Below are 57,671 nucleotides of genomic sequence, written 5' to 3'. Positions count from 1 at the left end.
TAACTGTCTATACTCGGCAGCCGACCGCCAGGGGCTTTGCAAGCCCGAACTGCTGGGGTCGCCGTTCCCTGGGTGGTGGGTACCTGACCAGTACACTTACCAACAACTTTGCCCTGATTCGCTAGGGGCTCTTCAGTGTGAAAAAAGCCGTGAAAAGCCAACGACCTGTAAACCTAGACCTAAGGACCATCAAGCTCCCGATCACCGCGTACACGTCCATTCTGCACCGTATCTCCGGCGTCATCCTGTTCCTGGGCCTTGCCATCATGCTCTACGCATTGGGCAAATCCCTGGGTTCCGAGGAAGGCTTCGGCGAGGTGAAGGCGTGTCTGACCAGCCCGCTGGCCAAACTGGTGACCTGGGCCCTGCTGTCCGCCCTGCTGTATCACCTGGTGGCAGGCGTACGCCACCTGATCATGGACATGGGCATCGGTGAGACGCTGGAAGGCGGCAAGCTGGGCTCGAAAATCGTGATTGTCATCTCCGTGGTGGTGATCGTTCTGGTGGGAGTTTGGGTATGGTAACCAATGTCACGAACCTGTCGCGTTCGGGCCTCTATGACTGGATGGCACAGCGCGTCTCTGCGGTCGTTCTCGCGGCTTACTTCCTCTTCCTGATCGGTTACGTGGTCTGCCACCCAGGCATCGACTACACCCAATGGCACGGTCTGTTCTCCAACAACGCGATGCGGATCTTCAGTCTGCTGGCCCTCGTTGCCCTGGGCGCTCACGCCTGGGTCGGCATGTGGACCATCGCCACCGACTACCTGACGCCGATGTCGTTCGGCAAGTCGGCGACTGCGATTCGTTTCCTGTTCCAGGCGGTATGCGGCGTTGCGATGTTCGCTTACTTCGTCTGGGGTGTGCAGATTCTCTGGGGTATCTGATCCATGGCTAGCATTCCAACTATTTCCTTCGACGCCATCATCATCGGTGGCGGCGGTGCCGGCATGCGCGCTGCGCTGCAGCTGGCCCAGGGCGGTCACAAGACGGCCGTGGTCACCAAGGTCTTCCCGACCCGTTCGCACACCGTATCCGCCCAGGGCGGCATCACCTGCGCCATCGCTTCGGCCGACCCGAACGACGACTGGCGCTGGCACATGTACGATACCGTCAAGGGTTCCGACTACATCGGTGACCAGGACGCTATCGAGTACATGTGTCAGGAAGGCCCTGCCGCGGTCTTCGAGCTGGACCACATGGGCCTGCCGTTCTCGCGTACCGAAACCGGCCGTATCTACCAGCGTCCATTCGGTGGCCAGTCCAAGGACTTCGGTAAAGGTGGCCAGGCCGCCCGTACCTGCGCCGCTTCCGACCGTACTGGTCACGCGCTGCTGCACACCCTGTACCAGGGCAACCTGAAGGCCGGTACCACCTTCCTCAACGAGTACTATGCCGTTGACCTGGTGAAGAACCAGGAAGGCGCCTTCGTCGGTGTGATCGCGATCTGCATCGAAACCGGCGAAACCATGTACATCAAGTCCAAGGCCACCGTTCTGGCCACTGGCGGTGCGGGCCGTATCTACGCTTCCACCACCAACGCCCTGATCAATACCGGTGACGGTATCGGCATGGCCCTGCGTGCAGGCGTACCGGTACAGGACATCGAGATGTGGCAGTTCCACCCGACCGGCATCGCCGGCGCCGGTGTACTGGTCACCGAAGGTTGCCGCGGTGAGGGTGGCTACCTGATCAACGCCCACGGCGAGCGCTTCATGGAGCGTTACGCGCCGAACGCGAAAGACCTGGCCGGCCGCGACGTGGTTGCCCGTTCCATGGTCAAGGAAATCATCGCCGGCAACGGCGTGGGCCCGAACAAGGACCACGTACTGCTGAAGCTGGACCACCTGGGCGAGGAAGTGCTGCACAGCCGCCTGCCAGGTATCTGCGAACTGTCCAAGACCTTCGCCCACGTCGACCCAGTGGTCGCGCCGGTGCCGGTCGTTCCAACCTGCCACTACATGATGGGCGGCGTTGCCACCAACATTCATGGCCAGGCCATCACCATGGACGAAGAAGGCAAGGATCACATCATCCCGGGCCTGTTCGCCGTAGGTGAAGTGGCGTGCGTATCGGTTCACGGCGCCAACCGCCTGGGCGGCAACTCGCTGCTCGACCTGGTGGTGTTCGGCCGTGCTGCCGGCCTGCACCTGGAGAAGGCGCTGAGCGACGGCATCGAGCACCTCGACGCCAGCGACACCGATATCGATGTTGCCCTGAACCGCCTGAACAAGCTCAACGAGCGCTCCACCGGCGAAGACGTTGCCACTCTCAAGCGCGAGCTGCAGAGCTGCATGCAGAACTACTTCGGTGTATTCCGCACTGGCGAATACATGCAGAAGGGTATCGAGCAGTTGGCTGGCCTGCGCGAGCGCATCGCCAACGTCAAGATCAACGACAAGTCCCAGGCCTTCAACACCGCGCGTATCGAAGCGCTGGAGCTGCAGAACCTGCTGGAAGTCGCCGAAGCTACCGCCATCGCGGCCGAAGCCCGTAAAGAGTCCCGCGGCGCGCACGCCCGTGAAGACTTCGAAGACCGTGACGACGAAAACTGGCTGTGCCACACCCTGTACTACCCGGGTGAGAAGCGCGTTGCCAAGCGCGGCGTCAACTTTGCGCCGAAGACCGTTCCGGCCTTCGAACCAAAAGTCCGGACTTACTAAGGGTGGCTGCTATGTTGAAAGTCGAAGTTTATCGTTACAACCCGGACACCGACTCGGCGCCCAAGATGGAGTCGTTCGACGTCGATACCGGTGGCAAGGACCTGATGGTGCTGGACGTATTGGCACTGATCAAGGAAAAGGACGAAGGGTTCTCGTACCGTCGCTCCTGCCGTGAAGGCGTTTGCGGTTCCGACGGCATGAACATGAACGGCAAGAACGGCCTGGCCTGCATCACCCCGCTGTCGGGCGTGGTGAAGGGTAACAAGCTGGTCCTGCGTCCGCTGCCGGGCCTGCCAGTCATCCGTGACCTGGTGGTCGACATGAGCATCTTCTACAAGCAGTACGAGAAGGTGAAGCCATTCCTGCAGAACGACACCCCGGCTCCGGCCATCGAGCGTCTGCAGTCGCCGGAAGATCGCGACAAGCTGGACGGTCTGTACGAGTGCATCCTGTGCGCTTGCTGCTCGACCTCCTGCCCATCGTTCTGGTGGAACCCGGACAAGTTCCTGGGCCCCGCCGCGTTGCTGCAGGCCTACCGCTTCCTGGCCGATAGCCGTGACACCAAGACCCAGGAGCGCCTGGCGTCCCTGGATGACCCGTTCAGCGTATTCCGCTGCCGCGGGATCATGAACTGCGTAAACGTTTGCCCTAAGGGTCTGAACCCGACCAAGGCAATCGGTCACGTACGTAACATGCTGCTGCAAAGCGGCACCTGATACAAAGTGTTGTACCTGCAGTAAGCCGAGGTGCGGGTGGTGAGCCCGCACTGAGGTAAAACCCGAGCAAGGGCCCACAAAGCCCGCGCTCATACCTATGAAGATGAGACCAGCAGGGGCTTCCGGGCTGGTACCCGGAAAATCAGCAGGATCCAGGTGGCGTGGTTAGTCGCTTTGCTCGGACTTTTCCAGGTTTGCTGTGGCTCTCGCCGATCAGTCCCCTAACCGAGGGTGACCAAGCATGCAAGAAAGCGTGATGCAGCGCATGTGGGATAGCGCCCACCTTTCAGGTGGTAACGCTGCATATGTGGAAGAACTCTACGAGCTCTACCTGCACGACCCTAACGCTGTGCCAGAAGAGTGGCGCACCTACTTCCAGAAGTTGCCCGCCGACGGCAGCACCGCTACCGATGTATCGCACTCGACAATCCGCGACCATTTCGTACTGCTGGCGAAGAACCAGCGCCGCGCTCAACCGGTATCTGCCGGGAGCGTGAGCAGTGAACACGAGAAGAAGCAGGTTGAAGTTCTGCGACTGATCCAGGCCTATCGTATGCGCGGCCATCAGGCTGCCAAGCTCGACCCGTTGGGGTTGTGGCAGCGCCCTGCGCCCGTAGACCTGTCGATCAATCACTACGGCTTGACCAATGCCGATCTTGATTCGACTTTCCGTGCCGGCGACCTGTTCATCGGCAAAGAGGAAGCGAGCCTACGCGAGATCTTCGAGGCGCTCCAGAAGACATATTGTCGCACCATTGGCGCCGAGTTCACCCACATCACCGATTCCGAGCAGCGCAGCTGGTTCCAGCAGCGCCTGGAAAGCGTGCGCGGTCGTCCGGAATTCTCCGCCGACGTGCAGACTCACCTGCTCGAGCGCGTGACCGCCGGTGAAGGCCTCGAGAAGTACCTGGGCACCAAGTACCCAGGCACCAAGCGCTTCGGCCTCGAGGGTGGCGAAAGCCTGATCCCGATGCTGGACGAAATGATCCAGCGCTCCGGTTCGTATGGCACCAAGGAAGTCGTGATCGGCATGGCCCACCGCGGCCGTCTCAACGTCCTGGTGAACACCTTCGGCAAGAACCCGCGCGAGCTGTTCGACGAGTTCGAAGGCAAGAAGATGAACGAGCTGGGCTCCGGTGACGTGAAGTATCACCAGGGCTTCTCCTCGAACGTGATGACCCCGGGCGGCGAAGTCCACCTGGCCATGGCGTTCAACCCGTCCCACCTGGAAATCGTTTCGCCAGTGGTGGAAGGTTCGGTACGTGCTCGCCAGGACCGTCGCAACGACACCGTCGGCGACAAGGTGCTGCCGATCTCGATCCACGGTGACGCGGCGTTCGCCGGCCAGGGCGTGGTCATGGAAACCTTCCAGATGTCGCAGACCCGCGGTTTCAAGACCGGCGGTACCGTGCACATCGTGATCAACAACCAGGTCGGTTTCACCATCAGCAACCCGCTGGACTCGCGTTCCACCGAGTACGCCACCGACGTTGCCAAGATGATCCAGGCGCCGATCCTGCACGTGAACGGCGACGATCCAGAGGCGGTCCTGTTCGTGACCCAGCTGGCCGTCGATTACCGCATGCAGTTCAAGCGTGACGTGGTCATCGACCTGGTCTGCTACCGTCGTCGCGGCCACAACGAGGCCGACGAGCCGAATGGTACCCAGCCGCTGATGTACCAGCAGATCAGCAAGCAGCGCACCACCCGTGAGCTGTACGCCGAGGCCCTGATCCAGGCTGGCCGCATCGACGCCGAGCGCGCCCAGGCCAAGATCGACGAGTACCGCAACGCGCTGGACAATGGCCTGCACGTGGTCAAGAGCCTGGTCAAAGAGCCGAACCGCGAGCTGTTCGTGGACTGGCGCCCTTACCTGGGCCATGCCTGGACCGCGCGCCACGACACGCGTTTCGACCTCAAGACCCTGCAGGAACTGTCGGCCAAGCTGCTCGAACTGCCGGAAGGCTTCGTCGTCCAGCGCCAGGTCGCCAAGATCTACGAAGACCGCCAGAAGATGCAGGCCGGTGGCTTGCCGATCAACTGGGGTTATGCCGAGACCATGGCGTACGCCACGCTGCAGTTCGAAGGTCATCCGATCCGCATGACCGGCCAGGACATCGGCCGTGGCACCTTCTCGCACCGTCACGCGGTGTTGCACAACCAGAAGGACGCCAGCACCTACGTACCGCTGCAGAACCTGTTCCCGGGCCAGCCGAGGTTCGACCTGTACGACTCCTTCCTGTCGGAAGAAGCGGTACTGGCCTTCGAATATGGCTACTCGACCACCACGCCGAACGCGCTGGTGATCTGGGAAGCCCAGTTCGGCGACTTCGCCAACGGTGCACAGGTGGTGATCGACCAGTTCATCACCAGCGGTGAGCACAAGTGGGGCCGCTTGTGCGGTCTGACCATGCTGCTGCCACACGGCTACGAAGGCCAGGGTCCCGAGCACTCCTCTGCGCGTCTGGAGCGTTACCTGCAGCTGTGTGCCGAGCACAACATCCAGGTTTGCGTGCCGACTACCCCGGCGCAGATCTACCACCTGCTGCGTCGTCAGGTCATCCGTCCGCTGCGCAAGCCGCTGGTCGTGCTGACGCCGAAGTCGCTGCTGCGCCACAAGCTGGCCATCTCGACCCTGGAAGACCTGGCCGAGGGTTCGTTCCAGACCGTGATCCCGGAAATCGACGCGATCGATCCGGCCAAGGTCGAGCGCCTGATCATGTGCAGCGGCAAGGTCTACTACGATCTGCTGGAAAAACGCCGTGCCGAAGGCCGCGAAGACATCGCGATCCTGCGTATCGAGCAGCTGTATCCGTTCCCTGAGGACGACCTGGTCGAAATCCTGGCGCAATACACCAACCTCAAGCATGCGGTGTGGTGCCAGGAAGAACCGATGAACCAGGGCGCCTGGTACAGCAGCCAGCACCACATGCGCCGTATCCTGGGCCGCCACGACAAGGCGCTGGTCCTGGAATACGCCGGTCGCGACGCTTCCGCCGCGCCAGCTTGTGGTTACGCATCGAAGAGCGCCGAACAGCAGGAAAAACTGCTGCAAGACGCCTTTACTGTCTAACGCCTTCGCGCACCTGAAACCGAATTTAAGGAAACACTGATAATGGCTATCGAGATCAAAGCCCCAACCTTCCCGGAATCGGTTGCCGACGGCACCGTTGCCACCTGGCACAAGCAGCCGGGCGATGCCGTCAAGCGTGACGAGCTGATCGTCGACATCGAGACCGACAAGGTCGTACTGGAAGTCCTGGCCACTGCTGACGGCGTGCTGGGCGCGATCGTCAAGGGCGAGGGCGACACCGTCCTGTCCGACGAAGTACTGGGTTCGATCGTTGAAGGTGGCGCTGCCGCCGCCGCGCCTGCCGCTGCTCCTGCCGCAGCAGCACCGGCCGCCGCTGCCGCCGCCGACGCTGGCGAGGACGACCCGGTCGCCGCTCCAGCCGCGCGCAAGCTGGCTGAAGAGAATGGCATCGACCTGGCCAGCGTCGCCGGCACCGGCAAAGGCGGTCGCGTGACCAAGGAAGACGTGGTGGCTGCCGTCGCCAACAAGAAAGCCGCTCCGGCTCCGGCTGCCAAGCCTGCTGCTGCCGCCGCTGCTCAGGTAGTCGTCGCTGCTGGCGACCGCACCGAGAAGCGCGTGCCGATGACCCGCCTGCGTGCCAAGATCGCCGAGCGTCTGGTCGAAGCCCAGTCGAACATGGCCATGCTGACCACCTTCAACGAAGTCGACATGACCGAAGTCATGGCCCTGCGTTCGAAGTACAAGGACCTGTTCGAGAAGACCCACAACGGCGTACGCCTGGGCTTCATGTCGTTCTTCGTCAAGGCCGCCACCGAAGCCCTGAAGCGCTTCCCGGCAGTCAACGCTTCGATCGATGGCAACGACATCGTCTACCACGGCTTCGCCGACGTCGGCGTTGCCGTCTCCAGCGACCGTGGCCTGGTTGTACCGGTGCTGCGTAACGCCGAGTCGATGAGCCTGGCCGAAATCGAGAACGGCATCGCCACCTTCGGCAAGAAGGCGCGTGACGGCAAGCTGGCCATCGAAGAAATGACCGGTGGTACCTTCACCATCACCAACGGTGGTACATTCGGCTCGATGATGTCGACCCCGATCGTCAACCCACCGCAGGCGGCGATCCTGGGCATGCACAACATCATCCAGCGCCCGATGGCGATCAACGGCCAAGTGGTCATTCGCCCGATGATGTACCTGGCGCTGTCCTACGACCACCGCCTGATCGATGGCAAGGAAGCCGTGACCTTCCTCGTCACCATCAAGAACCTGCTGGAAGATCCGTCTCGCCTGCTGCTGGACATCTAATCACGCAGTTGCAAGCTGCAAGCGACGCGCTTCGCCAGAGGCGCTCGGCTTGCAGCTTGTGGCTTGAAGCTTGTAGCTGATAAGGAATCTTTTATGACCCAGAAATTCGACGTAGTGGTGATTGGTGCGGGTCCTGGCGGCTATGTTGCCGCCATCAAGGCCGCACAACTTGGTCTGAAGACTGCCTGTATCGAGAAGTACACCGATGCCGAGGGCAAGCTGGCCCTGGGCGGCACCTGCCTGAACGTAGGCTGCATTCCTTCCAAGGCGCTGCTGGACAGCTCCTGGAAATACAAGGAAGCCAAAGAGAGCTTCAACGTCCACGGCATTTCCACCGGTGAAGTGAAGATGGACGTGGCCGCGATGGTCGGCCGCAAGGCTGGCATCGTCAAGAACCTGACCGGCGGCGTTGCCACCCTGTTCAAGGCCAACGGCGTCACCTCGATCCAGGGCCACGGCAAGCTGCTGGCTGGCAAGAAAGTCGAAGTCACCAAGCCTGACGGCACCACCGAAGTCATCGAAGCCGAGAACGTGATTCTCGCCTCCGGCTCGCGTCCGATCGACATTCCGCCGGCTCCGGTCGACCAGAACGTCATCGTCGACTCCACCGGCGCCCTGGAATTCCAGACCGTACCGAAGCGCCTGGGCGTCATCGGTGCTGGCGTGATCGGCCTGGAGCTGGGCTCGGTATGGGCTCGCCTGGGTGCTGAAGTCACCGTCCTGGAAGCCCTCGACACCTTCCTGATGGCTGCCGACACCGCCGTGTCGAAAGAAGCCCAGAAGACCCTGACCAAGCAAGGTCTGGACATCAAGCTGGGCGCGCGCGTCACCGGCTCGAAAGTCAACGGCAACGAAGTCGAAGTGACCTACACCAACGCCGAAGGCGAGCAGAAGATCACCTTCGACAAGCTGATCGTCGCGGTCGGTCGTCGTCCGGTCACCACCGACCTGCTGGCCGCCGACAGCGGCGTGAACATCGACGAGCGTGGCTACATCTTCGTCGACGATCACTGCGCCACCAGCGTTCCGGGCGTCTACGCCATCGGTGACGTGGTCCGCGGCATGATGCTGGCGCACAAGGCGTCGGAAGAGGGCATCATGGTCGTCGAGCGCATCAAGGGCCACAAAGCCCAGATGAACTACGACCTGATCCCATCGGTTATCTACACCCACCCGGAAATCGCCTGGGTCGGCAAGACCGAACAGGCCTTGAAGGCCGAGGGCGTTGAGGTTAACGTTGGCACCTTCCCGTTCGCGGCCAGCGGCCGTGCGATGGCCGCCAACGACACCGGTGGTTTCGTCAAGGTCATCGCCGATGCCAAGACCGACCGCGTCCTGGGTGTTCACGTGATTGGCCCATCGGCTGCCGAACTGGTGCAGCAGGGTGCGATCGCGATGGAATTCGGCACCAGTGCCGAGGATCTGGGCATGATGGTCTTCAGCCATCCGACCCTGTCCGAAGCGCTGCATGAAGCAGCGCTGGCGGTGAATGGCGGCGCCATTCACGTAGCCAACCGTAAGAAGCGTTAATTATAAAAACCACGGCGGATCGCCCGTCGTGAGTCTTGCGTGCATGACTCACCGCGGAACGTCCGCCGGACCGGATCACAAGGGATAACCCAGGGTCAACGGTCACAGGTGGTGCGGCGCCAGCAATGGCGCAGCACCGAAGCGCAGTACCTAACGAAGACGGTAAAAAGCATGAATCTTCACGAGTATCAGGGTAAGCAGCTGTTCGCTGAATACGGCCTGCCAGTTTCCAAGGGTTTCGCAGTCGATACCCCTGAAGCAGCAGCAGAAGCCTGCGACAAGATCGGTGGTTCGGAGTGGGTCGTCAAAGCCCAGGTCCACGCCGGTGGTCGCGGTAAAGCGGGCGGCGTAAAGCTGGTTCGCAGCAAGGAAGACGCCAAGGCGTTCGCTGCACAGTGGTTGGGCAAGAATCTGGTTACCTACCAGACCGATGCCAACGGTCAACCCGTCTCCAAGATTCTGGTCGAATCCTGCACTGACATCGCCAAAGAGCTGTACCTGGGCGCTGTAGTGGATCGTTCGAGCCGCCGTATCGTGTTCATGGCCTCCACCGAAGGTGGCGTGGACATCGAGAAAGTCGCTCACGACACTCCTGAGAAAATCCTCAAGGCTACCATCGACCCACTGGTCGGCGCGCAGCCGTTCCAGGGTCGCGAGCTGGCTTTCCAGCTGGGCCTGGAAGGCAAGCAAGTTCAACAGTTCGCCAAGATCTTCGTAGGTCTGGCCAAGCTGTTCAAGGATCACGATCTGGCCCTGCTGGAAGTGAACCCGCTGGTGATCAAGGCTGATGGCGATCTGCACTGCCTCGATGCCAAGATCAACATCGACGCCAACGCCATGTACCGTCAGCCCAAGCTGAAGACCTTCCACGACCCGTCGCAGGACGACGCCCGTGAAGCCCACGCTGCCAAGTTCGAACTGAACTACGTTGCCCTCGAAGGCAACATCGGCTGCATGGTCAACGGTGCCGGCCTGGCCATGGGTACCATGGACATCGTCAACCTGCACGGCGGCAAGCCAGCCAACTTCCTCGACGTTGGTGGCGGCGCTACCAAGGAGCGCGTTACCGAAGCGTTCAAGATCATTCTGTCCGACAGCAATGTCGCGGCCGTCCTGGTCAACATCTTCGGCGGCATCGTTCGCTGCGACATGATTGCCGAAGGCATCATCGGTGCAGTGAAGGAAGTCGGCGTCAAGGTTCCGGTCGTCGTTCGCCTCGAAGGCAACAACGCCGAACTGGGCGCTAAAGTACTGGCAGAAAGCGGTTTGAACATCATTGCGGCCACCAGCCTGACCGACGCTGCTCAACAAGTTGTCAAAGCTGCGGAGGGCAAGTAATGAGCGTCCTGATCAATAAAGACACCAAAGTCATCTGCCAGGGCTTCACCGGCTCGCAGGGTACTTTCCACTCCGAACAAGCCATCGCCTACGGCACCAAGATGGTTGGCGGCGTGACGCCGGGCAAAGGCGGTACCACTCACCTGGGCCTGCCGGTGTTCAACACCGTGAAAGAAGCGGTAGAAGCCACCGGTGCTGACGCTTCGGTCATCTACGTACCGGCTCCTTTCTGCAAGGACTCGATCCTGGAAGCAGCCTTCGGCGGCATCAAGCTGATCGTCTGCATCACCGAAGGCATTCCTACCCTGGACATGCTCGATGCCAAGGTCAAGTGCGACGAGCTGGGCGTGACCCTGATCGGCCCGAACTGCCCAGGCGTTATCACTCCGGGCGAGTGCAAGATCGGTATCATGCCAGGCCACATCCACCTGCCAGGCAAGGTCGGTATCGTTTCGCGTTCCGGCACTCTGACCTACGAAGCGGTCAAGCAGACCACCGACGCCGGCTTCGGCCAGTCGACCTGCGTGGGTATCGGTGGCGACCCGATCCCAGGCTCGAACTTCATCGACATCCTGAAGCTGTTCCAGGAAGACCCGAAGACCGAAGCGATCGTCATGATCGGTGAGATCGGCGGTTCGGCCGAAGAAGAAGCCGCGGCCTACATCAAGGCCAACGTCACCAAGCCTGTCGTTTCCTACATCGCCGGTGTTACCGCACCAGCGGGCAAGCGCATGGGCCACGCTGGCGCCATCATCTCCGGCGGCAAAGGCACTGCGGACGAGAAGTTCGCCGCCCTGCAGGACGCTGGTGTGAAGACCGTGCGTTCCCTGGCTGACATCGGCAAGGCCCTGGCCGAGCTGACTGGCTGGGAAGTCAAGAAGTAATACTGCTATACCCCCCACGCGCACAGAGGCCACCTTCGGGTGGCCTTTGTCGTTACTGGGTTCTAGATTTTTTCGATGGGTTTAATAGGAATTTTCCGAGAGACGGGGTGGTCCCGACTCTCGATAATGGGCACGTCCTCGGTCACACAGACGACAAACCGATTCATACATCGGACAAGCGGGTGCATTGCAGTGCGTTTGTCCGGTAAAACGGTTAACCTAGGCGTTCACTCTGTGCCCGTGCCCCAAAAGGGAACGACACGCTAAACGGGTCTGGCTCACCAAGCCGGGCAGCATTTCCCCCACCCATGGGGAAATCCCTCTCGAATCCCGATTTCAGCAGTGTGGTACTACCCTAAATGAAAGTTCTTAAAGGCCAGGATATCCTGGCGCTTGGCTTTATGACGTTTGCGCTTTTCGTCGGCGCAGGCAACATCATCTTCCCGCCCATCGTCGGCCTGCAGGCCGGCCCGCACGTGTGGATGGCCGCACTTGGCTTCCTGGTGACCGCGGTCGGCCTGCCAGTCATCACCGTGGTCGCCCTGGCCAAGGTCGGTGGCGGGATGGACGCGCTGAGCAGCCCGATCGGCAAGTTCTTCGGCGGCCTGCTGGCTGCCGTGTGCTACCTGTCGGTCGGCCCGCTGTTCGCCACCCCGCGCACCGCGACCGTGTCGTTCGAAGTGGGCGTTGCGCCGCTGACCGGTGAAAGCCCGTTGGCGCTGTTCATCTATAGCCTGGTGTACTTCGTCGTGGTGCTGGCAGTGTCCATGTATCCGGGCAAACTGCTCGATACCGTGGGTCGTTTCCTCGCGCCGCTGAAGATCATCGCCTTGGCCGTGCTGGGCATCGCTGCCTTCATGCTGCCGGCCGGGACCATCGGCGAAGCGCAGCCCGCCTATGCCGCTGCGGCATTCTCCAAGGGCTTCTCCGACGGTTACCTGACCATGGATACCCTGGGCGCCCTGGTGTTCGGTATCGTCATCGTCAACGCCATCCGCTCGCGCGGCGTCGAGTCGCCGAAGCTGATCACCCGCTATGCCATCATCGCTGGCCTGATCGCCGGTGTCGGCCTGGCCCTGGTGTATATCAGCCTGTTCCGCCTGGGTGCCGGCAGCCACGATGTCGCCGCCGATGCCACCAACGGTGCTGCCGTTCTGCACGCTTACGTGCAGCACACCTTCGGCTCGCTGGGCAGTGGCTTCCTTGCCGTGCTGATCGCCCTGGCGTGCCTGGTGACCGCGGTTGGCCTGACCTGCGCTTGCGCCGAGTACTTCAGTCAAATCCTGCCGCTGTCGTACCGTGCGCTGGTGGTGATCCTGGCCGGCTTCTCGCTGCTGATCTCCAACCTGGGCCTGACCAAGTTGATCATGTTCTCGATTCCGGTGCTGACGGCCATCTACCCGCCGTGCATCGTGGTCGTCGGCCTGAGCTTCGTCAAAGACCTGTGGAACTCGCCGACGCGCATCCTGGCGCCGGTGATGCTGGTCTCGCTGCTGTTCGGTATGGTCGATGCGATCAAGGGCAGCAGCATCGCCCACGTGCTTCCGGACTTCATGGCGCATCTGCCGCTGAGCGACCAGGGCCTGGCCTGGCTGGTGCCTTCGGTGGTGACCCTGGTGGGCGCCGTGGCCTACGATCGCCTGCTTGGCAAGCCGCGCGAGGCGATGGCTTGATGTGTTGAAGTCAGCGGTTGCTGTCGGCCACAAGCCGTAGGGCAGCCAACCAAGGCCTAGACCACGAAAAGCCCCGCATCCGAGAGGATGCGGGGCTTTTCGTTTGCCTGTGCTGACCTCTTCGCGGGTAAACCCGCTCCTACAGGGGACCCGGCTTCTCTGTAGGAGCGGGTTTACCCGCGAAAGGGCCCGCACAGGCAATAAAGATTCCCCCGCGTGTGTCTTTTACAGGCAGCAGACGTCGAAATGCGGTCACTCGTCTTTATGCGCACCTGGCCTTCGGGAGCCCTGCATGAACTTCATCCAAAGCAACCTCCATAACGTCCTGGCCGTCTGCTGGTTCGCCCTGTGCTGGGGTGGCTACACCCGCTACGCCATCTGGAAGGGGCGCGACACCGCGTGCCTGGCCAGTGTCCTGCACCTGTACCGGGAAGACTGGATGCGTCGCATGCTGCTGCGCGACAACCGCATCGCCGACGCCAGCGTGATCGGCAACCTCGAGCGCAACGCCTCGTTCTTCGCCTCCAGCACGCTGATCATCCTGGCTGGCATCCTTACCGTGCTAGGTGCCTCGGACCGCGCGCTGTCGCTGTTGGCGGATCTGCCGCTGGTGCAGCAGGCCTCGCAGGGCATGTCGGAGATCAAGCTGCTGTGCCTGGCCATGGTGTTCGTCTACGCGTTCTTCACCTTCAGCTGGTGCATGCGCCAATACAACTTCGCCGCAGTGCTGGTGGGCTCTGCGCCAATGATCGGCGAGCGCCTGGTCAATGAACTGGAGCGCAAGGCCTTCGCCTCGCGGGCGGCACGGGTGTTATCACTGGCGGCCAACCAGTTCAACTTCGGCCTGCGCTCTTATTACTTTGGCATGGCCATGTTGACCTGGTTCATCAGCCCCTGGCTGTTCATGGCGGTGAGTGTCGGCGTCGTGTTGATTCTGTATCGCCGCGAGTTCCATTCAGATGTATTGGAAGTGATGGTGTTCACGCCCACCGAATATGTGCCGGAAGCGACTCGCGATAGCGCCAACGGCAACGCCTGAAACGTTTAATCGATTAATCGCAGGTACAAAAAAACCCGACCGAAGTCGGGTTTTTCATACCGCTGGAATTACTGCTTGGCCGGCTCGGCAGGGGCAGTTTCCGGGGCTGGAGTCGCCGGAGCGGCTTCTTCGGCAGCCTTCTGCTCGGCTTCAGCCTGGTCTTTGGCGGCTTCGGCGTTTTCCTTGGCAGCCTCGTTCATTTTATCCTGAGCTTCACCCGCTTTCTCTTGGGCCTGCTCGGCGTGTTGCTGTGCGTCCTGGGCTTTGTCTTCGCTCGCTTTATCGCAAGCGGCCAGGCCCATGGCAGCGGCCAGCATCAGAGCAAAAGCAAAAGGTTTACGCATGGGGGTGTCTCTCCTTGGTGGAATAGTTGACTTGTTCCTTGGAGCTCTAGGGTACGACAGAAGTTCCGGAAAAATTACAAATATATAAAGGCCTATCCTACATAGACTTTTTACGGGTTTTATGCCGCTTCGTTTGCAGGGTGGAACGCATCATGGAAGTGTCCGCATGAATAGTACAAGTTTGATGGCCATGGCCGAGCGCTTCCTGGGCGCACTGAAACACTGCCAGATATTGCAAATGCGTGTGACCCACGCCGATGCCGAAGGGATGACGCTGATCCTGCCTTGGTCGCAGCGGATCGTAGGTAATCCGCAGACCGGTGCGGTACATGGCGGTGCACTCACCACGCTGCTCGATACCACCTGTGGCATGGCCACGCTGTGCGCGCTGCCGCGCTTCGAGGTGTGCCCGACCCTGGACCTGCGTATCGACTACATGCACCCGGCGGAGCAGGGCAAGGACATCTTCGGCCATGCCCAATGCTACCGGGTGACGCGCGATGTGATCTTCACCCGCGGTAGTGCATACCAGGACGACCCGGCGCGGCCGATCTGCCAGGTGGTCGGGACCTTCATGCGCCTGGGTCATGACGTGCGTGGCGGCATCGACTTCGGCTCGCGGCTCGAGGAGGGCGAGGCATGATTCCCGCAGATGTGCGCCAGCAGCTCAGCGAAGCCCACGCCGAGGGGGACTACCAGCCATTGCTGGCGTTGATCCCCTATGCCGGGCTGATCGGCATCGAATGCGAACGCCAGGGCGACGACCTGCTGTTCCGCCTTCCGGCCAGCCAGGACAATATCGGCAACCCCCTGCTGCCCGCTCTGCATGGCGGGGTGATCGCGGGCTTCATGGAACTCAGCGCCGCGCTGTATCTGTTGATCTACAGCGACAGCGCGAGCATTCCGAAGATCATCGATTTCTCCATCGATTACCTGCGTGCGGGCCACCTGCGCGACACCTATGCCCGCTGCCAGCTGTGGCGCCAGGGGCGGCGCGTGACCAATGTCGCGGTCACTGCCTGGCAGGCCGACCCCGGTGCGCCCATCGCCACGGCGCGGGCGCATTTCAAGGTCGAGCCGGAAAAGCCCTTGAAATCGTCGGGGCTGCCCCCATCTGCATGACATCCCGCCGTTAAAGCAGGCCAGTGGGGCCGCCAGGCGATAACTGCCATCAGATCGGAGTTTTGAAGACCATGAGTGTGGAGACTCAAAAAGAAACCCTGGGCTTCCAGACCGAGGTGAAGCAACTGCTGCACCTCATGATCCATTCCCTGTACTCGAACAAGGAGATCTTCCTCCGCGAGCTGATCTCCAACGCTTCCGACGCCTCCGACAAGCTGCGCTTCGAGGCCCTGGCAAAGCCGGAACTGTTCGAGGGTGACGCCGACCTGAAGATCCGCCTGAGCTTCGACAAGGAAGCCGGTACCGTGACCCTCGAGGACAACGGCATCGGCATGAGCCGTGAGGACGTCATCGCCCACCTGGGTACCATCGCCAAGTCCGGCACCGCCGACTTCATGAAGAACCTGACCGGTGACCAGAAGAAGGACTCGCACCTGATCGGCCAGTTCGGCGTGGGCTTCTACTCGGCCTTCATCGTCGCCGACAAGGTCGACGTGTACAGCCGCCGTGCCGGCCAGCCGGCGTCCGAAGGCGTGCACTGGTCGTCCAAGGGCGAGGGTGAGTTCGAAGTCGCCACCATCGACAAGCCGCAACGCGGCACGCGCATCGTCCTGCACCTGAAGAAGGACGAGCAGGAGTTCGCCGATGGCTGGCGCCTGCGCAACGTGGTCAAGAAGTACTCTGACCATATCGCCCTGCCGATCCAGCTGCCGAAAGAGCAAGCCGCCGCCGAAGGCGAGGAGCAACCCGCGCTGGAGTGGGAAACCGTCAACCGCGCCAGTGCGCTGTGGACCCGTCCGCGTACCGAGATCAAGGACGAGGAATACCAGGAGTTCTACAAGCACATCGGCCATGATTTCGAAAACCCGCTGGCCTGGAGCCACAACAAGGTCGAGGGCAAGCTCGAATACAGCTCGCTGCTGTACGTGCCGGGCCGGGCGCCGTTCGACCTGTACCAGCGCGAAGCGCCACGCGGCCTGAAGCTGTACGTGCAGCGTGTGTTCATCATGGACCAGGCCGAGTCGTTCCTGCCGCTGTACCTGCGCTTCATCAAGGGTGTGGTCGACTCCAACGACCTGTCGCTGAACGTGTCCCGCGAGATCCTGCAGAAGGACCCGGTCATCGATTCGATGAAGACCGCGTTGACCAAGCGCGTGCTGGACATGCTGGAGAAGCTGGCGAAGAACGAGCCAGAGCAGTACAAGGGCTTCTGGAGGAACTTCGGCCAGGTGCTGAAGGAAGGCCCGGCCGAAGACTTCGCCAACAAGGAGAAGATCGCCGGTCTGCTGCGCTTCGCCTCCACCCAGGACGACAGCGGCGAGCAGAGCGTCGCCCTGGCCGACTACCTGGCCCGTGCCAAGGAAGGCCAGGACAAGATCTACTACCTCACCGGCGAGTCCTACGCGCAGGTCAAGAACAGCCCGCACCTGGAGGTTTTCCGCAAGAAAGGCATCGAGGTCCTGCTGCTGACCGACCGTATCGACGAGTGGCTGATGAGCTACCTGAGCGAGTTCGACGGCAAGCAGTTCGTCGACGTCGCCCGCGGCGATCTGGACCTTGGCAACCTCGACTCCGAGGAAGATAAGAAGGCCCAGGAAGAAGTCGCCAAGGACAAGGAAGGCCTGGTCGAGCGCCTCAAGGGTGCGCTGGGTGACAGCGTCGCCGAGGTGCGTGTTTCCCACCGCCTGACCGACTCGCCGGCGATCCTGGCGATCGGCGAGCAGGACCTGGGCGTGCAGATGCGCCAGATTCTCGAAGCCAGCGGGCAGAAGGTGCCGGACTCCAAGCCGATCTTCGAATTCAACCCGACCCACCCGCTGATCGAGAAGCTGAACAACGAGCAGAGCGAAGACCGCTTCGCCGAACTGTCGCACATCCTCTTCGACCAGGCGGCCCTGGCGGCCGGTGACAGCCTGAAGGACCCGGCGGCCTACGTTCGTCGCCTGAACAAGCTGTTGGTCGAGCTGTCTGCTTGAGTTGATGTGATGGAAAGCCCGCTTCGGCGGGCTTTTTTCATGACGGCGTTTGAATGAAAAGTGCCTAAGGAGTGCTTGATGAGCAAGGTAATCGTCGAATCGTTGGTCTATCACCTGTCCGGCAGGACCTATGAAAGCCGTCTGGTCTATGAGCCAGGTGCGCTGAACCGCCCAGGCCTGGTGATGGCCCCGAACTGGATGGGCATTAGCGAGGGCGCCGAGCGCATCGCCAAGGAAGTGGCCGAGAAGGGTTACGTGGTACTGATTGCCGACCTCTACGGGCAGGGTGTGCGTCCGTCCAATGGCGACGAAGCAGGGGCGGCGATGATGCCGTTGAAAAATGACCGTGCCGAGCTGCGCAAGCGCATGCAGGAGGCCCTGTCGCAGTTGCTGGGGCAGTCCAAGGCGTTGCTCGAGCCGGGCAAGGTCGCTGCGTTCGGTTTCTGCTTCGGCGGTTGCTGTGCGCTGGAGCTGGCGCGTACCGGCGCCGACCTGAAGGCGGCGGTATCGTTCCACGGGACTCTGGATACGCCGAACCCCGAAGACGCCAAGCGAATCAAGGGCTCGGTGCTGGTGCTGCACGGCGCTGCCGATCCGCTGGTGCCGAAGGAGCAACTGCCGGCCTTCGAGGACGAGATGAATGCCGCCAAGGTCGACTGGCAACTGCTCAGCTACGGCGGTGCGGTGCATTCGTTCACTGACCCGAACGCCAACGTGCCGGGCAAGATGCAATACGATCGCCGTACGTCCGAGCGGGCCTTCCGTTCGATGCACAATCTGCTTGGTGAAGTGTTCCAGCGTTGATTGTGGGGGACTGCTTCGCAGTCCATCGCGGCGCAAGGCCGCTCCTGCAGGCCCGTGGCACAGGCTGCGCAACGCCCTGTAGGAGCGGCCTTGCGCCGCGAAGGGCCGCAAAGCGGCCCCTCTAGCGTGGCAGCTCGATCCTCGCGCTTTCCCCCGGCACTACCGGCCAGTCCCCCGCCGCCCACCGGACCCGAGCCTGTTCGATCACCTCAGGATCACTGGCCACGAAATTCCAGTTCATCCGCCTCGGCCCATCCAGCGGCGCACCGCCAATCAGTACCAGCTGGCAGTCATCATCCGCATACAGCGTGACTTCTTGCCCCTCTGGCAGCACGATCAGGCTGCAAGGCTCGACCTGCTCGTCGTCCATCAGCAGCTCCCCATCGAGCAGATACAATGCCCGCTGCGCATGCTCGTTCGGCACCAGCAAGGTGGTCGCCGGTTGCATCTGCACGTGGGCATACAGGGTAGGGGAGAGCACCGGCACGGGCGACTCCAGGCAGAAGCCACTGCCGGCGATCATGCAGATGCGTACCCCCAGATTGTCGCTCACCGGCAAGCTGGCGGCAGGGTGATGGCTGTAGCTGGGCTCACCCTGCTCGGCCTCGCGCGGCGATGCCAGCCATACCTGCAGGCCATGCAGCCGCGAGCCCTGGGCAACGGCATCGACCGGTGTGCGCTCGACATGCGCCACGCCGCGTCCGGCAGTCATCCAGCTGACGTCACCGGGCAGCACGCGCTGGTCGGAACCCAGGCTGTCCTTGTGCTGGATGACGCCCTCGAACAGGTAGGTCAGCGTGGACAGGCCAATGTGCGGGTGCTGGCGGATGTCCATGCCGCTGCCGGGGGCATAGCCGGTTTCGAGCATGTGGTCGAAGAACACGAACGGCCCGACACTACGGCACTGGGCCGAGGGCAACGGGCGCAGGATCGGCTGGCCCTCGACCGACTCGGCGCGAGGGCGAATGACCAGGGGGCTGCTCATGACGGTCTCCAGGCTGGGAGGAAATGCACCCAGCATAGCGGGTTGCCTGGCAATGCTGAACCGCTGCGCTTGACGGTCGGTCTACCCTTTTCATACCCGCATAAGGAAATTGCCCGATGATCGTCAAAGCACTGGCCAGCCTGTTGTTGTGCGCAGGGCTGTGCCAGGCCGCGCAGGCCCGTGAGTACCGCTACAGCGACGCCCACTTGCACTACGTGGATTTCTTCCAGGAAAGCGAAGGTATGCCGGCGCTTATCGCGGCCATGGATGCGGCGGGGGTCGAGCAATCGATGATCTCTGGCATTCCGGTGGCCAAGAAATGGCATGAGGACGAGCCCAAGCGCCCGCGCTATTACGCGGGCGACGATGCCGACGCCTACTGGTACAGCGCCACCGATGTGTATGTGGCTGCAGCTCTGGGGCAGCTGCCTGCCGAACAACGCAAGCGTTTCCATCCGTTCCTGTCCGGGTTCAATCCGGTGGACAAGAATGCTGCCAACCATATCGAGCGCATGCTCGACCTCAATCCTGGGCTATGGCAGGGCATCGGCGAGGTATTTACCCGCCACGACGACCTGACGGCGCTGACCAGCGGGGACACGCCGCGGGCCAACAACGAGGCGATGACGCGGATCTATCACCTGGCGGCCGAGCGCGACCTGCCTGTGCTGTTGCACTCCAACATCACCTCCAAGCGTGAGCGCAACCCATTGTACCTGGCCGAGATCGAGGAGCCGCTGCGCAACCATCCGCATACCCGTTTCATCTGGGCGCATGCCGGCAGCAGCATGGAGATCCACCGGCACCAGACGCAGATGGACTTCCTGCTGCCGGTGCTGACACGGCTTCTGGAGGATTACCCGAACCTGTATATCGATTTGTCATGGAGCATGCTCGAGCCGTACCTGCTGGATGAGCAGGGTGTGCCTCGCAAGGCATGGCTGGCGTTGGTCGAGAAGCACCCCGAGCGCTTCATGCTGGGGTCGGATGTGGTAGGCAAGTTCTCCAGCCTGGGTGAACAGATGCACGGGTTCAAGCCGTTTCTGGATGCCTTGCCGGAGGCAGTGGCCAGGAAGGTGGCCAGAGATAATTTTCTGGCGGTGTTGCCCAAAATCCGGTAGTTGCCTGTGCCGGCCTCTTCGCGGGGCACAGGCAACACAAATAAAAACGCCCCGAACCAGTCGGGGCGTTTTCGATTACCGCAGCAGCGTCTTACTTGCCTTCCCAGCGCTTGAGCACCAGGGTGGCATTGGTGCCGCCGAAGCCGAAGCTGTTGCTCATGACCGTGTCGATCTTGGCGTTTTCTTCGGTCTTGCGCAGGATCGGCAGGTCGGCGACCTCCGGGTCCAGTTCGTCGATGTTGGCGGAACCGGCGATGAAGTTGTTCTCCATCATCAGCAGGCAGTAGATCGCCTCGTGTACGCCGGCAGCACCCAGCGAGTGGCCCGACAGGCTCTTGGTCGAGCTGATCTTCGGTGCCTTGTCGCCAAACACTGCGCGAACACCCTTGATCTCGGCAACGTCGCCGACCGGGGTCGAGGTGCCGTGGGTGTTCAGGTAGTCGATCGGGGTGTCGACGGTGGACAGCGCCTGCTGCATGCAGCGAATGGCACCTTCGCCGCTCGGGGCGACCATGTCGTAGCCGTCGGAGGTCGCGCCGTAGCCGACGATCTCGGCGTAGATCTTGGCGCCGCGGGCGAGGGCGTGTTCCAGCTCCTCGACCACGACCATGCCGCCACCGCCGGCGATGACGAAGCCATCACGGTCGGCGTCGTAGGCACGCGAGGCCAGCTCCGGGGTTTCGTTGCGCTTGGTCGACAGGGCGCCCATGGCGTCGAACAGGAACGACTGGCTCCAGTGCTCTTCTTCACCGCCACCGGCGAAGACGATGTCCTGCTTGCCCCACTGGATCTGCTCCAGGGCGGTGCCGATGCAGTGTGCCGAGGTGGCGCAGGCCGACGAGATCGAGTAGTTCAGGCCCTTGATCTTGAACGGAGTGGCCAGGCACGCCGACACGGTGCTGCCCATGGTGCGGGTTACGCGGTACGGGCCGACACGCTTGACGCCTTTTTCGCGCAGGGTATCCAGCGCTTCCATCTGGTTCAGGGTCGAGGCGCCGCCGGAGCCAGCCACCAGGCCGGTACGTGGGTTGGAAACCTGCTCTTCGCTCAGGCCGGCGTCCTTGATCGCGTCCTGCATCGCCAGGTAGGCGTAGGCAGCGGCGTGGCCGACGAAGCGGTAGACCTTGCGGTCGATCAGTTCTTCGAGGTTGAGGTCGATGGAGCCGGAAACCTGGCTACGCAGCCCCTGTTCCTTGTATTCCGGGTTGTAACGGATACCCGGACGGCTGTTGCGCAGGTTTTCGGTGACGGTAGCTTTGTCATTGCCCAGGCACGAAACGATGCCCAGACCAGTGATAACGACGCGGCGCATGCGAATAACCCTTAGAAATTGTCAGTGGAGGTGAACACGCCGACCCGCAGGCCTTCGGCAGTGTAGATCTCGCGGCCATCGACGCTGACCGAGCCATCGGCGATGGCCATGTTCAGCTTGCCCTTCAGGACGCGCTTGATGTGAATGTTGTAGGTGACTTTCTTGGCGGTGGGCAGTACCTGGCCAAAGAATTTCACTTCGCCCGAACCCAGCGCACGACCGCGGCCTGGCAGGCCCTGCCAGCCGAGGAAGAAACCGACCAGCTGCCACATGGCATCGAGGCCCAGGCAGCCTGGCATCACCGGGTCGCCCTCGAAGTGGCAGGCGAAGAACCACAGGTCCGGGGTGATATCCAGCTCGGCGACCAATTCACCTTTGCCGTACTTGCCGCCTTCCTCGCTGATGTGGGTGATGCGATCGACCATCAGCATGTTCGGGGCGGGCAGTTGCGCATTACCTGGGCCGAACAGCTCACCGCGACTGCAGCGCAGCAGGTCTTCCCGAGTAAAGGCGTGTTGTTTGGTCATGCGAGCTCCTCAATAACCCCCTGTGGCAGGGGATGAATCTTCCCGGCCGGCCCGGAGTGCATATCAGCCCGGGGCGGCAGCCTACAGGTAGACTATTGCGTTGTGGTGAAAGTCACAGCGCACCTGGCGAAAGAAGTACAGGTGTGCACTGAAACGTCTATTTTCAGGGCCGAATTGGGTCCTGTCCAGTCTTTAAGACTGTCGCACTTTATCATTTATCGCCAGCCGGCGCTGCCTGGGCAGGTAGCCAGCGTTGCAGTATCCGCTGCAACTCCGTGCGGCGGAAGGGTTTGCTCAGGTAATCGCTCATGCCGGCGGCCATGCAGCGTTCCCGATCGCCCTCCAGCGCATTGGCGGTCAGGGCGATGATCGGTAGCGCGCTGCAGCCTGGCAGCTGACGGATGCGCCGCGTAGCCTCGTAGCCGTCCATGTGCGGCAGGCGGCAGTCCATCAGTACTGCGGCAAAACGCTGCTGGCCGACTCGCTCGACCGCTTCGAGGCCGTCCTGGGCCACCTGCACCTGCAGGCCCAGGCTACGCAGCATGGCCTCGATCACGCTCTGGTTGACCGGGTTGTCCTCCACCAGCAGCACCGGGCCGTGCTCAGCCATCGCCCACGCGCCTGGCGTGGCGAGGGGCAGTGGGGCAGGCGTGAGGTTGGCCAGGGGCAGGGGGATTTCCAGGGTGAAGGTCGAACCCAGGCCTTCGCGGCTCTCGCCCCGTAGCTTGCCACCCATGCGCTCGGCCAGGGTCCGCGCGATCGACAGGCCCAGGCCGGTACCGCCGTAGCGGCGCGAGATCGAGCTGTCGGCCTGCTGGAAGGCGACGAACATCATTTCCAGACGCTCGCCATCGATGCCGATTCCGGTGTCGCGCACGCTACAGGTGAACCATAGCAATTGGCGATCGAGCAACTGCCAGTGCGCCTCTACCTCCACCTGGCCTCGCTCGGTGAACTTGAGCGCGTTGCCGATCAGGTTCAGCAGGATCTGGCGGATCCGCGTCGGGTCACCGACCACCTTGGGCTGCGCCTCGTCGGTCGGCAGCTGCAGGTAAAGGCCCAGGCCGCGCTGTTGGGCGCTGTGCTGGAACGACTGCACGCTGTTGGCGATCAGTTCGCCGAGGTCGAAGTCGATATGCTCGAACTCAAGGGTCGTGCGTTCGATCCGCGAGAAATCGAGAATGTCGTTGATCACCTTGAGCAGGTGCCCGGTCGATTCGCTGGCCACTGCCGCATAGTCGGCCTGCTCGCTGGTCAGCTGGGTGGTTTCGAGCAGTTGCAGCATGCCCAGCACACCGTTCATCGGTGTGCGCAGCTCATGGCTCATCATGGCCAGGAACTCGGATTTGGCGCGGTTGGCCTGCTCGGCTTCCTCGCGCGCCTGGATCAACTGCGCCATGGCCTGTTTCTGCTCGGCGCTGGCCTGCTCCAGGGCATTGGCGAGGTTATTGATGTGCCGCGCCAGATGGCCCAGTTCGCTGTCGTCGACCACCGGCACCGGGGTCTTGTACTCGCCCTGCTGGATCGCCTTGACCGCATGGCCCATGTCGCTGATCGGCTTGGCCAGGCTCAGGGCCAGGCGGCGGGCCAGCAGGAAGGTGAACAGCAGGGCGAAGAGGGCGAGGATGCCGGCCTTGATGACGATTTCCTGCTGGCGCTGGCTGAATGCATCATCGGACATGCCGACGATCACCCGGCCCAGGTAGTCGTCGCCGATGGCCGGCGTCGGTGTCTTGCTCTGCTGCAGGAAGTCGCTGTCTAGGCGGATCTGCTGGAGGCGGATCGGTGCCTGGAACACTTCGACGCGTTGCGAGCGGTTGGCGCTCTCGTTGGACTGCTCGACGTACACCAGAATGTGGTTGCGACCGTCCTGTACCTCCAGGAAGCGCACGTGGGGGATGCTCAGGGTGGCGCGCATCAAGCCTTCCAGTACTTCATTGTTGCCCGAGATCACCCCGTACTCAGATGCCGGCGCCAGCTGGTTGGCGATCAGTTGCCCGGTGTGCTTGAGCTCCTGGCGCAAGTCCTGGATGCGCACGAAGGTGAAAAAGCTGATCAGCAGCAGGGTCAGCAGCAGCGCAGGGCCCAGGCTGATGATCTGGGTGCGGGTATGGATATCCCAGCTCAGGCGCTTGTTCATGGCAGGGGGGCTCCTTCGGCCAGGGCCTGGGCGGCGGCGTTCGGATCGATTGGCTCCAGGCCCAGGGCGCGGGCGACCTGCTGGTTGCCGCTGACACCGAAGTGCGACGGGTAGAGGCTGCGCGGCCAGCGTGCCGGGGGTTGGTCGAGCAGCCGGTCAAGCACCGCCAGCCAGTCCTCTTGATCGCTGTAGGTGCTGGCCAGGGCCCCTGCACGGACGAAGCCGACGTTCGGGCCGATCAGCGCCATCTGCCGGCTGTAGCTGCTGAGCAGGAGGTTTTTTGCCGTCTTGGAGTTGTACAGGTCGGGGTCGTCGAGGCCCAGCAGTACGTCGCTGCTGGCCAGCAGGTTCTGCAGCGGGCGGCTGTCACGCAGGTCTGGCCAGTCCTGGGCGATGATTTCCAGGCCCAGCGGCCGTGCGGCCTGGCGCAGTTCGTCGAGCAGGAACTGGCTATGCTCGCCATATAGCACACCGACGCGCTGGGCCTGCGGCAGCAGGTAGTGGGTCAGGCGTAACTGCCGTGCCAGGGGCGGGTCGCTCCACAGCAGGGTCAGGTGCCCGGGGCGCGACTTTCCCAGGCGTTGCTGCGCCTGTACCCGGCTGATGCGCATGGCCAGGGCGGGCGGCCCGGCGTTTTCGCCCAGGCGCCACTCCAGGGCCGCGTTGTCCAGCAGCACCAGGCGCGTGTCGGCCTTGAGCTGGCTGGGGCGTGGCAACTCGCTCAGCGACAGGAAACGCACCTGGTCGTGCTGGCGTCGATCGGCCAGCGCCGTGACGAAGCTGCGGATGCCGGGTTGGTCCTCGCCACCGACCAGGAGGATTTCGCTGGCCGACAACGTGCCCAGGGGCCACAGGCAGAACAGCAGCAGGTGCAGCAGGCGCACCATCAGAATTCCAGCTCCGCGCTGACGCTCAGGCGGTGGCGGCTGTCGTAGCGGTTCTGCACCAGCGTGGTCGGCTCGTCGTCCAGGCGTTGCTGCCACAGCGCAGCCAGCTCGAGGTTGCTGCCCTGGATACGAAAGCGTTTGGCCACGCGCAGGTCGAGGCGTTCGTAGCGGTAGCCGTTGAGGGCGTCGTCGCCGTAGTAGAACAACCCGCTCGACCAGTTGTCGCCCCACTCGCGCATCCACCCGGCCGAGCCGCTGTTGCGGGCGGTGAGGCGGCTGTCGGCAGGGTTGCTGGCCCAGGCATCGACGTAGGCGTAGGTCAGGCGCAAGCGGTCGCGCCGCGTTGCCCGCCAGTCCAGCTGGGCTTCGCTGCCAGTGAAACGGGCCTTGTTGGCATTGCTGGCAATGTACTGGTTGTTCTTCAGGGGCTCGCTGATCATTCCTGTGATCTCGTCGTAGAACAGCTTTACATCCATGTTCAGGTCGATGTCGCTGAACGAGCCGTTGTAACCCAGTTCGCGCGAGCGCATGCGTTCCTGTTCGAGGTCGCCCGGGCCTCGGGTCTTGACGAAGTATTGGCCATCTCGCAGGCCATACAGGTTGGGCGTGAGGTTCTTGACCGTGTAGCTCCAGTTGACGTTGTTCTCGAACATGTCCGGCGAGCGGATCGCTTCGGAGTAGACCGCGCGCAGGCCATGACGCGGGGTGATGAGGTAGTTCACGGCCATGCGTGGCGTCAGCGAACTGCCGGACAGGCGCGAATCCTCGAACATCGCGCCGCCCTGGACGATCCAGTGTTCGTCGGCGCGCCACTCCAGCTGGCCGAACAGGCGCCAGGTCTGGTCGTCGATGCTGCCGTTGAAGTAGGTCTGCGAGTCGGCGCGGTCATAGCGGTAGTTCATGCCGCTGACCAGCCGCAAGCTGTCGGTCAGGCTGAGGGTGTCCTGCACTTCCAGGTCGTAGCGGGTTTCGCGGGTGCTCTGGTCGACGTCGCCACAGATGGTCTGCTTGCCATTCAGGGCGCCGCCTGGGTTGTTCCACTGCTGGCTGATCGCGTTGATCAGCGCCTGCTCGGCAGGGTTGGCCCCGGCAGGCGGCGCACTGGCATTGCGGGCGACCTTTTCAGCGAGGTTGGGGTTCATCTGCCACAGCCGGGTCAGCTCCGGGCTGAACGCGAGCGCGGCATCGCAGGCGCGCCATACCTGCTGGCGGTCGAAGTGCTGCGCCGAGCCCTGCACATAAAGGCTGTGCTCGGGGTTGAAGTCGATGTTCCAGCGTACCGACCCGGCGTAGTCCTTGGCGTTGACGTCGGCGTCGTTGCCAGCCTGGTAGCTGCCGAACACCGGCTGGTAGTAGTAGGGGCGTTGGTTGCTGCCTTCCTTGGCGGCCAGCTGCCATTCCAGCGTCTGGTCGGGGGCCAGGGTGTGGCTGACGCTCAGGTTGAAGCGGTTGAGGCGGCGGCTGTCGCGGTAGTCGTTGCCGAACTGGTCGTGGTCGAAACCGTCGTCCTGCTGGCCCGAGACCGACAGGCGCAGGTCGCCGCCGTCCCAGCCGAAACCGTGGCTGAGGTAGTAGTCGTTGATGCCATCCTGGCCGCGGGTCATCTTCATCCGCGTGCCGTGGCTGTCGGCCGGGTTGCGGGTGAGGATGTTGACTACCGCCATCAGGGCGTTGGCGCCGTAGCTGACGGTGTTGGGGCCGCGAAACACCTCGATGCGCTCGATGTCCTCCAGCGCCACCGGAATGTCGCTCCAGTCCACGGTAGCAAGGCCCGCCCGGTACACCGAGCGGCCGTCGATCAGCACCTGCATGCGCCGGGCTTCGTTGACGTTGCTGCCGTGGTAGTTGACCGTGGGCTGGTTGCCGGCGCCGTAGCCGATCATCATGCCCGGGACCAGGCGCAGCAGCTCGGGGATATCCCGGGCGCCACTGGCGCGGATCAGCTCGCTGTCGAGCACGGTCATGCTGCCTGGCACCGCTGCCGGGGATTGTTTCAGGCGCGTGGCGGTCAGAACCTGGGGCAGGTCGGTGTTGTCGATGAACAGGTCGTCGGCCATGGCCGAGCCGCCGAGCAACGCGGTCAACAACAGCAGGCGAGGGTACGGGGGCGTGCCAGGCAACACGGTACGGCCTTGTTTCGATAATGAGTCAGGCATGTTAACTGACGGTGGAGGTTTTGCCAGTGTTCGGCTTGAAATGTGTGGGGTGGCTTAGATCGAGCGCTGGTCGACCTGGCAGTCGACAAAAATCTTGTGGCCAACCCCTGACAGCCCAACACTGGCCCTGTGGCAAGTGACCCGTATAATGCAGCGGTCGCCATTTAACTTTTGGCTTTAACGGATTGGATATGACTGAACAGCAACCTGTTGCAGTTCTGGGTGGCGGCAGCTTCGGCACCGCCGTGGCGAACCTGCTGGCCGAAAATGGCGTGCCGGTACGCCAGTGGATGCGCGACCCGGCGCAAGCGGAGGCGATGCGCGTCAACCGTGAGAACCCGCGCTACCTCAAGGGCATCCGCGTGCACGATGGGGTCGAGCCGGTCAACGACCTGCTCGCTACCCTGCAGGCCAGCGACCTGGTGTTCGTCGCATTGCCCTCGAGCGCATTGCGCAGCGTGCTGGCGCCGCATGCCGAGCTGCTGCGCGGCAAGTGCCTGGTCAGCCTGACCAAGGGCATAGAGGCACACACGTTCAAGCTGATGAGCCAGATCCTCGAGGAAATCGCCCCCGAGGCGCGCATCGGCGTGTTGTCGGGGCCGAACCTGGCCCGCGAGATCGCCGAGCACGCGCTCACCGCCACCGTGGTCGCCAGTGCCGACGAAGGCCTGTGCCAGCAGGTGCAGGCGGTGCTGCACGGGCGTACCTTCCGTGTCTATGCCAGTGCCGACCGTTTCGGCGTCGAGCTGGGCGGTGCGCTTAAGAACGTTTACGCGATCATCGCCGGCATGGCGGTGGCCCTGGGCATGGGCGAGAACACCAAGAGCATGCTGATCACCCGCGCCCTGGCCGAGATGACCCGCTTCGCCGTGAGCCTGGGGGCCAACCCCATGACCTTCCTGGGCCTGGCCGGGGTCGGCGACCTGATCGTCACCTGCTCTTCGCCCAAGAGCCGCAACTACCAGGTCGGCCATGCCCTGGGCCAGGGCCTGACCCTGGACGAGGCAGTCAGCCGCCTGGGCGAGGTGGCCGAAGGGGTCAATACCCTCAAGGTGCTCAAGGCCAAGGCCCAGGAGGTGCAGGTGTACATGCCCCTGGTCGCCGGCCTGCATGCCATCCTGTTCGAGGGCCGCACGCTCGACCAGGTGATCGAGCACCTGATGCGCGCAGAGCCCAAGACCGACGTCGATTTCATTTCCACCAGCGGTTTCAACTGAGCCAAGGAGCAGCACATGAACGATACCCCTGAACGGGCCCAGCGCGAGTCCATCATCCTACGGGTGCTGTGGATGCTGGTGTTCGTGGTGGTCTGGCAACTGGCCGAGCTGCTGCTGGGCGGCCTGGTGCTGGTCCAGCTCATCTACCGCCTGGTGTACGGCGCGCCAAGCGCCGGCCTGATGAACTTCGGCGACAGCCTCAGCCAGTACCTGGCACAGATCGGCCGTTTCGGCAGCTTCCACAGCGACCAGAAGCCCTGGCCATTCGCCGACTGGCCGGCGCCACGTGCCCCGGAAGGCGAAGCGCCGCATGCCGTGGCTCCGGCGCCGCACCCGGTGCGTGACGAGGAACCCAAGCTGTGAAGCTGTGGGTGCTGCGCCACGGCGAGGCAGAGCCGCGCGCGAATACCGATGCCGAACGCCGCCTGACCAGCCATGGCCGCGAGCAAGTGCTGCACAGTGCCGCGCACCTGCTCGGCCAGCCGCTGCAGGCGATCATCGCCAGCCCTTATGTGCGGGCGCAGCAGACCGCTGCCTTGGTGCATGACACCCTTGGTTTCGCCGAACCGGTGCGCACCGTGCCGTGGCTGACGCCGGAAAGCGATGTGCAACAGGTTATCGGCGAGATCGAACGGCTGGGGCTGGAGCATGTGCTGCTGGTCAGTCACCAGCCGCTGGTGGGGGCGTTGGTGGGGATGTTGGAGCAGGGCCATCTGCAGCAGCCGGCGCCGATGAGCACGGCGAGCCTCGCGGAGCTTGAGGGGCAATGGCCGCTGGCAGCGCAGATGACCTTGCGCCGTTTGCATCACGTGGCTTGAAAACCTCGCTACGGATCGTTCAGAGCCGTAGCAAGGTTCACTTTGCTCGCTAGGTTTTCATCACCAAGATCGGGCGCTGGGCAGTGCTGGGGCCGTAGGACTGAAAGTTTCCATCATGAGTCCTTACGTTACAGACATTCATGAACCAATAGTTACTGCCCCCTGCATTGTCTATTAACCAGACGCCGAATGGGATGGTGGGGTGATTTTTGGCCAACGTCCAGTTGAGTAACGTTGCGACATCGGCATTCTCTTGACTGTAAATGTTGTAGAGCGCTTGTATGTCTACTTTGGTGGGCAATTGTCCGCCAGCTTGTCGTGCGTACTGACTCGCCGCAGTCCAGTCGTTTCGCTGACCGATGTACTGCACCGTTTTGACATTGGACACCCGCAAATCATAGTGGGCTTGGTTTTGTTTGCTGTCGGTGACGCTCATTCTCACGGTGCCATTCTTCCATACCGTCACCTGGCCGGAGGTTGAGTTGACAGAGGCGATCGAGGTATCGGCCGACGTGTACGTGTAAGGCGGGGCTCCTCCTTGTGCAGCACGTGTGAATTTGGCGCCCAAGGGAGGGTGCGCCGGTTTCTTGGTCTTATCGATAACGTACTGGCTCGCGGTGAAGGTGTAATCGCTGCCAAAGTCTAGTTTGGGCAGCACTGTCACGGCCCAAGCAGCAGAAACTGGGTTGCTGGCATACAGTGCTTTGGCGGTGAAGCTGTGATTGGCTGTGCTAAGGCTGGTCAGCGTGCTCGTCCAGTTGCCATTGGCATCGGTCGGCACGGTCTGTTTGACGTTCGCGCCGTCGAGAATCTGAACCTGTTGACGGATTGAGGCCTTGCCCGTGAGCACGAGCGTTGTCGAGGTGGTTGAGCCGCCTTTCGCTACGGTGTTGCCTGCATCGTCCTTCACCGAGTCGATGGTGGGGGTGACGACGTCAAGCTTTTCAAGCTTATAGGACGCTGGTCGGAACTCGGTCGCCAGTGCTTCGTTACCAGTCTGATCGAACGCCACCAATGTCGTTACGGTCATGTCAGCTGCATGCTTGAGCTTTTCCAGCTCTGTCCGCGGAACAGAGATATCCATGCCTTGACTGACCTGCTCGGCGGTGACGGATACACCATTGGCCGGATAGAACGTATGCGCCGAGCCGTTTTCCAAGGTGCCCTCGATCTTGATCCAGACACGTTGTCTCTCGGCAATCAGCGGCCAAGGCGCCACCGTAACCGACGCGTCGCCTATGAGGCTCTCGAGCGCCAGCACACGCGTGTCCTGGTTCGCTTGCGGAACGACAGGCTCAGGCAAATCCTTCAGCGTCAGTTCATTGACCAGCAGTTCCAGCGGTAGCGACCCTTCTGGCGAGTCATTACGCTCAACCGCATACATCACTGTGATGCTCTTGCCTTGGCTGGCCGCCACCACGCTGACGGGTACCGGGAAGTCGACATAACCGAATGCACTGCCAGGCTTCGGGGTGCTTTCCCAAGTATTGGCATCGTTAGTCCCGGCCCAGCTTACCGCCAGGTTATGGGTGGTCAGCATACCGTCGTATTCGACCCGCACGGTGGCACCATTCAGCGCTTGGAGGGGATCGAGCGTGCCGTTGGGGGCCTCGAGCACAGTCGGTGGGACTAACGTTTCGTCCGCTTGGCGCTGCACTTGAACCGGGAGGGTCAACGAAGACGCTGTGCCACCACTGGCCCGCGTAACCCGATAACTGACGGCCACGCTGCCGTTGAGGTTGCCGATGATGTACGGGGTATATGCGATATCGAAGCCGATCGGTGAGCCCAGGTTGGCAGCGTTCACGTCGATATAGTCGCTGTAACTGGCACCTGGCAACCCAGCCCAGCTCAGGATGATTCGGTCATCGACCGCCTTGCCCTGGTAGTTTGGCACCATGGCCTTTGTGCCTGCTGGCACAGTATCTGGGTCCAGTACGCCTTCCACGACGCCAATCACGCTCGGCGCCACCAGTTCCGCACCGCCTTGGCCCACGACCTGAAGTTCCAGTTTATCGGACGCTTCACCGTTTACCCGGTAATGGACGTCCACGGAGCCATTGATCAAGGGCTCGAAGAAGGCTTTGGGTACGATGAACTCGACCGTCTTGTCGACTTGGCCGCCGGTGATGTCCTTGTTGTCGTCGTGGGAGGAGGGGCCCCCATTGGCATCCCTGGCGCTGACGAACAGCTCGACCTTGTCACCGCTGGCCATCCCCAGGTAGGGCAGGATGATGACCGTGGCGCCCAGATCCGGAATGCGCTGTGGGTCCAACTCGTTGCTCTGGGCTTCCTTGACGCTGGGTTGTGGTAACTGCTGCACCTGGCCGACCACCTCGAACGAGGCGCGTCGCGAATGCTGCTCACCACGGCTGGACGTAACGGTGTATTTGATCGCGACGGAGCCTCCGGCGCTGGCCTTGACCTTGGCGTTGGGAACCGGGAACTCGATAGGCAGCCCATCGCTGTCGAGGTCGACCGTGAATTCATCGTCGTGCGTGATGGGACCGCCGGTAGGCGGTCGGCCGATCCAGGACAGCGACACCACATCGCCCTCGGCCATGTCGGCATACACCCGCACGCGAACGCGTGCGTCCGCCTCGCCCAGTTCGGCGAGGTCCAGCACACCCTCGATCAGATCGAGGGCCTCGGGCGCCCGCAGCAGGTCGTCACCGACCTCGACGTCGGGGGTGAACTTGATCGACCACAACGACCAGTTGTTGACGACGTCGCGGATCTCGTACTCGATGACCACCGGGCCGGCGCCGGCCTGTTCGATGACCCTGCGAGGGACCGCGAGGCGCACCGGTTTGTCGACGTCGTCAGCTGCCAGCGCTTGCTCCACGAAGTAGCCGCCCCAACTGAGTTTCAGCTTGTCGCCCTCGGTCATGTTCTCGTAGCGGGGCACGGTGGCGACGATGCTGTCGGCGTTACTCTCGTCGATCAGCTCCGGCACACCGGTCACGGCGAGCAGGTTTTCGTTGACCTCAGGGGTGGACGGGATGGGGTCGGTGCCGCCGGGCACATTGGTTTTGACGCGGATGTCGAGCGGGTGCGATTTGTAGGTGTTCTGGCCATTGGGGCTGGTGACCAGGTAATGCACCGGTGGCGTGCCGTCCTGGATGGCCAGGCTGGGGACATCGATCGTGACGCTACCCTGGTCAAGGTGACCGGCGTTGACCAGCACGTGATTGACGAAACGATTGTTCCAGAACAGCTGGATGTTGTCGTTGACCTGCATCTGCGGGTAGGCGGAGATCACCACTCGAACTGGCACCTGGGGATCGGAAATATCTTTCAGGCGGATGCCGCCGTTACCTTCGGCGATGGGAATACGGGGCGGCGGAAGGGTCGGCGCGGGGTCTTGTAGGCCAAAGGTGCGCAAGCTGGCCAGCAATCGGCTGATTGCGCTGAGCTGATGGTAGGTCGTCATGATTGGCTCCTGCATGAAGTGGAGAACGCTGCACGAGTGTGGGCCGAGAGCAATGGCGGCGAAACTGGTAGAAATGTCAGGTAAGAAGGACCTGATCGCCCTTGCCGATGACCGTTCCGGACGTTGCCGAGGGGCTACCGAGTGCGGACAATGGGCACTCGTTCCCGCTCCGGACCTGGCGCCATGTCGCAGCAGATTTTCTTCGCCCACGCCAACGGCTTCCCATCGGCCACCTATGGCAAGCTGTTCGCGGCCCTGGCGCCGGATTACCAAGTTCGCCACCTGGCCCAGCATGGGCACGATCCACGTTTCCCTGTAGGGGATAATTGGCAGCAACTGGTGGATGAGCTCTTGCACCATCTGGCTGAGCAGGACGCGCCGGTATGGGGTGTCGGCCACTCACTGGGCGGGGTGCTGCACCTGCATGCCGCGCTGCGCCAGCCCGAGTACTACCGTGGTGTGGTGATGCTCGATTCACCCGTGCTGACCCGCGCCGACCAATGGCTGATCCGTGCTGCCAAGCGTTTCGGCTTCATCGACCGCATCACCCCGGCGGGGCGCACGCTGGGGCGGCGCGAGGCATTCAGCGATCGCGACAGCGCGCGCGACTATTTCAGCGCCAAGACACTGTTCCGCGACTTCGACCGCGACTGCCTGGAAGCCTACCTCGAACACGGCTTGCAAACGGCCGATGACGGCTTGCGCTTGCGTTTCGACGCTGCCATCGAGATCGGCATCTACCGCAGCATCCCGCACCAGAGCCCGGCACCGGCCCGCCAGCTTCGACTGCCCCTGGCGATGGTTCGGGGCCAGAGCAGCCGGGTGGTCCGCCGCCACCATGCGTTTGCCGTGCGGAGCATGCCCCTGGGTGAGTACCACAGCGTACCGGGCGGTCATATGTTCCCCTTGGAGCGCCCGGTGGATACCGCCAGCCTGATCAAGGGCCTGTTCGACCGTTGGAGCCAGGCATGAGCGCGCACGTCGAAGAAATTCGCCTGAACCTCGGCCATATCGAGCTGGCCGCCCATCTGTTCGGCCCCGAGGATGGGCTGCCGGTAATCGCGCTGCACGGTTGGCTGGACAACGCCAACAGCTTCGCACGCCTGGCCCCACGGCTCGAAGGGCTGCGGATCGTCGCCCTGGACCTGGCCGGGCATGGCCATTCGCAGCATCGTCCGCCGGGGGCGGGTTATACCTTGGCCGATTACGCCCACGACGTGCTACGGGTGGCCGAGCAACTGGGCTGGCCGCGTTTTGCCCTGCTTGGGCACTCGCTCGGGGCGATCATCTCGGTGCAACTGGCAGGGGCCTTGCCCGAGCGGGTAAGCCACCTGGCCTTGATCGATGGCGTGATGCCGCCGACCGGCGATGAACAAGGTGCTGCCGAACGTTTGGGCATGGCGCTGCAGGCGCAGTTGCGCCTGACGGCGAAGCGAAAGACGGTGTACGCGAGCGTTGAACAAGGGGTGCAGGCGAGGATGAAAGGCGCGGTCGCGGTCAGCCGCGAGGCGGCCGCACTTTTGGCCTTGCGTGGTTTGATGCCGGTGCCGGGCGGCTACTGCTGGCGCAGCGATAGCCGCTTGACCTTGCCCTCGGCGGTGCGCCTCAGCCAGACCCAAGCCATGGCCTTCGTGCAGCGGGTCAGCTGCCCCACCTACCTGGTGGTGGCTGCCGATGGCATGTTGGCGCGCCACCCCGAGCTGCTGGCGCAGTTGCCGTTCGAGCACACCCTGCTACCGGGTGGGCACCATTTGCACCTGAACGACGAGCAGGGTGCAGCCCTTGTCGCCGCTCGGTTCAACGATTTTTTTGGCCGGGCATGATCGCCCAGGTCAGGGCAGGAACACATCGATCAGTACGTGGTAGTAGCCACCAGATGCCGTCCCTGCTGCGTTGCTGACCCAGTGATAGCCATTGGCTGACCAGACGCCCGTCTTGAGGTTCAGGAACTCCCGTGCGACCGTGAATGCGTAGCTGCCCAGGTCGAGGTCTGCCTGCGTGACTTCATGGCGGTCCTGCATGTACGACCCTTCCACAGGACGGGCGGGGTCCAGGTCCGGGTCGTCCCCGGCACCCATGTGGCCGCGGAACGTGAACGCGATGATGTCGCCGACGGCGGCATTCTCGTAGTCGAGTTGCACCACATAGGGCGTGCCGTCGATCGCGGCGTCATTGTTGATGGTGTTGTACAGGTTCTTCTCTGGGAAGTCGCCTTGCGACAGGGGACCGCCACCGCCCGGGAGGTCCGCAGGGTCGGCGACCTGAATGGTTTGCACGCCGGAGTACGCGGTATTGCTGTACCCAGGTGGGGCGGGTAGATCCCGCGTCACGTTATAGACCAGCGGCAAGCTGCCCGGCCCGGCGCTCTTCATTTGTGGTGGGCTGATCGTCAGCCGCAGGGCGACTTTATCCCGAACATCGTCGGGGCTGACCAAATACTGCTGCAAGGCAATCGAGCCCCATTCGACGAGAACCTGATCATTCTCGGCGAAGATCTCCGAACCATCGATGCCATGCCATTCCAGCACCACCTCGGCAGTTTGCGCCTGGTCGTCGTTGGAGATGACATTGGGCACGCCACTGGCACCGAGCGCAATCGGCAAGGGTAGGTTTTCATGTTCCGGGGTTTCCGGGTCAGGGTCTTCGCCGCCTGGAAGCGTGATGTCCACTTCCACGTTAAAAGGGGTAGACCTACCCAGGGATATCCCGTTGCGCTTGACCTCGTAGGTGAGTGTCTGCGAGCCGTTGCCCCCCAACTGTACCAGTCGGTACGCGAAGGCAGGAGTCAACAGGGGATCAGCGTTTTCATCTTTGACGCTGTAGGTCTGCGGGGAAACGCTTCCCCAACTGAGGAGAATCTCATCGTCGACTCGGGCATGGTCATAGTGTGGAATGTGCACGCGCACTGGCGTACGGGCGGTGGCTTCGTCAATCAGGCCATTTTGTTCGTACAACGGTACTGTCGGCGGCAGCAGTACATCGGGGGCGTTGTTCAGCAGAATCTGCAGGTCTTCGGCGGGGGCTGTATCGGATGCGTTGCCTGCGCGGTCGGTCAAGGTGTAGGTGAAGGCTGCCGGGCCATCGTCCACCAACAACAGGTTAGCCAAGTTGAAGTAAACCGTGACCGGGGCATTCTGATCGTCCGATGTGACGCGAATCGGGGTGTCGGGAAACGATTGCCGGGTGCCTCCTCGCTCTGCCTCGATCAGGGGTTGGATGATGTCGCCGATCCGCTTCTGCTCATAGCCTTGCAACGTGGTCTCGAGGCGGCCTTGTGCATCGAGCTTGGCAAGCGTCACGCCTTCCGAGATCACATCGGGGGTCACGATGAGCTTGGGTAATGCCTTGCCTCCAGGGGCGGTGCGATCGACACGAATGGTGAGCGCTGCCGAATCATAGGGGTTCTGACCGGGATAGCTCGTGAACCGATAACCCAAGACAGAGGAACCTTCCGCCAGCAGTTCCGATTGGTCGATGGAAAATTCGAATACGTGGGTGGGATCTTCAACCTCGTCTTGCGTCAGTGTGTGCACCCTCCCATAGGGGGCGCCTTTCCACCAGAGTTGCAACTCTCCTCGCTCTTGAAGGTAGGCAAACCAGTCGACCTCGACCTTCAGGTCCTGGTCGGCGATATCGATAGGCAACAGGCCGTCCTTCAAGGCACCGATAGCCCTGGGTGGCGCAAGATCGGCCATGTGACGTGCGCCGTCGGTCATCTTTGTGTTCATGGATGAGCATCCTGTGCTGGACGGGAACCACCGGCCATCGAGGCCGGTGGTTGATAGGCAATGCCGCTTAGGGCGCTGGCGCTGGCTGAGCGTCGATCAGAACGGGTACGAGTACACCGTTGGCGGTACCTTTATCATTGGTGACCGTGAATGTGGCTTCCGCTTTGCCTCGTCCCGGATTACTGCCAGGCGTACCTGCCAGGTACAGTTTTGCCGAAGGCACCAGGAACTCGTAATAACCTTGGGTGATGTCGTCCTGGGAAATGGTGCGCGTGCCTCTTTCCTCCGATTCTGGAACCTCCTGAGCCGCGTTGCCATAGCCGTCGTAGGCGATGAAGCGGTAAACGATTGTGTCGCCTACGGCCATGTTGAGGTATGCACTGACCCGGAACGGTGTTCCGCCCCCAGAGGCTGCTGCATCGCTGTTGATCGCATTGTTCTCGTTGGCTTCCGGGAACGAGCCGGTCTCTACGGAACCCCCGCCGGGCAGATCGTCCGGGGAAATGACCTGGATGGTCTTGCTTGGGGACAAAGCATAATTGTACTCTCCAGGCTTGCTGTCCATTTCACGTCCGACGATGTAGCGCAGGATGATGTCGCCCGCACCTTCCGTGCTCATTTGGTCACCGGTCAGTGTCGCTTCATAGTCTTCCCCGACATCGCTACTCGTAATGGTGTATGGCCCAAGCGTGGTGCTGCCCCATTGAACGGTAACGATATCGTCTTCCTCGAACACTTCGGTGCTGTCGATGCCCGCATGGGCAATCGTGATCTTGGCATCTTCCCCAAAGTCACCGGCGGCAACATGATCGACCGCTCCGCTGTCGGCGGTCAACGTGGCTTGTGCCAAGTTGCCGTGCTCAGGGGTTTCCGGATCGGGGTCCTCGCCACCCGGCACGACCAGGTCAACGAGGACAGTTACCGCAGGGTCGGATACCCCGATGTCAATGTTGTTTCGTACGACGCGATAGACCACGTGCTGGGGGCCGTCATCTGCCGCTTGCACCACGGAATAGGGTACTTGGATGGTCATGACGGGATCGCTTGTTGGGTCGCCGACAGCCTCCGCCTGCACTGTTTCGTCACCCCAGTGGACGGTGATGAGATCACCCTGCTGGAAGTTGTCATCGGCAGGGATTTCGACGCCCACCGGCCTACGTGCCTCGGTCTCGCCAACGATACGCTCGGGTAGCGGCGCCAGGGGAATTTCCGGCGCAGGCCAGCTGCGAGGCACGGAGCTCAGCAGCACCTGCAATGAAACGGGAGTGGCCTCATCGGATTGGTTGCCGGCACGGTCTTTCAGGTAGTAGGTGAATTCGGTTTCGCCGTCCCCGATTTCCTTTAATTTTTCGAGAGCAAACGGAACCGGGATCTCGATGCCTGGCGTATCGTCTATGACCTCTACATAGTCTAGTTCAACCGTTGGTACGCCTTCGCGTTTAAGCAATGGAAACAACTGGTCGCCCAATTTCAGATAGCGCCAATGCGCGACCCGCGAGGGCAAATTGTCATTTTCATCGAATTTGTCGGGAGTCACTCCGCCATTGACGATGTCTTCGCTGAAATCGAGAAGAGGCATATTTTCCCCGCCGGGCGCCGTGCGGTCGACCTCGATGGTCAATGGCGGGTTGCCGAAAAGTTCATTCTCTCCAGGGTATGTCTTTCCGACGTAGTTGAGCTCGAATGTGCCTTCGTCACTGAGTTCGCTTTGTTCCAGCGTCAATTTGATTGTGTCTTCTACCAGATCCGCGTCGACGATCTCATAAGGCGTGCCGTAGAGGGCACCTTTCCACATTAGTTGTAGCGTACCCAGAGCGCCATCTTCGAACACTGGGGAAGATCGATCTACTGGAATCTCCACAATGAGATCGTTATTGGCAACGTCCACCGGAAGAAGGCCATCGTCGAATGCGCCGACGGCTACGCAGGGCTGCATGGTGTTGACGAGTTGCTCCTCGAGAGCGCCATTCCTGATGACAGTCACTTTAGCAGGCGACAAGTTACGAGACGGGCGAAGCGGAGGTATACGTTTGTGCAGAGTCATATTGATGCTCCAGCAAGAAGTTTGTAAAGCCAATCAAGCAGGCTGTCGTATAGCCGGGTGATGAGCGATTCGGTGTTCACTCGAAAGTGGCCTGATCAATCTATTGTCGATCGGCGCTCCTGTCGCCTGGCAGATTTGATAGGTAAGCGTTACCCCACGAGAAACATCTTGTGGCTTGCCTTGCATAACTTCGAGAGCCTGTCAGCTGTTAAAAATGCTAGGTTTCAACGGATCGAGAACGGGCTAGGCTGCGGTAGGAATTAACCAGACTGATGATCGGAAGAATCCTACAGAGGTGTAAGTGACTGCTTGATAGGGTGCCGGCCGTTTATCGCTCGCCTGGAGACATATTCAAATGGCATCTCGTTTTCGCACTGCGCCTTGCAAGCTCTTCTGCTGGAGCTCCCTGGCTTTACACGTCACTTTTGCAAGCTCATCGATAGCGCTGGCCGGTGAGATCGGTGAGGGGGAGTCGGGCCTTGTCGACAAGGACACGCCGGTCGAGTCCTGGACTGCCCGCAGTGGTCATCTCGATATCGTCGAAGGGGGGCGCACCTTGGGCGTCTCGCTGTTGAGCAGCACCGGCAACTTCCAGGGCGCGATCATCGAAAACGATTCAGGAGCAGGTCTGCGCCTGGCCCGCCATAGCGGCCTGAATCCTTCGAGTGCAACGGTGGTTGGCAGCTCGATCAGCGGCGTGGGCAATGGCGTGCAACTGAGCCGGGGTAGCCAGATCGTGTTGTCCGACACTCGCGTCCATGGCAAAGATAATGGCAACACGGGATTTCTGGGCGGGGGGCTCGGGCTGGCATTGTTCGATGGCAATGCGACGGTGACCAACGGTTCGGTCATCGTGGGCGACCGTAACGGTGTGCTGCTAAGCGCAGATTCCGGAACGGGTGCGGGTCAGCAGACGGCTTCCTTGGTGCTCGATGGCTCCCATGTTCAGGGCGTTAACGGCAGTGCGATTCGGGTCGGCTCGTTCCGTGACGACTTCCCGGTCACCGCCACGGTGCTCATACGCAATGGCGCAACGCTCGAAGGCGGCAATGGCACGTTGGTCGAAGTGGCGAACAACTCGACCGCCAACGTCACCGTGCAGAATACCGGGCTGGTGGGTAATTTCGACGTTGCCACAGGCTCGACGCTGGATCTGACGCTGTCCAATGCCTCGCTCGATGGCGATGTCGACATCGCCGAGGGTGGCACCGGTTCGGTGGCATTGCGGGACCGCGCGGTTCTGAACGGTAACTTGAACAATGTCCAGGCTTTGTCGGTCGCCAGCGGGGCGACATGGAACATGACCCAAAGTGCTCGTGTCGGCGATCTTTCGATGGCGGGTGGCACGGTCAACCTGGGCGGTGCCGATGGGGCGTTTCGCACCTTGACCCTGGCAAACCTCGAAGGCAGTGGCGTCTTCGCGCTGGGCACGGATCTGGGGGCGGGGCAGGGCGATTTTCTCGAAGTCACGGGTGAGGCCACCGGGAGCCATCAACTTGCCGTCCAAAACACCGGCGTCGACCCTGAGGAGGGTGCGGGGCCGCTGACGCTCGTGCGTATCGGCGAGGGGGATGCCGACTTCAGCCTGAGGGGCGAGCAAGTCGATTTCGGTACTTTCGCCTATACCCTGGAAAAAGACGGCAACGAGTGGCGCTTGGTGCAAAAACCAGGTGTGGTCACACCGGGAACCCAGTCGGTGCTCGGCCTGTTCAGTGCCGCGCCAACCGTCTGGTATGGAGAACTCAGCACATTGCGCAGTCGTATGGGCGAGTTACGCCTGGGCAACGGCGAAGGTGGCGGCTGGGTGCGTAGCTACGGTAACAAGTACAACGCCTCGGCAGCCTCGGGTGTAGGCTTCAGCCAGCGCCAGCACGGTATCAGCTTCGGTGCGGACGCGGCTATGCCAAGCCAGGATGGGCAATGGCTGGTCGGGGTGATGGGGGGTTACAGCAAGTCCGACCTGGATTTCCAAGGCGGCACCAGCGGTGAGGTCGACAGCTTCTACCTCGGGCTGTACAGCACTTGGCTGGCCGACAGCGGTTATTACCTCGATGCAGTGCTCAAGGCCAACCGCTTCCAGAACAAATCGGACGTGCGCATGAGCGACGGGCAGAAAGCCAGCGGTGACTACGATCATTATGGTGTCGGTGGCTCGGTTGAATTCGGCCGGCACATCGCCCTTGCTAGCGATTGGTGGGTCGAGCCGTTCGCCCAGGCATCCACCCTCTGGGTGCAGGGTCAAAGCTATGACCTGGACAATGGCATGCGCGCCAAGAGCAACAAGGCCGACTCCCTGCAAGCCAAAATGGGTACCCACGTCGGCAAGAACCTGCAACTGGCCGATGGCACCCGCCTGCAACCCTACCTAAAGGTTGCCGCGGCTCACGAGTTCATCAACAGCAACAAGGTCAAGGTCAACGGCAATCGCTTCACCAACGATCTGTCGGGGACACGGGGTGAGTTGGGTATTGGTGTTGTGGCGCAGGTTTCGGAAAATCTGCAACTGCACGGCGAGGCTGATTACAGCAACGGTTCTAAACTTGAACAACCGTGGGGCCTCAACCTGGGTTTGAACTATCGTTGGTGAAGGCTCGACTGCTTCACTGTGTTGAAGACGAACGGCCGGACTGGCCGTTTTTCTTTTTTGGCGCCGGTTGACCGCGCTCGCTGTCGCAGACTGTTTCAATAGACTCTAGGGCTTTGCTTGACTTGCACCGGCCAAGTGCCGAGGCTTGCCGGGTTGAACAGGGAGACAACCATGCAACTGCCAGACATCCTGGAGCTACATCTCGGCGCCGATCGCCGCATGGGTGGCCGATGAGCACACCCGTTTTCATTCGCACCCTCACCGCTGTCTGCCTGGCGCTGGCCGGCGCTTGGGCCTGGGCCGGCAGCCTGCCGGTGCCGGATGACGCCACGGTGGTCGACCAGCGCCCGGCGGTGGAGCAGGAACGCTTCTACCCCATGGGCCCGTTGCGCCGAATCAGCGGCCGCCTGCGCCTGGAGAACAAGGTCGAGAGTCGCGGCACGGTCAGCTCGGTCACCTACCAGCTACCGATCGAGCGCACCGCCCGCGAAGCCTTCACCAGCGCTCGCGAGGCCCTGCAGCGCGATGGCGGCTATCCGCTGTTCTGGTGCCAGGGCCGCGACTGCGGCGAGGCCAGCCTGTGGGCCAACGAGGTGTTCGGCAACGCGCGGCTCAACGGCGGCGACGAGCAGCAGGCGTTCATCCTGCTGCGCCGCTCGGCCGAAGAGGCCGATACCTTGGTGGCGCTGTACAGCGTCACCCGTGGCACGCGCCGCGGCTACCTGCATGTCGAGGAGTTCGTCTCCGCCACGCCGCTGGGCGAGCTGTTGCCCACGGCGGCCACGGTGCTGCGGGAAATGCGCGATACCGGCAAGCTCGACTACCCCGACCTGACCGCCCCGCAACCCGCCTGGGTCGACCTGCTCGGGCGCAGCCTCAACCTCGACAGCACCCTGCGCGCCAGCCTCAGCGGCGCCGAGGCCGAAGCCTGGCGTGAGCAGTTGGTCAAGGCCGGTGTGCGCAGCAGCCGTCTCGAAGTGGGCAGCGCACCCACCGAGGGGCTGCACCTGGAGCTGATTCGTTGAGTGGGTGCCATCATGGTCAATAACGATCGCCTGCTGATCCAGATTCTTTTGCTGACGCTGTTGGGCGCGGCCCTGTGGGTGATGGCGCCGTTCATGTCGGCGTTGCTGTGGGGCGCCATCCTGGCGTTCGCCAGCTGGCCGCTGATGCGCTTGCTCACCCGCGTACTGGGTGGCCGCGAAACCCTGGCGGCGAGCCTGCTGACCACGGCCTGGATCCTCATCGTCGCACTGCCGCTGGTGTGGCTGGGTTTCAACCTGGCCGACCATATCCGCGATGCCACGGCCTTCGTGCGCGATATCCAGGTCGATGGCTTGCCCGATGCCCCGGCCTGGCTGGCCAACATGCCCTTCGTTGGCGAGCGGCTGGTGCACTGGTGGGAGTCGTTGGACCAGCAGGGGGCGGCCCTGATCGCCTCGATCAAGCCGCACCTGGGGCAGGTGGGCAACTGGCTGCTGCTGCGCAGCGCGCAGATCGGCAGCGGCGTGCTCGAGCTGACCCTGAGCCTGGTGTTCGTATTCTTCTTCTATCGCGATGGCCCACGGCTGTCGGCGTTCGTGCTGCGCCTGCTGCATCGCCTGGTGGGCGAGCGCGCCGACTACTACCTGGAGCTGGTGGCTGGCACCGTGCAGCGGGTGGTCAACGGTGTGATCGGTACTGCGGCGGCACAGGGCCTGTTGGCGCTGATCGGCTTCCTCATCGCCGGTGTGCCGGGGGCGATCGTGCTGGGGCTGGTGACCTTCATGCTCAGCCTGATCCCCATGGGCCCGCCGTTGGCGTGGATCCCTGCGACCGGCTGGCTGGTGTGGAAGGGCGAGTATGGGATGGCGGTGTTCCTCGGCATCTGGGGCACGTTCGTCATCAGTGGCGTGGACAACGTGCTCAAGCCGTACCTGATCAGCCGCGGCGGCAACCTGCCGTTGGTGATCGTCTTGCTCGGGGTGTTCGGTGGGTTGCTGGCCTTCGGCTTCATTGGCCTGTTCATCGGGCCCACCCTGCTCGCCGTTGGCTACAGCCTGTTGCTGGACTGGAGCCGGAATGCCGAGCAGGCCAAGCCGCATCTGTGACCGAGGCCTCATCGCGCAAAACGCGATGAGGCCTGCAGCCGATCAGTACTTCCAGGTCACCGACGCCGTCAGGTTGCGCGGCGCACCATAGTTGGTGGACCCCGCCGACTGGTACAGCGACAGCAGGTACTTCCTGTCGAACACGTTGTTCAGGTTCAGCGAAGCGCTCCAGTTGGCATCGAAGTCGTAGCTGCCCATCAGGTCGACCAGCGCATAGGCCTCCTGGCGAACGCGGTGGTTGCCATCGGCTTCGGTCGCGCTCTGCCATTGCACCCGGGTACCCACGCGGGCCTGCGGCATGCCCGGCAGGCGATAGGTCACGCTGCCGCGCACGCTGTGGCTGGGCACGTAGCGGCGGGTCTTTTCGCCATCGCCATCCTCGATGTGCACATAGGTGTAGCCGGCGGCCAGGTCCAGGCCGGGCATGGCTTCGCCGGAGGCTTCCAGCTCGATGCCGTGGCTCTTGTTGTCCTCACCCCGGTAGGCGTACTGGCCACCGATGATTTCGCCGGTGGTCACCGCCACGTTCTGTTGCTCGGTCTTGAACAGCGCCGCGCTGACGGTGAGGCGATCTTCGAGCAAGCTGCCCTTCACACCGACCTCGGTGCTCTTGCCTTCGAGCGGTTCGATCACGCCACCGGCGGTGCTGCGCAGGTACTGCGGCTTGAAGATCTCGGTCCAGCTGGCGTACACACTCCACTGCTCGGTGAGGTCATACACCAGCCCAGTGTAGGGCGTGACCTTGCCGTGCACGCGGGTGTCGTGGGCCGAGCCGTAGCCCATGCCTTCGCCATCGGCGCTGAGCATGCGGGCGCCGGCAATCCAGTGCAAGTCGTCGGTCAGGCTGAAGCGGGCACCGGCATACAGGCTTTTCTGGCGGTCGGTGAAATGCTGGGTGTTGAGCTCGTCGGTGTAGTCGAAGGGCGGCTTGACCACGTTGCCAGCCAGGGCATCTTCCAGGTCGACGATCTGGTAACCGTAGACGTTGTAGTAATGGCCGCGCTCGTCGTGGCGGCTGCGGCCGTAATTGGCGCCCAGGGTCAGTTCATGTTCGCGGCCGAACAGCGAGAACGGGCCGGACAGCTGCGCTTCACCAGTGTACTGGTGCTCGGTACTGGTGGTGCGATTCATGTAGGCATAGGCGGTGGTGGCCGTGGCCGGGATGGCGTACAGCATCTGGGTATCCTGATGCTGGTTGGTCCCGGTGACGCTGAGCTTGCCCTGCCAGCCGCCGCCGAAATCATGCGCCCATTCGGCGAACGCTCGCTGGGTCTGGATGTTCCAGTAGGTCCAGGGTTGGCCGATGCTCGAGCTGCGGCTGCTGTAGTGGATCGGGTTGCCGGCATAGTCGGCCATGGGCAGCGCGCCCCAGGTGCTGCCGTTGGAGTTGCTCTTCTGCTCGGAAAACCCCACGGTCAGGGTGTCGGCGTCGCTCAGGTCGAATGCCAGCAGGCCAGCGGCCACGTTGATTTCGTGGCTGTATTGATCGAGGTACGAGTTGCCCTTGTCGTGGGCATAGATGAAGCGGCCGCGGACCTTGCCATTGTCGGTCAGCGGGCCGCCGACATCGAAGGCCAGACGGCGGTTGTCCCAGGAACCGACGCTGGTATCGATCCGCGCCTGGAAGGTTTCGGTCGGCCGCTTGCGCACGAAGTTGACCGTGGCCGACGGGTTGCCGGCACCGCTCATGAGGCCGTTGGCGCCGTGCAGCACGTCGATCTGCTCGAATTCGGCCAGGTCCTGGTCGCCCAGCAATACGCCGGACGAGAACGGCATGCCCATGCCGTCGTATTCGAAGTTGTCGATGGTGAAACCGCGCGAGGTGAAGGCGGTGCGATCGGTCTCGAACTGCTCGACGGTGACCGTGGGCGCATTGCGCAGGGCATCCTTGACGCTGTTGAGCTTGAAGTCGTCGATTTGCTCGCGGGTCACGCTGGAGATCGCCTGCGGGGTCTCGCGGTCGCTCAGGCCCAGGCGGGTGGTGCTGGCGGCCGGCTTGGCCTGGTAGCCGACGCTCTGGCCGGTGGCCTGCGCCAGTTGGTACTGGATCTGGGTCGGCGCGAGGTTCACCGTGCCGTCCGCCTGTGCGCTGTCGCTGGGTACCAGGTACAGGGTGGCGGCATCGGTACGGGCGAAGTTGTAGCCGCTGCCTCGCAGCAATCTGGCCAGGCCCTCTTCGGCGGAGTAGCTGCCGACCACCGCAGCGCTGCGCAGGCTGGCATCGACGTTGCCGTCGAGCAGCACGTTCTGCCCGGATTGCTGGCTGAACACCAGCAGCGCCTGGCGCAGGGGCTGGGCGGGGATGTTCAGTTGCAGTTTCTGCTGCGCGCTGGCGGCAGCCGGGCCGGGCGCGGCATTGGTCTGGACGGCGCCGACCAGCAAGCTGCAGGCAAGTGCTGCGCTCAGTGCGCTGCGCTGCCAGCGCGGGTGAACCAGGTGATGCGGGTTGAATCGAGTGGCCATTCAGGCGTGCCCCATGCAATGCAGATATGCGAATAACTCTCAGTGCCGTTAAGACGCATGGGGCTTTTGAATTTCTGATGGCAAATGGAAAAATTCTTACGCGGGATAGAGCAGGGTGACCAGATCGGTGTAGCGAGAGGTGCGCACGGCAAGGGCCCGGGACAGTACATCGAGCATCTGTTCGGGCTGTTCGAGGTTGAGGATCAGGCTCACGCGACGAGCCGCGAGCTGCTTGTCCATGATGAAGATGCGGCCTTCGCGCCAGCGTTGCAGTTCCTCGACCACGCCTTGCAGCGGCTCGTTGAAGAACACCAGGCGGCCGCTGCGCCAGGCCAGCATCTGCTGCAGTTCGGCGCGCTGGATCTCGCCTGTGGAGGCAGCATCGAAGCGCAGCGACAGGCCTTCTTCCAGGTCCGTCTGCTGGCTGGCGCTGATCACCTGCACGCGCTGGCGGTTGACGGCGACCAGGGCCGAGTCGTTTTCGCACGACAGGCAGAACTCGCCCTCGGCGGTACGCAGTTGCCCGGCCTGGGTCCGCACGCTGAACTCACCGGCGCTGCTAGGGCGCACGGTGAAGAACGCCTGGCCATGCAACAGCTCGACATTGCGCCGGGTGGGCGAGAAGTCGAGGTTCAGCGCCGTATGCCCGGCCAGTTCCACGGTCGAGCCGTCCGGCAGGCGTTCGATGCGCCGCTCGCCCACCGCAGTGCGCAGGTCGGCGAACGGCGAGTCCATGCCCTTGAGCCAGAAGGTGCCGCTGGCCACGCTGACGGCCGCCGCGCTGGCGGCGATGCCCAGGCCGACGAAGCGCCGCCGCGACAGCCGGCGTGGCGCCGAGGCCGCCACGGTGGCCGGTTGCAGCAGCAGGGCAGAAGCGCCCCAGAGGTTTTCCAGCTCGGCATAGGCCTGGGCGTGACGCGCGTCGGCCGCCAGCCAGGCAGCCCAGGCCTGGCGTTGCTCGGGCGTCGGCGCGCCGCCGTGGAACAGCGCGAACCAGGCGCTGGCCTGGTGATCGATGTCATCGTCGTTGGCGGCAGTGTTGGAAAACGGCGGTTCGGAATTCATGGGCTCAACGCTTGACGACGGGACAGGGCAATGGGGCAGGCCGGGCTTCACCGCGACATGCCCTGTTTCAGCAACTCCAGCGCCTTGACCATGCGGCTGTAGGCCGTTTTCGGCGAGATGCCGAGGCGCGCGCCGATGTCGGCGTAGGTCATGCCCTCGACCCGCACCATGAGGAATACCTCGCGGCAGGGCGCGGGCATATTCTGGATGACATTGTTCAGCACGGCCAGTTGTTGGTTGGCGATGGCAGCCTGTTCCAGCGTTGCGCTTGGCTGCGCGACAGCATTGGCCTCGTCCGAGTCCAGCGACTCGCTCTTGCGATGCTGCTGGCGGCGGGTGTAGTCGATGAACAGGTTGCGAGCGCTAGAGAACAGGTAGGCGCGCACGTTCTCGATGCGGCTGCGGCCCAGTTGCTCGGAAAGGCGAATGAAGGTGTCCTGGGTCAGGTCGGCCGCCGTGTCCTTGCAGCGCAGGCGACGGTCCAGGTACTCCTGAATCTCCTCGCGGTGGGCGAGGTAGAAGGCCTTGAGATCTGAGCCGGACATGGGGACACCTTAGAGGGCATACGGACGAGCGCGGGAAAATACCATAAATGAGAATTGTTTTGATTGATGTTTTTTTGGGGCTGGATTTTTGCGGCTGTCCTCTCGGGCCTTTTCGCGGGTAAACCCGCTCCTACAGGCTGTGCATACCCTGTAGGAGCGGGTTTACCCGCGAAAGGGCCGTGACAGACTGCAGAAAAGCGCCGTTTTTACGCATTCTTTATTTCCACTCCACCCCCCGACCTAGTTCCTTTACACCGAGTCGCCGGAAAATTCCCCCACAGCGGCCCACGCCGTCCCCAAGGGAATTCATTCATGCACAGCTACGACTACGCACTGCTGCTGGCGTTCTTCGCCCTCGTGCTGCTACCGGCCCCCTGGCTCGGGCGTTTCTACTACAAAGTCATGGAAGGCCAGCGTACCTGGCTGACGCCGCTGCTCGGCCCGCTGGAGCGGAGCTGCTATCGCCTGGCCGGGGTGCAGGCCGACCAGGAACAAGGCTGGAAGCAGTACACCCTGGCCCTGCTGGCCTTCAACCTGGCCGGTTTCGCGCTACTGTTCGCCGTGCTCCTGCTGCAAGGCTGGCTGCCGCTCAACCCGCAGCACCTGCCCGGCCTGGAATGGTCGCTGGCCTTCAACACGGCAGTGAGCTTCGTCACCAACACCAATTGGCAGGCCTACAGCGGCGAGGCCTCGGTCAGTTACCTGAGCCAGATGCTCGGCCTGACCGTGCAGAACTTCGTCAGCGCCGCCACCGGCCTGGCCGTGCTGGTGGCGCTGTGCCGGGGCATCGCCCGGCGCTGCGCCGCCACCCTGGGCAACTTCTGGGTCGACATGACCCGCGCCACGCTCTATGGCCTGCTGCCGTTGTGCCTGCTGCTGGCGCTGTTGCTGGTGTGGCAGGGCGTGCCGCAGACCTTCGCCGACTATGCCCATGCCGTGACCCTGCAAGGCGCCGAACAGACTATCCCGCTGGGGCCGGCCGCCAGTCAGATCGCCATCAAGCAACTGGGCACCAACGGCGGCGGCTTCTTCGGCGTCAACTCGGCGCACCCGTTCGAAAACCCCACGGCGTGGAGCAACCTGTTCGAGGTGGCGGCGATCATCCTGATTCCGGTGGCCCTGGTGTTCACCTTCGGCCACTACGTCAAGGACTTGCGCCAGAGCCGGGCGATTCTCGCCTGCATGCTCGGCCTGTTCCTGCTGGGCGGGGCGGCCGCGCTGTGGTCGGAGCACCAGCCCAACCCCGCGCTGGCCAGCGCCCAGGTCGAGCAGGGCGCGCCGCTGGAGGGCAAGGAAAGCCGCTTCGGCACCACCGGATCGGTGCTGTGGACGGTGACCACCACGGCGGCTTCCAACGGCTCGGTCAACGCCATGCACGATAGCCTCAACCCCCTCACCGGCATGGTCGCGATGGTCAACATGATGATCGGCGAGGTGATCTTCGGCGGTGTCGGCGCCGGGCTCTACGGCATGCTGCTGTTCGTGCTGATCGCGGTGTTCCTGGCCGGCTTGATGATCGGCCGCACGCCGGAGTACCTGGGCAAGAAACTGCAAGCGCGCGAGGTGCAGTTGCTGGTGGCGACCCTGCTGGTGATGCCGGTCGGCGTGCTGTTGCTGGGCGCCATCGCTGCCAGCCTGCCGGGCCCTGCGGGCGCGGTGAGCAATCCGGGCGCCCATGGCTTCAGCCAGCTGCTCTACGCCTATACCTCGGGCACCGCCAACAACGGCTCGGCGTTCGCCGGTTTCGGTGCCAACAGCGTGTTCCACAACCTGATGCTCGGCCTGGCCATGTTGATCGGGCGTTTCGGCTACATCCTGCCGATCCTCGCCCTGGCCGGCAGCCTGGCGGCGAAGAAGAGCGTGCCCCAGGAGCTGAACAGCTTTCCCACCCATGGCCCGCTGTTCACCACCTTGCTATTGGTGACCATCCTGCTGGTGGGTGGCCTGACCTTCCTGCCGACCCTGGCCCTGGGGCCGGTGGCCGAACACCTGAGCCTGGGTTTCTGAGGAACCGACCATGAACATGCCCATTCCCGAAGTCAAATCCGCCCATGGCGGCAAGGACCAGACGGCTTTCGCCGCGCTCTGGCGCCCGGCCCTGGTACAGGCCTTCGTCAAGCTCGACCCACGTCAGCTCAAGCGCTCGCCGGTGATGCTGGTGGTGGCCTTGACCGCCGTGCTGACCACCGTGCTGTGCTTCAGCGCAGGCAGTGACGTGAGTACCGGCGTTGCCGTGCAGATCACCCTGTGGCTGTGGTTCACGGTGTTGTTCGCCAACTTCGCCGAAGCCCTGGCCGAAGGCCGTGGCAAGGCCCGCGCCGACAGCCTCAAGGCCGGCAGCCGGGGGCTGATGGCCCAGCGCCGGCTGCACGACGGCCGCTTCGAGGCCGTCGCCGCCAGCGAACTGCGCAAGGACGATGTGGTGCGTGTGGTGGCGGGCGAGATGATCCCCGGGGACGGCGAGGTGCTCGAAGGCATCGCCGCGGTCAACGAGGCGGCCATCACTGGCGAATCCGCGCCGGTGATCCGCGAGTCCGGCGGTGACCGTTCGGCCGTCACCGGCAACACCCGGCTGGTGTCCGACTGGTTGTTGATCCGCATCACCAGCAACCCTGGCGAATCGACCCTCGACCGCATGATCGCCCTGGTCGAAGGCGCCAAGCGGCAGAAGACCCCGAACGAGATCGCCCTCGATATCCTGCTGGTCGGGCTGACCCTGATCTTCCTGATCGTGGTGGCCACCCTGCAGCCGTTCGCCCACTTCGTCGGCGCCAGCTTGCCGCTGATCTTCCTTGCCGCGCTGCTGGTGACGCTGATCCCCACCACCATCGGCGGCCTGCTCTCGGCCATCGGCATCGCCGGCATGGACCGCCTGGTCCGGCTCAACGTCATCGCCCGTTCCGGGCGAGCCGTAGAGGCCGCCGGCGACGTGCACACGCTGATGCTCGACAAGACTGGCACCATCACGTTCGGCAACCGCCGTTGTACCGCCTTGCACGCGGCGCCGGGCGTGACTGCTCGGGAGTTGGGGGAGGGCGCCTTGCTGGCCTCGCTCGCCGACGACACCGCCGAGGGCAAGTCGATCGTCGACTACCTGCGCCAGTTGCACGACTTCGTCGAGCCTTCTGCCGGGCAGTTCGATGGCGTGGCCTTCAGTGCCGAAACGCGGCTGTCGGGGATCGACTTCCAGCAGCACCGTTACCGCAAAGGCGCGGTCGATGCGGTGCTGGCGTTCGTCGGGCTGCAGCGCCTGGAGATGCCGGTCGCGCTGGCCCGTGAGGTGGAGCGCATCGCCCAGGGCGGCGGCACGCCGCTGCTGGTGTGCGTCGACCAGCGTCTGCTCGGCGTGATCCACCTCAAGGACGTGGTCAAGCCCGGTATTCGCGAGCGTTTCGCCGAACTGCGCAAATTGGGTATCCGCACGGTGATGGTCACCGGCGACAACCCATTGACCGCCGCCGCGATCGCCGCCGAGGCGGGCGTTGACGATGTGATTGCCGAAGCCACGCCCGAGAAGAAGCTGGCGCGCATTCGCCAGGAGCAGAACGAGGGGCGCCTGGTGGCGATGTGTGGCGATGGCGCCAACGATGCCCCGGCGCTGGCCCAGGCCGACGTGGGCATGGCGATGAACGATGGCACCCAGGCGGCGCGCGAGGCGGCCAACATGGTCGACCTGGACAGCGACCCGACCAAGCTGCTGGATGTGGTGCAGGTCGGCAAGGAGCTGCTGGTGACCCGTGGTGCATTGACCACGTTCTCCATCGCCAATGACGTGGCCAAATACTTCGCCATCCTGCCGGCGCTGTTCGCCGCCATCTATCCGCAACTGGACGTACTCAACCTGATGCACCTGGCCAGCCCGCAGAGCGCGATCCTTTCGGCCATCGTGTTCAACGCACTGATCATCATCGTGCTGATTCCGCTGGCGCTGCGCGGCGTGCGGGTGCAGGCGGCGAGTGCCGCGCACCTGTTGCGACGCAACCTGCTGATCTACGGCCTGGGCGGCATCCTGGTGCCGTTCGCCGGCATCAAGCTGATCGACCTGCTGCTTACTGCCCTGCACCTGGTCTGAGGAGGCCACCATGAACGCTTATGTACGCCCGGCGCTGAGCCTGCTGGTGTTGATGACCCTGGTCAGCGGCGTGTTGTATCCGCTGGCGGTGACCGGCGTCGCCCAGCTCGCCTTCCCCGAACAGGCCAATGGCAGCCTGGTGCGCGATGCCCAGGGCCAGGTCCGAGGCTCGGCGCTGATCGCCCAGGATTTCCAGGGCGATGGCTGGTTCCATTCGCGGCCTTCGGCGGGCAGCTATGCGACTGTGGCCAGCAGCGCCAGCAACCTTGCGCCGAGCAATCCGGCGCTGGCGCAAAGGGTCAAGGGCGAGGCTGCGGGGCTTTACCAGGCTGCCCTGGGGCCGGTGCCCCAGGGCCTGCTGACCACCTCGGGCAGTGGCCTTGACCCGCATTTGCCACCGGAGGCCGTGGCCTACCAGATCCCCCGAGTGGCGGCGGCCCGTCGGCTGCCGGAGGAGCGCTTGCAAGCCTTGCAGGAAGAGGCCACCCTCCATCCATTGATCGGGCCACCGGTGGTCAATGTGCTGGCGTTGAACCAGGCCTTGGAAGCCCTGGGCAATTGACAGGTAGGAGCGTGTTGTTGAAATTGGCGAACAACTGGAATGAAACATGAATGACTCCACCCGCGCCGATGCGCTGCTGGCTACCCTCCCGCGCAGTGGCCGTGGCCGGCTCAAGGTGTTTCTCGGCGCCGCCCCCGGCGTGGGCAAGACCTACGCCATGCTCCAGGCAGCGCACGCCCAGCAGCGTCAGGGCGTGCAGGTGCTGGCCGGGGTGGTCGAGACTCACGCCCGGGCCGAGACCGAGGCGCTGCTCGCCGGCCTGCACCAGCAACCCCTGCTACGCAGTGATTACCGTGGCGTCACCCTCGAGGAAATGGACCTCGACGGCCTGCTCAAGGCCACCCCGGCCCTGGCCCTGGTCGACGAACTGGCCCACACCAATGCCCCCGGCAGCCGCCACGCCAAGCGCTGGCAGGACGTCCAGGAACTGCTCGCCGCCGGCATCGACGTGTACACCACGGTCAACGTCCAGCACCTGGAAAGCCTCAACGACAAGGTACGTGACATCACTGGCGTGCAGGTGCGCGAAACCCTGCCGGACTGGGTCCTGCAGGAAGCCTACGAGTTGGTGCTGATCGACCTGCCGCCACGCGAGCTGCTCGAACGCCTGCGCGAAGGCAAGGTGTACGTGCCGGAGCAGGCACGGTCGGCGATCGATGCCTTTTTCTCGCAGACCAACCTCACGGCATTGCGCGAGCTGGCCATGCAGACCGCCGCGGCCCAGGTCGATGCCGACCTGGCCCAGGGGTACCGCCAGCGCGGCGAAGAGGCCCCGGCCCTGCGCGGGCGTCTGCTGGTCGGCGTGGATGGTGACGAGCAGGCCGAACGCCTGGTGCGCCATGCCTGCCGTGTGGCCCAGCGTCGCCACCTGCCGTGGAGCCTGGTCCATGTCGACAATGGTCGGCTGCGCGACGAAAACGCCCGCCAGCGCCTCCAGGCTGCCCAGCAGCTGGCCGAACGCCTTGGCGGGGAAGTGGTGCTGTTGCGCGCCGGCGAAGTGGCGCACACGTTGATCCAGCACGCCGCCGAACGCCGTGCCAGCCTGGTGCTGGTCGGCCAGTCACGCGATCGCCTGTACCGGCGCCTGTTCAACGCCGGCGTGGCGGCACGCCTGCTGCGCGAGAGCCACGGCCTGGAAATCAACGTGCTCGACCGCGACGACCAGGCACCTGCGGCCAGGGCCACGGTCAGCCGGGTGTTGGCGTGGCGGCATTACCTGCTGGCGCTGCTGGCCACTGGCCTGGCGGCGGGTCTCGCCTCGGCGGTGGCCAGTGCGCTGGCGTTGCCCAACATCTCGCTGGTGTTCCTTGGCGCCGTGCTGCTGGTGGCCGTGCGCAGCAGCCTCGGCCCGGCCCTGGCCTGCGCGGCGATGTCGTTCCTGGCCTACGACTTTCTGTTCATCCCGCCGCATTTTTCCTTCAGCATCCAGCGTGAAGAGGATGTGCTGACCCTGGTGTTCTTTCTGCTCGTGGCGACCTTGACCGGCAACCTGGCCGCCCGCCAGCGCCGCCAGTTGCAAGCCCTGCGCGAAACCCAGGCGCAGACCAGCCAGTTGCTCGACCTGTCGCGCCGGCTGACCGTGGCCACCGACCGCCAGGCCGTGTTCGATGCTGCCGGCCAACACCTCGGTGGCTGGCCGGATGTGCACGCCAGCCTGTTCGAGCGCAACCGCGAAGGCCAACTGCAGCTCGCCAGCGGCGAGGCCCAGGCCCTGAGCGACAATGAACGCGCCGCCGCCGAGTGGGCCTGGCAGCATGGCCAGGCGGCCGGCCTGGGTAGCGATACCTTGCCCAACGGCCGCTGGTGGTGGTGGCCGCTGGCTGTCGACGACCAGCCACTGGCGCTGCTCGGCGTGCGACCGCGCTCTGGCGAAGCGCTTGGTGCGCCGCGCCGGCGCCTGCTCATGGCCCTCGGCCAACCCCTGGCCCAGGCCCTGGCCCGCGCGCGCCTGGCCGAGCAGTTGGAAGCCGCGCGCCTGCACGGCGAAACCGAGCAACTGCGCAGCGCCTTGCTGGCATCGGTGTCCCACGACCTGCGCACCCCATTGACCGCCATGCGTGGCAGCATCGACAGCCTGCTGGCGCTGGGCGAGGCGATCCCCGCCGACGACCGTCGCGAGCTGCTCGAAGGCACACGCAACGAGGCCGAACGGCTGGACCGCTACATCCAGAACCTGCTCGACATGACCCGCCTCGGCCATGGAGGGCTCAAGCTCGCCCGCGACTGGGTGGCCCCCGCCGACATCGTCGGCAGTGCCCTGAACCGCTTGCGCGTGGTGCTGGCGCCGCTGCACGTGCACACCGAGGTGCCTGCCCAGCTGCCGCTGCTGTTCGTGCACGCGGCGCTGATCGAGCAGGCACTGGTCAACGTGCTGGAAAACGCCGCGCGCTTTTCGCCGGCCCAGGGTCGCTTGCACTTGCAGGTGTCGGTGCACGGTGAGCAACTGCAGCTCGCGGTCAGTGACGAGGGGCCGGGCATTCCTGCAGACGAGCGCGAGAAGATCTTCGACATGTTCTATACCGCCGCCCGCGGCGACCGGGGCGGGCAGGGCACCGGCCTCGGCCTGGCGATCTGCCAGGGCATGATCGGCGCCCATGGAGGGCAGATCCTGGTGGCTGACGGCATCGATGGTCACGGCACCTGCATCACTCTATGCTTGCCGCTGCCCCAGCAACCCGAAGCCGAAAGCGAAAGCCCATGAACCCGCCCGCCACCCTCCTGGTCATCGATGACGAACCGCAGATCCGCAAGTTTCTGCGTATCAGCCTGAGCTCCCAGGGCTACAAGGTGATCGAAGCCGCCACCGGTGGCGAAGGCCTGGCCCAGGCCGCGCTGGCCAAGCCCGACCTGGTGGTGCTCGACTTGGGCCTGCCGGACATGGACGGCCAGCAGGTACTGCGCGAACTGCGCGAGTGGAGTGCGGTGCCGGTGATGGTGCTGTCGGTACGCGCCAGCGAAGTGCAGAAGGTCGATGCGCTGGACGGCGGCGCCAACGACTACGTGACCAAGCCGTTCGGCATCCAGGAATTCCTCGCCCGGGTGCGTGCGCTGCTGCGCCAGGTGCCACAGGCCGGCGGCAGCGAGGTGGCGGCGAGTGTCGGGCCGCTGCGGGTCGACTTCGCCTTCCGCAAGGTGACCCTCGACGGCGTGGAGGTCGCGCTGACGCGCAAGGAGTATGCGTTGCTGGCGCAGCTGGCCGGGCATCCGGGACGGGTGATCACCCAGCAGCAACTGCTCAAGGATATCTGGGGGCCGACCCATGTCGACGATACGCACTATCTGCGCATCGTTGTTGGGCATCTTCGGCAGAAGCTGGGGGATGATCCGACGGCGCCGCGGTTTATCGTGACCGAGGCGGGGGTGGGGTATCGGTTGGTGGCGCCGGGTTCTTGAGCAGTGATGGTGAGGTCCTTCCAGGTGTTCGTGATTGTCTGGTGTCCTCAACCGAATCTCTGATCTTCACCATGGACAGGACAGTGATAGCGACAGCCTTCATGGGCGTTTTCTTATACCAGGCTTGATGGGGGCTTCTTCGAAGGCTTCCGCAGGCGCAGGAGCTGCGCGGACGTTGAATGTGCGGCAGAGCAGGTACCAGCAGACGGCGAGGGAGAAGTTGTAAGGGAACAGCACGGCCCAGAAAGGGAGTTGCCAGTTTTTCTTGCCTTGCATTTCGCCGGGCTCGCCGGTACGCCAGGGGGCATAGTGGCGCCAGGCTTCTGCTGGGGTGAGGCAGATGGCGTGCAGCGGTCTGTGCCACCAGTTCGGTTCGCCAGGGGGCGGGAGTTTGTCGGGGCCGTGGTCCATGAAGTGGCGCAGGTATTCCCAGACTTCGGCTACGTGCTTGATGTCGGGGTCGGTGGGTTCGTTGCTGTCGATCCAGAGGCAGTCTTTTTGGTGGAGAGTGCCGTCTGCGCGAAGGGGCGCGAATGCTAAGGCGTAGCTGGTGCTGTAAGATGATCCTCCGAATTCTCGACGTACAAATTGCGCGCCTTCTATTTTTTGCCAGTCGAAAATTATTAGGGTTTTTATTCGCTTATAGTAGATTTTTTTCGTATGCCGGTTCAGATAGAAGCCTGAAAGAGTTTTAATGAAAAATACTCGGTAGATGAGGAAGGGCACGAAAACCAAAGGGGTGGAGGCTAACATCGCCGTGAAGACGTAAGCTCCCTCTTGTGAGTAGTTTCTTGCAGGGTCATAGAGGTGGGGGTAAGTATATAAGATCACACCCAGAGTCATTGCGAGATATAGTTTCCCCATGAATACAGAGTCAGCCACCCAAGGGTTTCGTAAGCTAAGTACGTGTTTGTTAATGCAATAGAGTTGTCCGGTGGTTTTTGGTGGGTAGTGGGTCGCTATAGTTGGCTTGAAGAGCTTGAAGATTGCCATTATGTTATTTTTCCAGTGTTAATGATCTTGTTGATGTAGTGTCTGTGGAGAGTCCTTGGTTTGGGTGGTAAGTTATTGTTAGTGTCGCAGATTGCCATTTTGAAGCGTCGTGCTTTATGTTTAATACAAGTCCTGCCGGTGTCATGGCGCAGGCGGGGGAAATTTCTATTTCTCTATCACTGCCTCTAAATTTTAAGACTCCGGACCATTTGCTCTGTCCTAGAATGTAATCTCGCAGTAGAATCGTGAATTCTACAGCTGAGTTGCTGCCAGGCACGTTGTTTGAAACGATATCGGTCCAGTTAGGTGGGCTCCACGCGTTGCTATCGCGCCACTCGCTGGAGAAGCTCTTTAAACCTAGGGACTTTGAGTTCTCGCTGGACAGCAGTAAAGGCGCATAGGTCTCTATATGCCACGCCTTTAGTTCTTCGATCAGGTTCAGGTAACTCGGAAGCTTTAGATTGCTATCTAGCTGCATTTTTGGACGCGATTCTCCATCGTTTTTTCTTGTCCCAAAAATGCTTCTGGCGGCCCAGAGCTCTAACGGGGTGTGGATTCGTTCGTTTGCTTTCGAGTGAAGATAAACTCCTCCTATTATCAGCACCGCCCCCACTAGCACGACACCCGCAGCAGCCCAGCCGGCAAAAGGGATGACGGACGTCGCTCCTGCGATGGCTAAAGCACCCTCTAACGCAAGCACGGATCCAGTCGCAACTGTGAATCCCCCGCTTATGGTGTATTTGCTTGCCAAAGAATCACCGTTTCGTTCTTGGCGCATGCCTTTTGAAATGTCACTAAATAATCCCAAGAAGATGGTCGGATAGCCAGAGAGTCGTGCAAATAAGTTGCTTGCTAAGAAGCCTATAAAACTATTTCCAAACGCCATTCCGGGCGCCGTTGAACTCAGCCTCAGCATCAGCGCCTTTTGCGTTGCGCGCGCGCTGACCAACGTCGCCGAAGCGGCTCCTATGACCCCAAAGATCGAAGCGGCGAACCCGGTCGTATACTCCGGCGCATTGCTGGTCTGCAGGCTGTTATAGGCGGACTTGAGCGAGATGACGTTGAACCAAAGCATGGCGCCGTTCAAAGCGCCTCCGCCTCCTGAGGTA

The 57,671-nt window shown here is 62.8% G+C and carries 43 protein-coding genes and 1 pseudogene; 29 read left to right on the top strand and 15 right to left on the bottom strand.

Annotated elements, in window-relative coordinates:
• The first annotated feature begins 137 nt into the window (after nucleotides 1-137).
• The 11 genes from sdhC to IAE37_RS20100 all read left to right on the top strand — a co-directional run bounded on the left by sdhC (nucleotide 138) and on the right by IAE37_RS20100 (nucleotide 14,178).
• Nucleotides 138-524, top strand: coding sequence for a succinate dehydrogenase, cytochrome b556 subunit (gene sdhC, locus IAE37_RS20150; RefSeq protein WP_077068487.1), 387 nt, complete (start codon nucleotides 138-140; stop codon nucleotides 522-524).
• Entirely contained in the window at nucleotides 518-886 is a 369-nt protein-coding gene (gene sdhD, locus IAE37_RS20145; RefSeq protein WP_201176316.1) for a succinate dehydrogenase, hydrophobic membrane anchor protein, read from the top strand. Before sdhC ends, sdhD begins: the two co-directional genes overlap by 7 nt.
• Nucleotides 887-889: 3 nt before the next feature.
• Nucleotides 890-2,662: a succinate dehydrogenase flavoprotein subunit gene (gene sdhA / locus IAE37_RS20140; RefSeq protein WP_201176315.1), complete on the top strand. Its 1,773-nt coding sequence runs from the start codon at nucleotides 890-892 to the stop codon at nucleotides 2,660-2,662.
• A gap of 11 nt (nucleotides 2,663-2,673) precedes the next feature.
• Complete coding sequence (locus IAE37_RS20135; protein ID WP_012315348.1) at nucleotides 2,674-3,378, top strand: succinate dehydrogenase iron-sulfur subunit; 705 nt, start codon at nucleotides 2,674-2,676, stop codon at nucleotides 3,376-3,378.
• 241 nt (nucleotides 3,379-3,619) lie between these two features.
• On the top strand, nucleotides 3,620-6,451 hold the full coding sequence (locus IAE37_RS20130; protein WP_201176314.1) for a 2-oxoglutarate dehydrogenase E1 component: 2,832 nt from the start codon (nucleotides 3,620-3,622) through the stop codon (nucleotides 6,449-6,451).
• A gap of 42 nt (nucleotides 6,452-6,493) precedes the next feature.
• Complete coding sequence (gene odhB, locus IAE37_RS20125; RefSeq protein ID WP_201176312.1) at nucleotides 6,494-7,714, top strand: 2-oxoglutarate dehydrogenase complex dihydrolipoyllysine-residue succinyltransferase; 1,221 nt, start codon at nucleotides 6,494-6,496, stop codon at nucleotides 7,712-7,714.
• Nucleotides 7,715-7,807: 93 nt separating this feature from the next.
• On the top strand, nucleotides 7,808-9,244 hold the full coding sequence (gene lpdA / locus IAE37_RS20120) for a dihydrolipoyl dehydrogenase (RefSeq protein ID WP_201176310.1): 1,437 nt from the start codon (nucleotides 7,808-7,810) through the stop codon (nucleotides 9,242-9,244).
• Nucleotides 9,245-9,415: 171 nt separating this feature from the next.
• The gene (sucC, locus tag IAE37_RS20115; RefSeq protein ID WP_023629628.1) at nucleotides 9,416-10,582 is read left to right on the top strand and encodes an ADP-forming succinate--CoA ligase subunit beta; all 1,167 of its coding nucleotides are present in this window, start codon (nucleotides 9,416-9,418) and stop codon (nucleotides 10,580-10,582) included.
• On the top strand, nucleotides 10,582-11,466 hold the full coding sequence (gene sucD, locus IAE37_RS20110) for a succinate--CoA ligase subunit alpha (RefSeq protein ID WP_004376004.1): 885 nt from the start codon (nucleotides 10,582-10,584) through the stop codon (nucleotides 11,464-11,466). The genes sucC and sucD overlap by 1 nt, the downstream gene beginning before the upstream one ends.
• Nucleotides 11,467-11,825: 359 nt before the next feature.
• Nucleotides 11,826-13,139 (top strand): branched-chain amino acid transport system II carrier protein, encoded by a 1,314-nt coding sequence (brnQ, locus tag IAE37_RS20105; protein WP_201176309.1) that lies wholly within the window; start codon nucleotides 11,826-11,828, stop codon nucleotides 13,137-13,139.
• A gap of 292 nt (nucleotides 13,140-13,431) precedes the next feature.
• Nucleotides 13,432-14,178 carry a DUF599 domain-containing protein gene (locus IAE37_RS20100; RefSeq protein ID WP_201176307.1) on the top strand — a complete coding sequence of 249 codons (747 nt, stop codon included), beginning with the start codon at nucleotides 13,432-13,434 and terminating at the stop codon, nucleotides 14,176-14,178.
• Between the two features lie 68 nt (nucleotides 14,179-14,246).
• On the opposite strand, the gene IAE37_RS20095 is transcribed toward IAE37_RS20100, so the two are convergent.
• Entirely contained in the window at nucleotides 14,247-14,522 is a 276-nt protein-coding gene (locus IAE37_RS20095; RefSeq protein WP_201176306.1) for a hypothetical protein, read from the bottom strand.
• A gap of 166 nt (nucleotides 14,523-14,688) precedes the next feature.
• Here IAE37_RS20095 and IAE37_RS20090 point away from each other — a divergent pair, with 166 nt between their 5' ends.
• The 4 genes from IAE37_RS20090 (at nucleotide 14,689) to IAE37_RS20075 (ending at nucleotide 18,424) form a co-directional block, all read left to right on the top strand.
• A complete protein-coding gene (locus tag IAE37_RS20090) occupies nucleotides 14,689-15,165 on the top strand; it encodes a PaaI family thioesterase (RefSeq protein ID WP_201176305.1) in 477 nt (158 codons plus the stop codon).
• A complete protein-coding gene (locus tag IAE37_RS20085) occupies nucleotides 15,162-15,644 on the top strand; it encodes a PaaI family thioesterase (protein ID WP_201176304.1) in 483 nt (160 codons plus the stop codon). Before IAE37_RS20090 ends, IAE37_RS20085 begins: the two co-directional genes overlap by 4 nt.
• Before the next feature lie 71 nt (nucleotides 15,645-15,715).
• Nucleotides 15,716-17,620, top strand: coding sequence for a molecular chaperone HtpG (gene htpG, locus IAE37_RS20080; RefSeq protein ID WP_201176303.1), 1,905 nt, complete (start codon nucleotides 15,716-15,718; stop codon nucleotides 17,618-17,620).
• A gap of 78 nt (nucleotides 17,621-17,698) precedes the next feature.
• Nucleotides 17,699-18,424, top strand: a complete 726-nt coding sequence (locus tag IAE37_RS20075; RefSeq protein ID WP_201176302.1) for a dienelactone hydrolase family protein — start codon at nucleotides 17,699-17,701, stop codon at nucleotides 18,422-18,424.
• 121 nt (nucleotides 18,425-18,545) lie between these two features.
• Here IAE37_RS20075 and IAE37_RS20070 read toward each other — a convergent pair whose 3' ends face one another.
• Nucleotides 18,546-19,409: a pirin family protein gene (locus IAE37_RS20070; RefSeq protein WP_201176301.1), complete on the bottom strand. Its 864-nt coding sequence runs from the start codon at nucleotides 19,407-19,409 to the stop codon at nucleotides 18,546-18,548.
• 116 nt (nucleotides 19,410-19,525) lie between these two features.
• On the opposite strand from IAE37_RS20070, the gene IAE37_RS20065 reads away from it, so the two are divergent.
• Nucleotides 19,526-20,530: an amidohydrolase family protein gene (locus tag IAE37_RS20065; RefSeq protein ID WP_201176300.1), complete on the top strand. Its 1,005-nt coding sequence runs from the start codon at nucleotides 19,526-19,528 to the stop codon at nucleotides 20,528-20,530.
• Between the two features lie 91 nt (nucleotides 20,531-20,621).
• Here IAE37_RS20065 and fabB read toward each other — a convergent pair whose 3' ends face one another.
• The 5 genes from fabB to IAE37_RS20040 all read right to left on the bottom strand — a co-directional run bounded on the left by fabB (nucleotide 20,622) and on the right by IAE37_RS20040 (nucleotide 27,552).
• Nucleotides 20,622-21,842 (bottom strand): beta-ketoacyl-ACP synthase I, encoded by a 1,221-nt coding sequence (fabB, locus tag IAE37_RS20060; protein WP_201176299.1) that lies wholly within the window; start codon nucleotides 21,840-21,842, stop codon nucleotides 20,622-20,624.
• 11 nt (nucleotides 21,843-21,853) lie between these two features.
• Nucleotides 21,854-22,369, bottom strand: coding sequence for a 3-hydroxyacyl-[acyl-carrier-protein] dehydratase FabA (gene fabA / locus IAE37_RS20055; RefSeq protein ID WP_008089108.1), 516 nt, complete (start codon nucleotides 22,367-22,369; stop codon nucleotides 21,854-21,856).
• Nucleotides 22,370-22,580: 211 nt separating this feature from the next.
• Nucleotides 22,581-24,509: a response regulator gene (locus IAE37_RS20050; RefSeq protein WP_201176298.1), complete on the bottom strand. Its 1,929-nt coding sequence runs from the start codon at nucleotides 24,507-24,509 to the stop codon at nucleotides 22,581-22,583.
• Complete coding sequence (locus IAE37_RS20045) at nucleotides 24,506-25,396, bottom strand: ABC transporter substrate-binding protein (RefSeq protein WP_201176297.1); 891 nt, start codon at nucleotides 25,394-25,396, stop codon at nucleotides 24,506-24,508. The genes IAE37_RS20050 and IAE37_RS20045 overlap by 4 nt, the downstream gene beginning before the upstream one ends.
• Complete coding sequence (locus IAE37_RS20040) at nucleotides 25,396-27,552, bottom strand: TonB-dependent receptor plug domain-containing protein (RefSeq protein WP_201176296.1); 2,157 nt, start codon at nucleotides 27,550-27,552, stop codon at nucleotides 25,396-25,398. The genes IAE37_RS20045 and IAE37_RS20040 overlap by 1 nt, the downstream gene beginning before the upstream one ends.
• Before the next feature lie 191 nt (nucleotides 27,553-27,743).
• On the opposite strand from IAE37_RS20040, the gene IAE37_RS20035 reads away from it, so the two are divergent.
• The 3 genes from IAE37_RS20035 to sixA are packed head-to-tail and all read left to right on the top strand — an operon-like array spanning nucleotide 27,744 to nucleotide 29,587.
• Nucleotides 27,744-28,769, top strand: coding sequence for an NAD(P)H-dependent glycerol-3-phosphate dehydrogenase (locus tag IAE37_RS20035; RefSeq protein ID WP_201176294.1), 1,026 nt, complete (start codon nucleotides 27,744-27,746; stop codon nucleotides 28,767-28,769).
• 15 nt (nucleotides 28,770-28,784) lie between these two features.
• On the top strand, nucleotides 28,785-29,132 hold the full coding sequence (locus tag IAE37_RS20030; protein WP_201176292.1) for a DUF4389 domain-containing protein: 348 nt from the start codon (nucleotides 28,785-28,787) through the stop codon (nucleotides 29,130-29,132).
• On the top strand, nucleotides 29,129-29,587 hold the full coding sequence (gene sixA / locus IAE37_RS20025) for a phosphohistidine phosphatase SixA (RefSeq protein ID WP_201176290.1): 459 nt from the start codon (nucleotides 29,129-29,131) through the stop codon (nucleotides 29,585-29,587). The genes IAE37_RS20030 and sixA overlap by 4 nt, the downstream gene beginning before the upstream one ends.
• A 49-nt stretch (nucleotides 29,588-29,636) precedes the next feature.
• Here the strand turns inward: sixA and IAE37_RS20020 are convergent, their stop codons facing one another.
• Nucleotides 29,637-33,020, bottom strand: a complete 3,384-nt coding sequence (locus IAE37_RS20020) for a hypothetical protein (protein WP_201176288.1) — start codon at nucleotides 33,018-33,020, stop codon at nucleotides 29,637-29,639.
• A gap of 183 nt (nucleotides 33,021-33,203) precedes the next feature.
• On the opposite strand from IAE37_RS20020, the gene IAE37_RS20015 reads away from it, so the two are divergent.
• Nucleotides 33,204-33,992, top strand: a complete 789-nt coding sequence (locus IAE37_RS20015; protein ID WP_201176287.1) for an alpha/beta fold hydrolase — start codon at nucleotides 33,204-33,206, stop codon at nucleotides 33,990-33,992.
• Nucleotides 33,989-34,843, top strand: coding sequence for an alpha/beta hydrolase (locus IAE37_RS20010; protein ID WP_201176286.1), 855 nt, complete (start codon nucleotides 33,989-33,991; stop codon nucleotides 34,841-34,843). Before IAE37_RS20015 ends, IAE37_RS20010 begins: the two co-directional genes overlap by 4 nt.
• A gap of 9 nt (nucleotides 34,844-34,852) precedes the next feature.
• Here the strand turns inward: IAE37_RS20010 and IAE37_RS20005 are convergent, their stop codons facing one another.
• Nucleotides 34,853-36,748 carry a hypothetical protein gene (locus tag IAE37_RS20005; RefSeq protein WP_201176285.1) on the bottom strand — a complete coding sequence of 632 codons (1,896 nt, stop codon included), beginning with the start codon at nucleotides 36,746-36,748 and terminating at the stop codon, nucleotides 34,853-34,855.
• A gap of 67 nt (nucleotides 36,749-36,815) precedes the next feature.
• The gene (locus tag IAE37_RS20000) at nucleotides 36,816-38,792 is read right to left on the bottom strand and encodes a hypothetical protein (protein ID WP_201176284.1); all 1,977 of its coding nucleotides are present in this window, start codon (nucleotides 38,790-38,792) and stop codon (nucleotides 36,816-36,818) included.
• A gap of 355 nt (nucleotides 38,793-39,147) precedes the next feature.
• On the opposite strand from IAE37_RS20000, the gene IAE37_RS19995 reads away from it, so the two are divergent.
• From IAE37_RS19995 to IAE37_RS19985, 3 genes are all read left to right on the top strand, one after another.
• Complete coding sequence (locus tag IAE37_RS19995; RefSeq protein ID WP_201176283.1) at nucleotides 39,148-41,379, top strand: autotransporter outer membrane beta-barrel domain-containing protein; 2,232 nt, start codon at nucleotides 39,148-39,150, stop codon at nucleotides 41,377-41,379.
• A 230-nt stretch (nucleotides 41,380-41,609) separates the two neighbouring features.
• Nucleotides 41,610-42,404 carry a DUF4892 domain-containing protein gene (locus IAE37_RS19990; protein ID WP_201176282.1) on the top strand — a complete coding sequence of 265 codons (795 nt, stop codon included), beginning with the start codon at nucleotides 41,610-41,612 and terminating at the stop codon, nucleotides 42,402-42,404.
• A 12-nt stretch (nucleotides 42,405-42,416) separates the two neighbouring features.
• Complete coding sequence (locus IAE37_RS19985; protein WP_201176281.1) at nucleotides 42,417-43,469, top strand: AI-2E family transporter; 1,053 nt, start codon at nucleotides 42,417-42,419, stop codon at nucleotides 43,467-43,469.
• A gap of 42 nt (nucleotides 43,470-43,511) precedes the next feature.
• Here IAE37_RS19985 and IAE37_RS19980 read toward each other — a convergent pair whose 3' ends face one another.
• From IAE37_RS19980 to IAE37_RS19970, 3 genes are all read right to left on the bottom strand, one after another.
• Nucleotides 43,512-45,932 (bottom strand): TonB-dependent siderophore receptor, encoded by a 2,421-nt coding sequence (locus IAE37_RS19980; protein ID WP_201176279.1) that lies wholly within the window; start codon nucleotides 45,930-45,932, stop codon nucleotides 43,512-43,514.
• 96 nt (nucleotides 45,933-46,028) lie between these two features.
• Nucleotides 46,029-46,997 carry a FecR family protein gene (locus tag IAE37_RS19975; RefSeq protein ID WP_201176278.1) on the bottom strand — a complete coding sequence of 323 codons (969 nt, stop codon included), beginning with the start codon at nucleotides 46,995-46,997 and terminating at the stop codon, nucleotides 46,029-46,031.
• Nucleotides 46,998-47,044: 47 nt separating this feature from the next.
• Entirely contained in the window at nucleotides 47,045-47,542 is a 498-nt protein-coding gene (locus IAE37_RS19970; protein ID WP_201176277.1) for an RNA polymerase sigma factor, read from the bottom strand.
• A 312-nt stretch (nucleotides 47,543-47,854) separates the two neighbouring features.
• Between IAE37_RS19970 and kdpA the strand changes: the two genes are divergently transcribed.
• From kdpA to IAE37_RS19945, 5 genes are read left to right on the top strand one after another with little or no spacing between them, the layout of a single operon-like run.
• A complete protein-coding gene (gene kdpA, locus IAE37_RS19965) occupies nucleotides 47,855-49,549 on the top strand; it encodes a potassium-transporting ATPase subunit KdpA (protein WP_201176276.1) in 1,695 nt (564 codons plus the stop codon).
• A 10-nt stretch (nucleotides 49,550-49,559) separates the two neighbouring features.
• Nucleotides 49,560-51,614: a potassium-transporting ATPase subunit KdpB gene (kdpB, locus tag IAE37_RS19960; protein WP_201176266.1), complete on the top strand. Its 2,055-nt coding sequence runs from the start codon at nucleotides 49,560-49,562 to the stop codon at nucleotides 51,612-51,614.
• A gap of 10 nt (nucleotides 51,615-51,624) precedes the next feature.
• Nucleotides 51,625-52,176 carry a potassium-transporting ATPase subunit KdpC gene (gene kdpC / locus IAE37_RS19955; RefSeq protein ID WP_201176264.1) on the top strand — a complete coding sequence of 184 codons (552 nt, stop codon included), beginning with the start codon at nucleotides 51,625-51,627 and terminating at the stop codon, nucleotides 52,174-52,176.
• A 46-nt stretch (nucleotides 52,177-52,222) separates the two neighbouring features.
• Nucleotides 52,223-54,877: a sensor histidine kinase gene (locus IAE37_RS19950; protein ID WP_201176262.1), complete on the top strand. Its 2,655-nt coding sequence runs from the start codon at nucleotides 52,223-52,225 to the stop codon at nucleotides 54,875-54,877.
• A complete protein-coding gene (locus IAE37_RS19945; RefSeq protein ID WP_201176260.1) occupies nucleotides 54,874-55,569 on the top strand; it encodes a response regulator in 696 nt (231 codons plus the stop codon). The genes IAE37_RS19950 and IAE37_RS19945 overlap by 4 nt, the downstream gene beginning before the upstream one ends.
• A gap of 99 nt (nucleotides 55,570-55,668) precedes the next feature.
• Here the strand turns inward: IAE37_RS19945 and IAE37_RS19940 are convergent, their stop codons facing one another.
• Nucleotides 55,669-56,562, bottom strand: a complete 894-nt coding sequence (locus tag IAE37_RS19940; RefSeq protein ID WP_201176258.1) for a DUF6708 domain-containing protein — start codon at nucleotides 56,560-56,562, stop codon at nucleotides 55,669-55,671.
• A 4-nt stretch (nucleotides 56,563-56,566) separates the two neighbouring features.
• Nucleotides 56,567-57,671, bottom strand: a pseudogene (locus tag IAE37_RS19935) (T6SS effector BTH_I2691 family protein); the annotation flags it as partial.

It is taken from the genome of Pseudomonas sp. S31 (genome assembly GCF_016648105.1).
Taxonomy (GTDB): Bacteria; Pseudomonadota; Gammaproteobacteria; order Pseudomonadales; family Pseudomonadaceae; genus Aquipseudomonas.
Note: the sequence above shows the minus strand (reverse complement) of the source record. Positions and strands in the feature narration are given on the sequence as shown.

Bases quoted from the DNA above. Each gene is read 5' to 3' on its own strand.
- sdhD (WP_201176316.1), top strand. From the start codon at position 518: ATGGTAACCAATGTCACGAACCTGTCGCGTTCGGGCCTCTATGACTGG.
- sdhA (WP_201176315.1), top strand. From the start codon at position 890: ATGGCTAGCATTCCAACTATTTCCTTCGACGCCATCATCATCGGTGGC.
- IAE37_RS20135 (WP_012315348.1), top strand. From the start codon at position 2,674: ATGTTGAAAGTCGAAGTTTATCGTTACAACCCGGACACCGACTCGGCG.
- IAE37_RS20130 (WP_201176314.1), top strand. From the start codon at position 3,620: ATGCAAGAAAGCGTGATGCAGCGCATGTGGGATAGCGCCCACCTTTCA.
- odhB (WP_201176312.1), top strand. From the start codon at position 6,494: ATGGCTATCGAGATCAAAGCCCCAACCTTCCCGGAATCGGTTGCCGAC.
- lpdA (WP_201176310.1), top strand. From the start codon at position 7,808: ATGACCCAGAAATTCGACGTAGTGGTGATTGGTGCGGGTCCTGGCGGC.
- sucC (WP_023629628.1), top strand. From the start codon at position 9,416: ATGAATCTTCACGAGTATCAGGGTAAGCAGCTGTTCGCTGAATACGGC.
- sucD (WP_004376004.1), top strand. From the start codon at position 10,582: ATGAGCGTCCTGATCAATAAAGACACCAAAGTCATCTGCCAGGGCTTC.
- brnQ (WP_201176309.1), top strand. From the start codon at position 11,826: ATGAAAGTTCTTAAAGGCCAGGATATCCTGGCGCTTGGCTTTATGACG.
- IAE37_RS20100 (WP_201176307.1), top strand. From the start codon at position 13,432: ATGAACTTCATCCAAAGCAACCTCCATAACGTCCTGGCCGTCTGCTGG.
- IAE37_RS20095 (WP_201176306.1), bottom strand. From the start codon at position 14,522: ATGCGTAAACCTTTTGCTTTTGCTCTGATGCTGGCCGCTGCCATGGGC.
- IAE37_RS20090 (WP_201176305.1), top strand. From the start codon at position 14,689: ATGAATAGTACAAGTTTGATGGCCATGGCCGAGCGCTTCCTGGGCGCA.
- IAE37_RS20085 (WP_201176304.1), top strand. From the start codon at position 15,162: ATGATTCCCGCAGATGTGCGCCAGCAGCTCAGCGAAGCCCACGCCGAG.
- htpG (WP_201176303.1), top strand. From the start codon at position 15,716: ATGAGTGTGGAGACTCAAAAAGAAACCCTGGGCTTCCAGACCGAGGTG.
- IAE37_RS20075 (WP_201176302.1), top strand. From the start codon at position 17,699: ATGAGCAAGGTAATCGTCGAATCGTTGGTCTATCACCTGTCCGGCAGG.
- IAE37_RS20070 (WP_201176301.1), bottom strand. From the start codon at position 19,409: ATGAGCAGCCCCCTGGTCATTCGCCCTCGCGCCGAGTCGGTCGAGGGC.
- IAE37_RS20065 (WP_201176300.1), top strand. From the start codon at position 19,526: ATGATCGTCAAAGCACTGGCCAGCCTGTTGTTGTGCGCAGGGCTGTGC.
- fabB (WP_201176299.1), bottom strand. From the start codon at position 21,842: ATGCGCCGCGTCGTTATCACTGGTCTGGGCATCGTTTCGTGCCTGGGC.
- fabA (WP_008089108.1), bottom strand. From the start codon at position 22,369: ATGACCAAACAACACGCCTTTACTCGGGAAGACCTGCTGCGCTGCAGT.
- IAE37_RS20050 (WP_201176298.1), bottom strand. From the start codon at position 24,509: ATGAACAAGCGCCTGAGCTGGGATATCCATACCCGCACCCAGATCATC.
- IAE37_RS20045 (WP_201176297.1), bottom strand. From the start codon at position 25,396: ATGGTGCGCCTGCTGCACCTGCTGCTGTTCTGCCTGTGGCCCCTGGGC.
- IAE37_RS20040 (WP_201176296.1), bottom strand. From the start codon at position 27,552: ATGCCTGACTCATTATCGAAACAAGGCCGTACCGTGTTGCCTGGCACG.
- IAE37_RS20035 (WP_201176294.1), top strand. From the start codon at position 27,744: ATGACTGAACAGCAACCTGTTGCAGTTCTGGGTGGCGGCAGCTTCGGC.
- IAE37_RS20030 (WP_201176292.1), top strand. From the start codon at position 28,785: ATGAACGATACCCCTGAACGGGCCCAGCGCGAGTCCATCATCCTACGG.
- IAE37_RS20020 (WP_201176288.1), bottom strand. From the start codon at position 33,020: ATGACGACCTACCATCAGCTCAGCGCAATCAGCCGATTGCTGGCCAGC.
- IAE37_RS20015 (WP_201176287.1), top strand. From the start codon at position 33,204: ATGTCGCAGCAGATTTTCTTCGCCCACGCCAACGGCTTCCCATCGGCC.
- IAE37_RS20010 (WP_201176286.1), top strand. From the start codon at position 33,989: ATGAGCGCGCACGTCGAAGAAATTCGCCTGAACCTCGGCCATATCGAG.
- IAE37_RS20005 (WP_201176285.1), bottom strand. From the start codon at position 36,748: ATGAACACAAAGATGACCGACGGCGCACGTCACATGGCCGATCTTGCG.
- IAE37_RS20000 (WP_201176284.1), bottom strand. From the start codon at position 38,792: ATGACTCTGCACAAACGTATACCTCCGCTTCGCCCGTCTCGTAACTTG.
- IAE37_RS19995 (WP_201176283.1), top strand. From the start codon at position 39,148: ATGGCATCTCGTTTTCGCACTGCGCCTTGCAAGCTCTTCTGCTGGAGC.
- IAE37_RS19990 (WP_201176282.1), top strand. From the start codon at position 41,610: ATGAGCACACCCGTTTTCATTCGCACCCTCACCGCTGTCTGCCTGGCG.
- IAE37_RS19985 (WP_201176281.1), top strand. From the start codon at position 42,417: ATGGTCAATAACGATCGCCTGCTGATCCAGATTCTTTTGCTGACGCTG.
- IAE37_RS19980 (WP_201176279.1), bottom strand. From the start codon at position 45,932: ATGGCCACTCGATTCAACCCGCATCACCTGGTTCACCCGCGCTGGCAG.
- IAE37_RS19975 (WP_201176278.1), bottom strand. From the start codon at position 46,997: ATGAATTCCGAACCGCCGTTTTCCAACACTGCCGCCAACGACGATGAC.
- IAE37_RS19970 (WP_201176277.1), bottom strand. From the start codon at position 47,542: ATGTCCGGCTCAGATCTCAAGGCCTTCTACCTCGCCCACCGCGAGGAG.
- kdpA (WP_201176276.1), top strand. From the start codon at position 47,855: ATGCACAGCTACGACTACGCACTGCTGCTGGCGTTCTTCGCCCTCGTG.
- kdpB (WP_201176266.1), top strand. From the start codon at position 49,560: ATGAACATGCCCATTCCCGAAGTCAAATCCGCCCATGGCGGCAAGGAC.
- kdpC (WP_201176264.1), top strand. From the start codon at position 51,625: ATGAACGCTTATGTACGCCCGGCGCTGAGCCTGCTGGTGTTGATGACC.
- IAE37_RS19950 (WP_201176262.1), top strand. From the start codon at position 52,223: ATGAATGACTCCACCCGCGCCGATGCGCTGCTGGCTACCCTCCCGCGC.
- IAE37_RS19945 (WP_201176260.1), top strand. From the start codon at position 54,874: ATGAACCCGCCCGCCACCCTCCTGGTCATCGATGACGAACCGCAGATC.
- IAE37_RS19940 (WP_201176258.1), bottom strand. From the start codon at position 56,562: ATGGCAATCTTCAAGCTCTTCAAGCCAACTATAGCGACCCACTACCCA.